Source organism: Parafrankia sp. Ea1.12, from assembly GCF_900465275.1.
GTDB classification, from domain to species: Bacteria; Actinomycetota; Actinomycetes; order Frankiales; family Frankiaceae; genus Parafrankia; species Parafrankia soli.
On record NZ_UBIZ01000306.1, the window covers coordinates 1 to 57001 of the forward strand.

Consider the following 57001-nt stretch of genomic DNA (forward strand, 5'->3'; position numbering starts at 1 on the left):
CTCAGGCCAACCGCCGCCAGGTAGCGGCATCACAGGCGGGTTCATCGTCAACCCGTCACACCGCCCGGCCGGAGCCCACGATCACAGCCGGACCACAGCAACATGCTCGTCGGGCTGGGGCGAAGCCGGGACTGTCCAGCTAACGGCTCTGCCGCACTTCCGGTGGTGACTGTGTGTTAGCCGAGCAGGATCCGGTGGCGGAGGAGCGGGAAGCCGGCTCGGCCGTGCATCTGGCGCATGATCTTCTTGGTTTTGGTGTTCACGCCTTCGGTGCCGCCGTTGCTGTAAGGCAGGGTGAGCGCGTTGTTCACGGCGTCCCGGTCGAGGTCGAGGCCGCGGGTGTAGGCATGCAGGTGGGGCAGGTCGGCGGCCCGCGCGGTGGTGATCCATGCGGTGAGACGGTCGTCGTTGCCGTCGGTGGGGTCGAGCAGCGCGGCGAAGCCGCGGATCAGGCCGGCGAGGGTGGTCATCTCGGGGCAGGCGGCGGTGAGCTGGTCGAGCCGGTCACGTTGGGCGTCGGTGAGGGTGTCGGGTCTGGTGAGCAGCAGGCGGGTCAGGGCGCGTGGGGACATCGCCGGCTGGTCACCGTCGAGCCGGCCGGAGTTGATGTAACGGACGAGCAGGTTGTGGCTGCCCGTGTAGCCCTGCTCCCGGATCTCGCGGAACAGGCGCAGGACCGGAACGGCGGGTTCCTCGGCCCGGCGGCGCTTGAGATGGTCGCGGTAAGGGTCGACCAACGTCGGGCGGAACGCCGGCGCACGGATCAGCCGTTCCGGCGCACGGATCAGCCGTTCCGGCTCGGGGACGCGGGCGTAGCGCTTGACCGTGTTCAGGGAGAGATTGAGCCTTCGTGCGCAGTCCAGCAGACCCACGCCCTGATCGAGCAGGCCATGAACCTGCGCCCAGCGCTGTCGGGTGGTCTGAGCGCGGGGCCCCTCGGTCGGCGGCGGGCCGGCCTTCGCCCAGCAGGCGCTGTGCGCCGCGACCTCCCGGCGGACGGCCTCGGCGAGGCCATGCCACAAGTGCCACCGGTCTCCTACCTGCCGAGCGTCGGGCAGGACACGGCGGACACCCTCGGCGTAGGCACCGGAGCCGTCCCGGCAGACGACCTCAACGCCGGGATGAGCCCGCAGCCAGGCCTCCAGAGCATCCGCGCCGCGGTCGGGCAGGACGTCGACGCGGCGGCGGGTCTCGACGTCGATCAGAATCGTGGCGTAGCGGTGGCGGCGGCGCAACGCGAAGTCGTCCACACCCAGGACCCGCGGGACCTGCAACCGCGGCAGCGGAAGGCGCAGCAGGCAGCGCAGCGCCGTGTCCCGTGACAGCCGTACCGACAACGCGCTCAACAGCCGGGCCCCGCCGCGGCCCGCGAGTTCCCGGACCACCGCGCCGACCTGGCCCGCCAACCGGACGGTGCGCCGCTGGTAACGCTCCAGCACACCCGGGACCTGCTCCCGGAACGTCCGCAGACAGCCCCGGGTCGGACACACGAGCCGACGGACCCGCACGGTCAGCAGCACCCGGCGCGCGTCCAGCGCCACATCCGCCGGCGTCCGCACGTGGTAGCTGTGCACCCGCGCCGTCAGCGCCCCGCACCGCGGGCAGGCGGCCGGCCGGTCCGGAGTCCGCGCCGCGACCCGGATCCGGTCACCCTCGTCCGCCACGTCCTCCACGACCAGCGGCGCCAACCCCGCAAACACCACCGCCACCAGGCACTCCACACCAACCATGACGGATCGTGACACGGCGGGCCACGTCGGCTACCACCGGATGTGCGGCAGAGCCAAAATCGTGACAGGCTCGGACGAGCAGGCCCGGACCGTGGTCGGGCTGGTCTTCGACCTGTTCGACCGGCTCGGGACGTTGAACGCGGTGCTGCGCTGGCTGGTCGACCACGAGGTGCAGCTGCCGGTGCGATCCCACAGCGGGGTGGACAAGGGCGAGCTGACCTGGCGGCGCCCCAACCGGGAAACCCTGCAGGTCATGCTGCACAACCCCATCTACGCCGGGTACTACGCCTACGGCAGGCGCCGCGTGGATGCGCGGCGCAGACAGGCGGGCCGGCCCAGCACAGGGCGGGTGGTGCGCGCGATGGACGACTGGCATGTGCTGCTGCCCGACCGGATGCCGGCCTACATCAGCACCGAACGGTATGCCGCGAACCTGGCCCGCCTCGAGGCCAACCGGCAGATCGCCGCCTCGCCGGGGGCGCCCAGGTCGGGATCGGCGCTGCTGGCGGGCCTGCTGCGCTGCGGACGGTGCGGACATCGGATGACGGTCAGCTACCACACCCCGGCCAGCCGGTTCCCCTCGCACAACTATCACTGCGCCTACCTGCCGGCCACCTACGGCACCGGCCGGCCGTGTCAGCACCTCGCCGGCCCGGCGCTCGACCGCTACGTGATCGGCCAGCTGCTCGACGCCGTCGCCCCGGCCGCGTTGGAGGTCTCCCTGGCCGCGGCCGCCCACGCCGAGGCAGACCGGGCCGAGCTGGACACCCTGTGGCATCAGCGGCTGGAACGCGCCCGCTACACCGCCCAGCGCGCCCGGCGCCAGTACCAGCTCGCCGAACCGGAAAACCGGCTGGTCACCCGCCAGCTCGAAACCGACTGGGAGACGGCGCTGGCCGACCTCGACCGTCTGACCGCCGACTACCAGCGCTTCGTCGAGGCCCGCCCGCAGGCGCTCGCCCCCGACGAACGCCAGGCCATCACCGCTCTCGCCCGCGACCTGCCCGCGCTCTGGAACGCCCCGACCACCAGCCAGACCGACCGCAAACAACTCCTGCGCACCCTGATCGACCAGGTCACCGTCGCGGTCGTCGGGACCAGCGAACTCGTCGACGTGACCATCACCTGGGCCGGCGGGCACCAGACCCACGGCCGCACCACCCGCCCGGTCGCCCGCCTCGACCAGCTCTCCTACTACCCCCACCTCGTCGAACGGATCACCGAACTCGCCGACGCCGGCCACTCCAGCCGGCAGATCGCCGACCAGCTCAACACCGAGGGGCTGCGCCCACCCAAACGCACCGCCTGGTTCGGCCCCGCCCAGATCCTCACCCTCACCCGCCGACTCGGCATCGGGGTCCACCACCCCCACGACACCCGCACCGCCCTGGCCAACCCCGGCCCCGGCCGCTGGTCGGTGGCCGACCTCGCCGTCGCCCTGCACATGCCGACCGCCACCCTCTACAACTGGATCTACCGAGGATGGATCACTGCCCAGCGCCACCCGGACGGCAGATCCTGGATCATCCTCGCCGACGACGCCGAGATCAGGCGGCTCCGCGAACGCCGTGACCGCCCACCCGGCTACTACACCCGAGCCCGCTGGACCCAACCCCGCCCGGCACAGCCAGACCCAAGCACGAACGGAACCCAGACATGAAAGATGATCATAGTTTGAGGGGCACTACCAGTGGCTCACTGAGGAATGCTTCCAGCAGGCGAAACAGGCCTGCGGCCTGGACGACTACCAGGTCCGTGACTACCGGGCCTGGTACGCCCACATCACCCTGTCGATGCTCGCCTACGCCGCGCTGGCCGCCGTCCGCGCCGAGCAGGTAAAAGGGGCCCTAGCCCCGCAGGTCTAAGCATGATCGGACTGACAGTACCCGAGATCCGGAAACTGATCGCCACCCTCGACAGGGGTGCCGCCCCGGGACAGGATCTCAACAGATGTGACACCAAGCCCGGTGCTCTGCTCCGTTCCTACCGGACCCCGAACATGTGCGTGCTGGCGACGTCCGGGCCGCAGGGGCCGTTGGCGACACCGGTCCGGTACTACCATCTCGATTTCGCGGTGATGTTCACGGCGTCACTCACCTCGCCGAAGATGCGCAACATTGCGGCGGATCCTCGGGTGTCTCTCGGGGTGTTCGCTCCGCTGGTCGGCCAGGCCAGTAGTCGGGGAGCCCAGATTTTCGGGCGGGCCCGGGTGCTGGCCGCGGAGGAGTCCGAGTTCGGGTACTAGGCCCGGGGTTCGGGTTCGTGCCACCAGCCGCCAAGGAGCTCTCCGCGATTCCAGAAAAACAGCTCCGCTCTGTGTGACCGCTGTCCGACCCGGTAGCCACACCGTAGACCGTGCCCCCCCCACCACGCCGGGGTGGGCGCGGCGGCAGCCGGCCCACCCCGAACTGCCGGCCTACTGGTAGGACAGGTTCGACTGCCCCTCGATCACGCGGCCAGCGATGTAGAGGTCTCCGTTGGAGTCCAGTACCGCGATGATTTTCTTCTGGTTGCCGTGGTGGGTCGTGAAGAAGATCTTGTCGGCTTCCTGGGAGGTGGAGTAGTTGGTGTTGACCGAGAGTTCGATGCTCACCGGCGAGCTGATGAGCACATCCTTCTTGGGCGAGGTCGGGTACTTCTGGTTCTGCCGCAACTTGACTCGGCCGTGAGTGTCGCCCTCTTCCCAGTCCGAGGCCAATCCGAGGTCAACGTCCGCCATGACGATGCTCCGTTCTCGTTCGTACGGGAACCTCTCCTGACCGGAGTAGGCTGTATCTTTTCCAGAAAAGACCTGACCGTCGACCAGCAGGAAGTACGTCTGCAGAGGTCGACGCGGAGAGAACACGCGCCTGTTCCGGCGAAAATTTACTCGACCGCCGGCCCCTCCTGGCCGATTTTTTCTACCTGATCGGACCAGCTAACGGGTGCGTAGACGCCGCAGCGGACGGGGACGACCCCTTCCTTGGTCTACGTATTTCCTGTCCCGGGGAGGCCATCCAGCCATCCGAGTCACAGGCATGAGCGCCACAAAACCTCTCCCCCAGAGGTAGTGATGGAATCGCACCGTCGCATACGTAGCGTCACACGCCAGAGGCAGCGGCACGCGGAAATCACCGGAATATATCGACCCAGTTAAATCGTGTCGCTTTTGGGTGAAATAAACCCGGAATGCGCGCGGCGTATTACCGAGCGTCAACACACCCGAGTCGGGCCCGGTCGGTCGAGGCAGTCGCGATCTACAAAACGGCCTTCCCCTGCGCATCCCGGACCAGCCGCGCCCACCGGTCGCGCACCTCGGCGGCCGGGACTGGTCAGTCGCGGTCCAGCATTTCGGCCACCTGAAGATCTTGTCGACGCTGGTACCCCCGGTTGGCCTTCCCATGAGCTGCGCACGCTGCTCACCTGGCTGACGCCGGGGCTGCATGCGCTACCGGTCTGGACCGCCGCCGGCACCGGCGTCCCTGGCGGCTACCAGCAGCGCGATGCAAGAACTCTGATCATCGCTAGCGCCGACGGCCGCCCAGACCCTCCCTGACCGTCCCCGCTGTGGCAGACACGGAGGTGAGGCCTGCGGCCAAGGCGTCAACGCTGATCGCCTGCCCGATCTTGAGCAGGTCCAGCCCGAGCGGCAGGGTGCTGACCCAGCCTGGCGTCGGCCGGATCCGGCGCGGGTGGATCGAAAACCCGACGGCGTCCGCGTGGCAGGTGACGGCGTCCTGCACCTCGGCGAGCAGGTCGGGGGTGGGCGCGTAGACCGTCAGGTACAGGCCGACACGCAGCCATCCAGGTTTCACTGGGGTCAGGTGCAATGCGAGGTCGAACCTGTCCGGATAGGCCAGCAGTCCCTCCATGCGGACCGCCCACAGGTCGCCGTCGGAAGGGTGGTCGGTGATCGCGATGGTGGCTGCGTACACGTCGCCGACCTCGATCAACCCTCCGTCCACGAACCCACCCGGCCGTCGCTCGTGGTCGATGTCCGCGGCTGGCGGGAGCGCGTCATCCGGGTCGACGGGAACGCCAAGCAGGCAGGAGAGGGCGGCGGTGTCGAGAACCTGGGCAGGCAGGGCGGCGGTGTCGAGCAGGCTCACAGCCTGCTCGAGTCGGTGGCGGGCCGCCGTCGCGGCGCGCGCTCGGCTACCTGGCCACAGGCGGCTGGGCTCGTAGCAGGTGAGAAACACCCGTCGATCCGTCGGGAAGCTGTGGTGCAGGTAGAGCGGCCGCGCTGGCCGGCGGACGGTGAGTTGCAGCTGCCCCGGCAGGGTGCGCAGTACCTCCGCCCACGCCGCGGAGGCGTGCACGTCCGTCTTCTCCGCTGCGGCCATCGGGTCGAACGCGGCGACGACGGAGACCGCACCCCGCAGATTGATCACCCCGGTGGTGTTCACCGCGGTGCGGCATACCGGCTCCTGGCGGTGGAGCCGGCGGACGACGGCGATGTCGGGAACCCATGGCTCGCGCACGCTCTGTGGGCTCATCGCAGCGCCCGCCGGCTCGGCTCGCCGCCCGCCCCGCAGTCGGGTGGTGCGATGAACGGGCGGGGCTGGCCCGTGCGGGTGGCGGTGATCAGGAGCAGCATGCCGACGATCGTCCCTCCGATGAAAGGTGCCGCCGCCAGCGCGAGCAGGCAGGGCAGACCGACCCTGTCCAGCAGGAGCGCGCACATCGCTGCCATCGCCCCACCCACCACGGCTGCGATCATCTGAAAACCCGAGGATGCGGGTGGTGCAAGGCATTCGTGGCCGCGGGTCTCAGCTCTGGTCATGAGAGGCAACCATCACGAGGGTCTTGTCGAGGTTGCTCAACGTCGTGGGCATCGGGGCGGCCAGGAACAGGCTGGCGGCGCCGAGGTTCTGCGCGACGGACCGTCCCGACTGGCTGTCGTCACCGTCGACCCAGTGACGCAGCAGCAACACGACGAGCGCGAGCCCGAGGCCGATGGCGACGACCGCGAGGGCGGTGCGTACGGGGTTCTCGCGGGGCTCGGGAGCGGCCAGCAGCTGTTCGTCGCCCTGGCCCAGGCTCGGGATGGGCTGCGCCCCCGCGGACGGCATGTGACTCCACGGGTCGTAGTACTCGTCGTCCGAGGTGGGGGTACGCCACCAGGAGCGGACCTCGCCGGTGTCGTCGTGGTAGCGGTCATCATCCATGGGGATCACCCGGTTCCTTCGGTCAACTGGCAGGTACCGAAGGAAGGGACAGGCGGTGGGCCCGACGCGACACCGAACCGCGTATCAGTTCGAAAAAATCTTGGGAGAGCAGCGGGGTATCCGCTCAGGTGGCGCGCACTGTCCTGCTGTGCCCCGGTAGGAGGGCACGCAAGTCGGCGCGAGGCGGTGCCCGGTGCCGCAGGCCTTGTCATCGCGGCGATGTGGCTTGAGCCGTCGATGCGTGTGGCCTAGCGCGGCGGAGCAGTTGATCGCGAAAAGGAAAAACCCGGCCCGCGAGGGGGCCGGGTGGTCTAGACGGCGAGCTTGGCATGCGCGGTGCTCGCTGTCAAAACTCACCATCCAGGTGGGCGGGTGAGGGCGCCAAGCTGTGTGGGGAGTTGCGCCGCTGTGAGGTCGGTGGTGCGCAGGCTGTACCACCAGTGCCGGCCCACGCCGGTGTGCGGCACGCCGCGCAGCGCTCCGGCGAGGTAGCCCTTGCTGGGGTTGACCACGCCGACGGGCACGAGCTCGCGGGCTTGAGCTACCGGGAAGGCGAGGTCGCTGTCGTTGCTGATCACGACGGCGGCGGTGATCCGCTGGTGCAGCAGGTCGAGCAAGAGGTGGGAGGCGACGTTGACGTCGGAGCCCTTCTCTTCCCGCTGGGCGACGGAGACCAGGAAGCGGGCGTCGCGCACCGGCTGACCGGCCGGGTCCTGGATCATCACCGGCCAGTCTGAGGTGGCCAGGACCGGCTGACCCTTCGGGCCCGGCACGGCCAACGGCGCTCTCACGACCTTGGTGATGTACCGGCCCTTGGTGATCTCGTCGACGGCGTAGGCGGCTCGCAGCGCCCGCAGGTAGATCTCCTGGTCGGCGGCGCCGCTGGGGTTGCTCGCGCCGTCGATCGGCGCGGTGCAGTACACCACCCGGGCGATCTGCGCCCCGGCCCACTCCGGCCGTGCGGCGACGATCGAGGCGGCCAGGGCACGCAGGTCGAGCCAGCGCCAGCCCGGCTTGCCGGCACCGCCCATCAGCCCACGGCCGCCGTAGTACAGGTTGAACCCGTCGATGTAGACGCCGACCTGCAGCGGCGCTGCCGCGGCCGTCGTGCCCTGCACGCTCATCTCGCTCCCGTCGGGGCCTTGGTTACGAGCAACGCAGTCCGGACGCGGGCGCCGACCGATACCTCGACCTTGGCGGCTACATCGTCGGGCCGCTCGACATCGATATGTGGGCGCAGACGGCCTGGGACATTCCGTACTGGCCGCACCGGCGCCCCTTGGTCGTCCTCAACGGTTGCCACACCACCGAGTTCTCCAGCGCCACGCTGAACAGCTTCGTGCCGGCTTTCACCCAGTGGGCAGGTGCCGCCGGTGTTGTGGGCACCGAGGTGGACCTGGAGCAGGGGCTGGCCGGCTGGGCGATGGAAGAATTGCTCACCCGGCTTATCGACGGTCTTCCTGCTGGCGAGGCGCTGCGCGGCGCGCGGTGGGCCATGCTCCGCAAGGGCAACGTCATGGGGCTGGCCTACACCCCCCACTGCCTCGCCAATCTTGCCCTACGGCCAGCCAGTTAGGAGCAAACGCGTGGGAAGCTCGCACATCATGTCCGCCGGCGCCTGCTGCTTCGGCGTTGTGGTCGGCTACATCACTTACCGCACACTGATTCGCACCCACAGGACGGCCGTCACCGACATCGTCACGGTGATCGGCGCCATCGGCGGCGCGGCGGTGACCGGACTGTTCGACCCCAATCAAAGTGACGCGTTCGGGTGGTACTCCATCGGGCTGCTCGCCGGGATGGCCGCGTTCTTCCTACTGTTCTGGGCCATGAATGACCGGAAGGAGCTTGCGAGCGTCATGGGCGCACGGGACATCGGCCAAGCCGGGCCAGCTGATACGCAAGCACCGAGACCTCGTCGCTGACGATCTACGGCGGTGTTTCATCCCCTTCCGTCATGGTCGCCTCCGGCGTAGTGGGTCCAGGTTCCGCCGACGTCGGCGGAACCTGGACCCACTACGCCGGCCCTGCCAGCGATCGGGCGGGCGCAACGCCCGCCGGCAGCTACCCGGTGCGCTCGGCCGTGACCGCCAGGGTCACGTAGGGCATCGTGATGCTGCCGCCAAACACGTCGAACGCGGCGCCGAGACCGGCCAGCAGCTGGTTCAGCTGGGCTGTCGGGAGCTGGTTGTGGCCGCCGTGGGTGGGTACCTGGTCAAGCCAGTCGTCCCGGGAGTACGTCCGTTCCCAGCCGAACCGCCATTGTTCGGCGTCGCCGAAACCGCCGGCGGCTCGCATCCCGTCGACTGCCCAGGCGGCCAACGAGGCATCCGCGTCGAGGGTGGGGGCCGCCCATGGGCTGAACGGCAGGTCGGGCGCGACGTGCCGGTAGACCGAGGCAAAGGCTTCGGCTATCTCGTGCGGGGGTGCGAAGGCGTTCCAAAACACGGCCAGTCGACCGCCCGGGCGCAGCGCGCGCGCCGCGTTCGCCGTTCCCTTCACCGGATCCACCCAGTGCCAGGACTGGCCGGAGACCACGGCGTCGAACGCCCGGCCCGCCGGCTCCCAGTCCTCGAACGACGCGACCTCCACCTCCAGCCCGCCCCGTCTCGCGAACTCGGCCATCCGCGCATCCACCTCGACCCCCAGCACCTGGCAGCCCGCCGCACGCAACAGGCGGGCCACGATGCCCGTGCCACAGCCGACGTCGACCACCCGAGGCCCGGGACTGGCCGCCACCACCCGCGCGACCAACGCTTCCGGATAGCTCGGCCGCGTCCGGTCATAACGTTCGGCGTCGACGCCGAACGATTCCGCCACCCGCCGCGCACGATGCGGCTCGTTCGCGTGGCCCACGCCGGTCTCCGCGTCTACCAGGTCAGGCTCTCGCTTCAGCTCCGTCACGCGTCAACCCTAAGTTGACGGCAAGTCGGCGTCAACCTAGCGTTGACGCTGCCGGCCGGTCCGACCCTCGGGCGCCACGAGCAGCCCGCGCGGTCGCCGGGCGAGCCATGGGACACGCGACACTCGACCGAGCATGATCCACGATAAGCGGTCGGGCGGTCCGCATACCCAGCTCGCAATCAACGGCCAGTCAGCGGCGGGCCTTCAGACGCCCCAGCGACCACGGCAAGATACGACCGGCCCCGCCAGCCGTCACGTGACAGTGATCACCCTTACCGCCAGTCACGATCATCGGTATCGATCTTGCGAATTCAGGTCACTCGAACACGCGACTCTGCCAGTCTCGACCCCCGGTAAGGAAGCTGTCACCAGCCGCAATTCGGAGATGATCTACAGAGCCTCTGTGTTCGTATCGTCGACGGGCGCGCGGCGGGCGAGGGCGGCACCGACGGTGTAGGCGGCGTCACGGTCGAGGTTCTGCCGGTCGCGGTCGTAGCGGCGGGTGGTGGCAGGGCTGGCGTGACCCATGGCGTCTTGGAGGTCGCGGGGGTTGCCGCCGCGGTCGAGGTAGACGGTGGCGAAGGCGTGGCGCAGCGAGTGCGGGGAGAGACCTTCCGCCAGCCGGGGATGCCGGCGGCGCGGGCGAGTCGGCGGACCAGGCGGAAGACATAGGGCTGGTCGATGCGGCGGCCAGTGGAGGTCACGAGTAGCGGGCCGGTGAGCTGATCGAGTGGGATGCAGGTGTCGGCGGCGCGGTCGGCGAGGTAGGCGTCGAGGGCGGCAGCGGTGTCGGGGTGCACAGCGCGTTCCATGGTCTGGCCGCCCTTGGCGGTGTAGCGCAGGGTGCGGTGGCCGCGGTTGTGGCCGTAACCGGCGACGTCCAGGGCGCAGGCCTCGGCGACCCGCAGCCCAGTCTCGAGTAGCAGCCGGATCAGCGCCCGGGTCCGCACTGCGGCCGGGTAGGGGTCGGCGTCGGCGGCGGCGAGTAGGTCACGGGCCTGGGCTTCGGTGAGTCCGACGGTGGCTGAGCGGTGCCGGCTGACGGTCGGGCGGCGGACGGTGACGGGGTTGCGGTCGACCAGGTCCTCGTCGAGGTCGAGCAGGTAGCCGTACCAACTTGACACCGCAGCCAGTGCCCGGGCCCGCGATGCCGGCGCCAGTGGCCGGCCGGTCGCTGGCCGGGGTTCGGCGGCGAGTTGTTCGAGCCAGGCGGCGACGTCCGGGCGTCGGGCGGCGGTCGGGTCGACGCCGTGCTCGGCGCACCAGTCGAGCCAGCCGGCGAGGTCGCGCAGGTAGGCACGCTGGCTGGTCGGGGCGTCGGTGTGCTCGCGCAGCCAGCCGGCGGTGGCGGCAGCGAGCACCGACTCGCCGAGCGCGCCGATCGCCGCTGGCAGCACCAGTACCGACGGCGGGAGGACGGGCTCGGCTCCGGTCACCTTGCCCGCCTTCCATCACCTGAGATTGATCACTTTAAGTACACGATAACTTCTCTTATCATGTGCTTTTATGATCAGGACCGGGCCTGATCGACGCATCGCCCCGCCGACGGCGGGCACTTTCACAGCCCGCCCTTACTCGCGATCGTGACCACCAGCCGCGTAGAGGGCAGCCTCGTAGAGGGCGAACAACACCAGACCGTACCGGTGGATCTCCGCGACAGGCAGACCCGCAAATATCGCGATCACAGGCGCCATCACCCCGAGCATGATCAGCGCGATCGCAATCGATTGACGCCTGCCGAGATGTGTTATCAGAACGCGCGGAGCAGGAGTCTCCTTTTCCTCGTCGACGGCGTGCTGTTCGTCGCGCTTGGCCACGACAGCGTCTCGCCAAGCCCGCAGGATGCAGAAGAGCACTCTGCTACGTACGGCTTGCACTCCACGGTGGACCTGCACCCCGGCCGTGCTCGGTGCGCAGTTGAGCAGGTCCGCGATCTCGGCCTGCGACCAGCCTTCGACGTGGCGCAGGTAGGTCGCGACGCCTTGCCGGTCCGGCAGCCGTCCGATCGCTTCCATGACGTTGCGTGCGGCGGCGGCGTCCTCAGTCGTGGCACGCAGTGTAAGGGTGGATCTGCCGCGGCCCATGGCTTGGTCGAGGTCCGCGGTGTCGGTCGCGGAGACTCGGCCGGCCCTCGGCGCCGCGCGGCCGACCATCCGCCGCACGATCGTAAACAGGTAGGCGGCCGGATTATCGATCTTCCCCCAATGGGACAGCGTCTCAGTGAAGGCTTCGTGTACCACGCCCTCGGCGTCGAGTTGGGAGTCGCTCAGCCCGTGGATGGACATCTGCCGGCGCACGAACGCCCGCAGGTGCTCGGCGTGTTCCCGATAGGTGCCGTCGACGGCAGCTGCAACCTCCAGGCTCACCGGCTCGAGTGCCCTGGCTTTCTCGTCGTTCGAGTTCGCCTTCCGATCGAGGGGACGTCCGGTCGCCGGAGCGGGCTGCGACTTGGGTTGCTCCGGCACCGCCCCGTCTGCATACTCGCTCTCTTTGGGCTTGCTGCTCACCGAACCCCCTATCCCCAGGCCGGCAGACCGCGGACGCCGCCACACGTCGTCCGCAGTCCACGGAACGACAGCCAACGAGCATGCGTCATGACGCCATCACTACCAGCGGCACGGGATCAACGGACATCGGGGGTGGCCTGCTTTCGGGTCGGGTACCACTTCCTCGACGGAAGCGGCGGACACCGGGTACGAGGCGCTGACGCACCGAACCATTTACAAACGATTTTCAAGATTTTTCGGAGGCCTCCGAAACCGGGGCTGGCAGACGCACCCCTGTGCCTGCCAGCCCCCGGACCTGGTGTGTTTAGGCGCCTCGCTCCCCGCCCTGGTCTGGGTTCGGGCTGGTCGCCAGACGCCGCACCCACTGGGCCAGCGCCGCCCGGCCACGAGCCCACAGCCACCGCGTCCCCGCCTCGAGCAGACGCCCGGCCACCTGGCCACAGGCCATGGTTCCCAGCAGGGACATTGGGTCGTTCAACTCCACCATCGGCTAGTCGCCCTTCCGCTCCCGGGCCGGCCCGACGGGCCGACCTCGGAACGTACGTGGCAACCGACGTCGATTTCCTTTACTCGTCTGGTCCAACCTCTTCCCGGCTCATCTCCCGCCGGACCTGGGCACGGTGGTACTCGAACGCCCCTGCCACTCGAAGAAACCCAGATCGGCGGCAGGCACCCCCACCTGCCGGGTCACAAAGGCAATCGCCTCGTCGCGCAACTCGCCACGGCCACGAGGGAACCGGCCGTACCGGGTGAAGAACTTCAAGATCGGCGCGAAGCCGAGACGGGTCGGTCCACGCTTGCCGGCCACCTGAGCCAGCTCATCGCCGACCAGCATCCAGTCAATGATCAACTCGCCCTCGTCGATCTGGCGGACGACCACGGGTCTCCTCCGGCGACTACAGGCCCGGCACGACCGAGCTGAGCGAGCGCGGGACGTCCGCCGTCTCGTCGGCGGCCCCGGCGGCAGGCGGCCCGACGGGAGCCGTCCGGTCCACCGACGAGGTCCGGGCGGTCTCGGCGCGCTCAAACCGCCCGGGGGCGTCGTCGAGCGGCACACCGGCCCCGTGGGCGTAGATGACAGGCGCAGGTCCGCGACGTCCACCTGCTCCCGCCGGCGGACCTCGTCCGGCCAGTCCGTGAGAAAGACGTCCGCGCGGCTGGCGAGGCCCCGGAGCACCCGGCGCCCCGGGGCCTGGGTGATGTCGAGCGCGATGCTCCTCTTGCCACGGTTCGCCCGCTCCAGCAGTTCATCCAGCGGGTCGGGCGAACCGCCCGCCGGGGCCGGGCGTGTCGCCTGGCCGACGAGCCAGGGGTGCTCGATTTTGATCACGTCGGCCCCCACTGCGCCAGCACCGCCCCGGCGGTGGGGACGAAGACCCAGGAGGCGAGTTCGACGACCCGTACGCCGGCCATGACGCCGGTCGTCTCGCCGCCCTCCGCGCCGGTCCCACGGCTGGAAGATCCATACATTGCCCGTCCCATGGTCGCCTCGGCCGGCGCGACCGCCGAGGGAGCGACCGCACGCTCAGATTAGATAAAGTATGCGGTTATTGAGCCGGTGTCGACACGGCCCACGGCCCACGGCCCACGGTCGATGGACACGGGTGGCGGGTGGCGGGACGCTCATCCGGCCCGCCGACCGTGGACCGTGGACCGTGGACCGTGGACCGTGGACCGTGAGCGGACCAGACCTGGATGGAGATCTCGTGCTCGATGATGATGTGCGGCAGGTCATCGCCTCGACCCGGCGTTTCGTGCGCGAGCGCGTGGTCCCGGCGGAGGCGGAGATCGAGCGGACCGACGCGATCCCGCCCGACCTGCGCCGTGCGGCGGCGGCGATGGGCCTGTTCGGGTTCGCCGCCCCCGAGGAGTACGGCGGCCTGGGGCTGGACATGAGCGCTGAGGTCCAGCTCGTCTTCGAGCTGGGCTACACCACGCCGGCCTTCCGCTCGATGTTCGGGACCAACAACGGCATCGCCGGCCACGTCCTGCTCGAGGGCGCCACCCAGGAACAGAAGAAGGCCTACCTGCCGCTGATCGCCTCGGGCGAGTGGACGGCCGCGTTCGCCCTCACCGAGGAGAACGCCGGCTCCGACCCCGCGGGCCTGGCGACATCCGCGCGCCGCGACGGCGACGAGTGGGTGATCAACGGTGCCAAGCGCTTCATCACCAACGCGCCGCTGGCCGACGTCTTCATGGTCTTCGCCCGCACCGACCCCGGTGCCGAGGGCGGGCACGGCATCACGGCGTTCATGGTGGAACGCGACGCGCCGGGGCTGAGCGTCGGCCCAAAGGACCACAAGATGGGCCAGGCGGGCGCGTGGACGGCGGACGTCCTGCTGGCTGACGTGCGGGTCCCGGCGTCGGCGGTGATCGGCGGCGAGGACGGGGTGGGCCGCGGCTACGCGACCGCGATGCGCTGCCTGGCCCACGGCCGGATCCACATCGCCGCGCTGTGCGTCGGGCTGGCCCAGCGGCTGGTCGACGAGTCCGTGTCCTATGCCGCGACCAGGGTGCAGGGCGGCGGCGTGATCGGTACCCACCAGCTCGTGCAGGGACTGCTCGCCGACTCCGCCACCGACCTCTACGCGGCGCGGGCGCTCGTCGTCGACGTGGCCGCCCGGTTCGACGACGGCAGCGACACCCGGATCGGCCCCTCGTGCGCGAAGTACTTCGCCTCCGAGGCGGTCGGGCGGGTCGCCGACCGGGCGGTGCAGATCCACGGCGGGGCGGGCTACATGCGCGGAGTCCCGGTCGAGCGCTTCTACCGTGACGCCCGGCTGTTCCGGATCTACGAGGGCACGAGCCAGATCCAGCAGATCGTGATCGCACGTCAGCTCCTGCGCGACGCCGGCGTCAGGTAGGCGCGAACGGCAGGTGACGGCCGACAGCGCGGGGCCGACCCGGTTCGAGGCGGCCCCGCGCTGTCGGCCGACCCGAATCAGCCGACCCGTTCGAAGATCGCGGTGATCCCCTGGCCGCCGCCGATGCACAGGGTCTCCAGCCCGTACCGGGCGTCCCGGCGCTCCATCTCGTGGAGCAGGGTCGCGAGGATCCGGCCACCGGTCGCCGCGACGGGATGACCGAGCGAGATCCCGGAACCGTTGACGTTGAGCCGGTCCAGGTCCGAGGTCGTGAGCCCCCACTCCCGGGTGCAGGCGAGCACCTGCGCCGCGAAGGCCTCGTTGAGCTCGATCAGGTCGATGTCGGCGAGCTTGAGGTTCGCCCGCTCCAGCGCCTTCGCCGTGGCCGCAACGGGTCCGATCCCCATCCTCGCGGGTTCCACACCGGCGACCGCCCAGCTCGCCAGCCGACCGAGCGGACGCAGGCCGAGTCGCCTCGCCGCCTCCGGATGGGTGACGACACACGCCGACGCCGCGTCGTTCTGCCCACTGGAATTGCCCGCAGTGACCGTGGCCTCCGGGTCGGTCCTACCCATGATCGGGCGCAGCGCGGCGAGCGTGTCGAGTCTGGCGTCGGCGCGGGGATGCTCGTCGACGTCCACGACGACCGAACCGCCGCGACCCGACACCGACACCGACACGATCTCGTCCGCGAACCGACCGGCGGCCTGCGCGTCCACGGCCCGGACATGCGACCGCAGCGCGAACTCGTCCTGCTCGGAGCGCGAGATCCCGTACTCCCGCCGCAGGTTCTCCGCCGTCTCGATCATCCCGCCCGGGACGGGGAAGTTCGCGCCGCCCGCGGTCACCCGGCCGCGGGCCAGGGCGTCGTGCAGCGTGACGTCCCCGCCGCCCGACCCCCGGCGCATCCGGGTCGAGTAGAAGGGGGCGTTGCTCATGCTCTCCGCTCCCCCGGCGATCACGACGTCGGCCACTCCGGTCTGGACCTGCATCGCGGCCGTCGTGACCGCCTGCACGCCCGATCCGCAGCGGCGGTCGAGCTGCAGGCCCGCGACGGTGACGTCGAGGCCGGCGTCGAGGGCGACCACCCGGCCAAGCGCGGGTGCCTCCATCGTCGGATAACACGACCCGAAGATCACGTCATCGATGTCCGCTGACCGCAGGCCGGTCCGGTCCAGCAGGCCGCGCAGCACGGCCGCGCCGAGCGCCTGCGCGCTCAGCGCCGCGAGCGCACCGCCGTAGCGCCCGACCGCGGTGCGCACCGGTTCGCAGATGACCGCCTCACGCATGAGTCCTCCGTTAGTTGTCGGGTGGCCCGGGGGGACCGGATGTGTGGCGCCGGAGGTGAACTGGACCAGAACGATGTCGCTGTCATAACACGCGGGCGCCGGCTTCCTGGCGTCCCGTGGTGCACAATTCCGGTGTCCGATCCGAGCCGGGGCGGCCGGTGTCGGGGTGGGAGGGAGGACGGGTTCGATGCGGTTCGTGGGATTGCGGGACGGACGGCGGGTCGTGGTCGGCCTGGTGTTCGGTGCCGACGGGGCCGGCCCGCAGGGCGGGCCCATGGGCACGGCCGGGGACGAACGCCCCCGGGTCGCCCGCGTCGCCGACGTCGACGAGTTCTACGGAGACCTCGCCGACTGGACGGCGAAGGCCCGCCGGATGACCGCCGGTGAGCATGACCTCGCCGACGTCGAGCTCGTCCCGCCCGTACCGGCCGGAGCCCGGATCCTCGGCATGGGGCTGAATTATCATGCGCACGCCGCGGAGACCGGGCTGGAACTGCCCAGGCGGCCACCGATCTTCGGCCGGTGGACCGCGTCCCTGACGGTGGACGGCACCCCCGTCCCCGTCCCGCCGGGCGAGCGGGGCCTGGACTGGGAGGGCGAGCTCGCCGTCATCGTAGGGTCCAGGATGACCGATGTCGACGAGGACGCCGCCCTGCGCGGCGTGTTCGGCTACGCGGTGTTCAACGACCTCAGCGCCCGCCGCGCCCAAGGCGCCTCGGCGCAGTGGACGCTGGGCAAGAACTCCGACCGCAGCGGGCCGATGGGGCCCGTCGTGACCGCCGACGAGGTCGGCGATCCGGCGGCGGGCCTGCGGCTGGTCACCCGCGTCAACGGCGAGGTGGTACAGGACGGCGACACCAGCGACATGATCTTCTCGATCGGCCGGATCCTGTCGTTCGTGAGCCGCACCCTGACCCTCAACCCGGGTGACATCCTGATCACCGGAACTCCCGCCGGGGTCGGCTACATCCGCAAGCCGCCCCGCTACCTGGGTCCGGGTGACGTCGTCGAGGTGTGGATCGAGCGGGTGGGCACGATCCGCAACCCGGTCGTGGACGCGTCCGCCCGGCCGTGACCCGGCGGTGGGCCGAACCCGTGGCGGGTCGGGTCGGCCCACCACACCCGTGTTCCGCGTCAACGCGGGCCGGGGTCACCGGGCACGTTCACGCCTTCGGCCCACCGGCGACGTAGATCACCTGACCGGACACGAATCCCGCGCCCTCGCTCACCAGGAACGAGACGGTGTGGGCGATGTCCTCGGGCTCGCCGACCCTGGCCACGGGAATCTGGGCCGCGCGGGCGGCGGCGTAGTCGTCCCACGTGTGCCCCAGGCGCTCGGCCGTCGCCCGGGTCATCTCGGTCGCGATCAGACCGGGCGCCACCGCGTTGCAGGTGACGCCGAACTTCCCGAGCTCGATCGCCACCGTCTTGGTGAATCCCTGCAGGCCCGCCTTCGCCGCCGAGTAGTTCGCCTGGCCACGGTTACCCAGCGCCGACGTGCTCGACAGGTTCACGATCCGCCCGAAGCCCGCCTCGACCATGAACTTCTGCACAGCGCGGGTCGTCAGGAACGTGCCCCGCAGGTGCACCCCCATGACGAGGTCCCAGTCGGTCTCGGACATCTTGAACAGCAGGTTGTCGCGGGTGATCCCGGCGTTGTTCACCAGGACGGTCGGCCCGCCGAGCTCGGCGGCCACCCGCTCCACCGCGGCCGTGACCTGCTCGGCCTCGCTCACGTCCACGCCGAGGGCGATCGCGGTCCCGCCGGCGGCGACGATCGCCTCGACGGTGCCCTTCGACGCGCTCTCCTCCAGGTCGAGCGCCGCCACGGCCATGCCGTCGGCGGCGAGCCGGCGCGCCGTGGCGGCACCGATGCCGCGGGCGGCCCCCGTGACGATCGCGACGCGGTCCTGGGCAGCGGGCATGCTGGTCTCCTCGCACGATGACGTTCGCTTGTCGGACGAATGGCGACCGGGCCGCCCCGGGACCGCTTGGAACCGGGCGAGACCGGGCGGAGACCGGGTCGCCGAGAAAGTCTGTCAGGCGCCGACGACCGACGCGTCCAGGACGGCGACGACCTGCCCGGCGGGCCTCACGGGTAACGGGTTGACGCCGGGCTTCGAACGGCGGATCCCCGCCCCGCGGATCAGTCCGAACGACCTGCTCCGCGGGGAGGGGATCCGCCGGGCCAACGGAAATTGAATGGCCGTCGGCACGGAAACCGGCCATCGTTGATCTCGGCGGCACGCGGGGCACCGGTCCCGCGCCGTGACCGAGGAGTGATGCCCCGTGACCCCCGTCCACGAGCTGGCGGGAGCGACCGCGCCGATCTGGATGTGGACCTCTCCACAGGAGGTCGAAAGCGCCGCGCTCGACCAGCTCCGCACCATCGCGGAACTCCCCTACGTCCACCACCACGTCGCCGTCATGCCGGACGTCCACCTCGGCAAGGGCGCGACGGTCGGTTCGGTGATCGCGCTGCGTGACGCCGTCTCCCCGGCCGCCGTCGGCGTCGACATCGGATGCGGGATGGCCGCGCTGCGGACCAACCTGACCGCCGCCGACCTGCCCGATGACCTCGGGCCGGTACGGGCCGCGGTCGAGGCGGCCATCCCCGTCGGCCATCGCGGGCACACCGAGATCTCCCGCCGGGTCCGCGGCTACGCCGACCTGTGGGGGACCTTCGGCGACCTGCACCCCAAGGTCACCGGGCGCAGCGGCAGCATAGACCGGGTGATGGCGCAGATGGGCAGCCTGGGCTCGGGCAACCACTTCGTCGAGCTCTGCCTGGACACCGAGGACGCCGTCTGGCTCATGCTGCACTCGGGCTCGCGCAACATCGGCAAGACCCTCGCCGAGCTGCACATCGCGGCCGCGAAGAAGCTCCCGCACAACACCGGCCTGCGCGACCGGGACCTCTCCGTCTTCCTCGCCGGCACCCCCGAGATGGCCGCCTACCGGGCCGACCTCACCTGGGCGCAGACCTACGCGCGCCGCAACCGCGACACCATGCTCGCTCTCTACGTCGACGCGCTGCGCGACCACCTGCCCACGCTGCGCGTGCCGACCCCGCCCACGCACGGGCCGCACGCCGCCGACACCGCCTTCGCCGCGGTCAACTGCCACCACAACTACGTCGCCGAGGAGCACCACTACGGAGCGGACGTCCTGGTCACCCGCAAGGGCGCGATCTCGGCCCGGGCCGGCGAGTACGGGATCATCCCCGGCTCCATGGGCACCCGCTCATACATCGTCCGCGGCCTCGGTAGCGCCGAGTCGTTCCACTCGGCCGCGCACGGCGCCGGGCGGCGGATGAGCCGTACCCGTGCCCGCAAGGAGTTCACCACCGACGACCTCGTCGCCCAGACCACCGGCGTCGAGTGCCGCAAGGACCCCGGAGTCCTCGACGAGATCCCCGCCGCCTACAAGGACATCGACGCCGTCATCGCCCACCAGAGCGATCTCGTGGACGTCGCCGCCGAGCTGCGCGCCGTCCTCTGTGTGAAGGGCTGACCCGACCCGGACCAGCCCGCGTCCGCCCGGTCCGCGCTCCGCTGGCCGGGCGGGCGCTGCGTTGCCGGCGGGCGCCGGGCCGCCGGGCGGACGCGGGTCAGCGCGGTCCGTGGCCGTCCCGGACGGCGCCGCGGATCAGCTCGATCACCCAGCCGGCGACGCGGCTCGCCTGGCTGGCGTCCAGCTCCCACACGGTGATCAGGCGCTCGAACGACGGCACGCTCCAGAAGACGTCAAGGGCGGCGGCGACGAGCTCGCACTCGGCCGGCGACCAGTCGTCCGCGGCGGCGGCCACGGCGGCGACGAGCGCGTCGCGGCGGCGCCGGTCGAGCGCCGCGAACGTCGGGTCGCCGGTCGGCCCGCCGCTCGTGGGGAACGACGAGAGATAGGAGTAGACCCGGCCGATGACGTCGCCGAAGGCGTCCAGGCGGAGGGTGTCCACGTCCACGCCGGCCTCCTGCTCGAGGTGGCGCATCACCGCGTCACGCAGCCCCCGCTCGCTGCCGAAGTAGCGGTAGATCGTGCTCTCGTTGACCTGGGCACGCCGGGCGACGGCCCGCACGGTCAGCTCACGCCAGTCCCAGCTCGGGAACCCGTGGACCATCTCGGCTCCGGCCGCGACGATGCGTTCCCGGGTCCGCTCGGCCTGCTGACGGCGCACGGGGCTGTCGTAGGAACGGCGGCCCGACTCCGACTGCTCACCCTCGGGTCGCACCGCCGGCTCGGCCGCCGATGGCACCGCCCGCTCGGCCCCGGTGGACGCCGGCGGCCCGGCCGTGGGTGACGCCGCCGGATCGCGCGCGGGTCTAGCCACGACCGTGGAACGTGCGGTCGTTGCGCATCGCGGCACCTGCCTCGGTCTGGGGGCTCGCCTGCCCTGCCTGGCCAGTCTGCCAGTTCCCGGACGGGACGCCGTCCCGCGCGGCGGGCTCCCTGCGGGACGCAGCCGGACCAGAAATGGTGAGTGCTCACTCCCCAAGACCTTCCGGAGACCCACCCGCGCCCGCAGGACGCTCACGTCGCCGCGTCCCGACACCGGCCGACGAACCGGGTCACCAGGCATGATCCGGGGGCCTTGGCGCCCGGAGTCCAGGACGGCGGCACACCACTTTAAGGCGAGACTTCTCGCACGAATGGCGCTATGCTCCCCGGTCAGATCATCCTGAATGCCGTCGAACCAGGCATCAGGATTGCCCGCCTTCGCGGTCTCGGACCGCCCGTTCCGCATCGCCGTCACCAGCCGTCGAGCCGACACCGAGCCGTGCCGCCCACCTGGAAGCAGCCCCCGCGCCTGGAAACAGAGGATGAATCATCCCGATGAAGAAGTCAGGTACCCGCCGACACGATTACTGGGTCTACTGATGACCCTGGGCCTGGCGTTCACCGCCTGTTCCAGTTCCAGTTCCAGCGACGACGCCGACGGCGGGGAGACGACGGCCGCGCCCGACCTGACGGTGAACGGGGCGCCGGGGGTCACCCAGGACGAGATCCGCTTCTCGGTTCTCGGCACGAAGACCAACAACCCGACCGGCTCCTGCATGCTCGACTGCTTCTCCCGGGGGATCAAGGCCTGCTTCGCCTTCCGTAACAGCACGGGTGGGGTGCACGGCCGCAGGCTGACCGTCACCACCGAGATCGACGACGCGCTCGGGCAGAACCAGCAGGGCGCGCTGCAGATCATCACCAAGAACGACACGTTCGCCGACTTCGGCGCCGCGCAGCTGCCCACCTGCTGGGGTGACCTGGCCAAGGCCGGCGTCCCGCAGTACGTGTGGGCCATCCAGCCGCAGGCCATGGCCGGCCAGGACTCGATCTTCGGCAACGCCGGAGTGACCTGCCTGGAGTGCACGAACCGGACCTTCACGTACGCGGCGGAGCTCGCCGGCGCTAAGAAGATCGGCGCCCTCGGCTACGGGGTCTCGGAGAGCTCGAAGCGCTGCGCGTCGACCATCACCGACACGATCGAGCTCTACCACGACAAGACCGGCCAGGAGGTCGTGTACAAGAACGACGACCTGGCCTTCGGCCTGCCGAACGGGATCGGCCCCGAGGCTCCGCGATGAAGCGTGCCGGCGCCGACATGATCGGCACCTGCCTCGACCTCAACGGCATGAAGACGCTGACACAGGAGCTCGAGCGCCAGGGCATGGGCGACATCCCGCTTTACCATCCGAACACCTATGACCAGAAGTTCGTCGCCGCGGCGGGCGACCTGTTCGAGGGGGACTACATCGGCGTCGCCTTCCGCCCGTTCGAGGCCGACGCGAGCGGCAGCGCGCTCGCCGACTACTTCAAGTGGATGAACGAGACCGGCGCCGAGCCCACCGAGGCCGCGATGAACGACTGGATCGACGCCGACCTCGCCTACCAGGGAATTCTCGCCGCCGGACCCTCCTTTGACCGCGCCAAGGTCATCGCCGCGACGAACGTCATGACCGAGTACAGCGCGGACGGCCTGATCAATCCCATCGGCTGGAGCCGCCAGCACGAAAGCCCGACGCAGGACGACCCGGCGACCCACGGCTACAAACAGGAGTGCTTCGCCGTGGTCCAGGTGCGGAACGGGAAGTTCAAGGTCGTGGGCGGTACGGAGAAGGATCTCTTCTTCTGCTGGCCGAACAACGACCGGTCGCGGTCCGAGCCCCGGCCCGCCAAGCATCAGCTGAGGCCGACCAGGCCGATCGTCACCTCGACCGGACGGATCAGGAACACAGTGGACGGCGGCACACCCGGCAACCGGGATCCCCGCGCCGCCGCCTCGTGCATCTCGTCCGCCGAGCTCGCGGACGCGAGCGCCATCCGCCGCGCTCCCACTCTCGACCACAAGTGAAGAAGTACTCACCCACTCCGCCCATCGGAGAACTGACGCGAGGTGGCCGGATCCCGCGGGCGCGAGCCTGGCGACGCGGACGCGAGCACGACGGCGCCGCCGCCGATCCTCCGCGCCGCGCTCGCGGGGGCGGGCCGCACCCTCGGGAGACGACGACGCAGCCACACTCGGCGACGGCACCGGCACCGGCACCGGCACCGGCACCGGCACCGCGATCGTGCCCACGGGGCGGCCCGGCGTCGCGGGCGGGCCTCGCGGTGCCGGGCGACCGGGGCCGGTCTCGCCCTGCCCGGAGACAGCCGAGCGCTGACCGTCGGCATGCATCCCGACCCGGACGGATCACGTTCGGCGGTATTCCCATGCCGCCAGTTGACACCCCTGTCACGGTGCCGGCCGGCGACCCGGGACAGAATCATTCAACCAATTGTCGGCCAGCCGGTTCGACGCTGCCGCCGCCCGCTTCACGACCGGCCGAGAACCGCCCTTCACCCGGATTTATGAGAAGCGCCGCCGGGCCGCGGCCGATGTCAAGATCAGTGCGGGATTCGTACTTCCCGAGGACCGGTCCGCACTAGTGGACCGCACCAAACCAGGCCGCATATCTGCCTGATTCCCCCCTGTTCCCGGCCTGGCAGCGACCTGTTCCCGGCGGCCACGCGGACGCCGGCCACGCCGCGCCGGGCGGCGCCCGACCGCGGCCGCCGGGCCGCCGTCCGGGCCCCGCGCGCGGGCGGCACCGGGGGCCGCGGCCGCCCGCGCCGGTCGGCGGGGGCGGGATGGGACCGCGCCGGCCCGGCCGCCCGGGCCTCCAAAACCGCTGTACCGGTGGGTGCCGGCGGCTTGGCACCGCCCAGCGGCCAACGCGGCGGACCGGCGGCGCCGACCGTGCCGATCCGGCACCACGGGACGTCCCGACCATGCGCTCCCGGCCACGACGGGCCGCCCCTGACTGCTCACCAGGACGCCACGGGCCAGGCCTCCTTGCAGCGCGAACGACCCGCACTCCAGTCCCGCCCGACCCGGCCGCATCCGGCCGTGATGGAAATCACGGGATCTTCGTTTCGACACCCCACCCGGCGAGTTCCCCACCCCGTTTCAGTGGCGACGAGCAGTGGCCTGGGTCACCGTTCCCCCGCACCACCCGAACCACGAGAGCTTCCTCACAGCAACATGCACGGGCAGCCGTCAACGCCACCCGGCCAGACACCAAAAGAATGCTTAGAAAAGCATTCTCCAATGGACCGAAAACTTGCACAGAACGGCATTTTCATAACAGCGATATATGGGTTCCCCCCACGGGAACGACGTGTCCGATATGTCGCGACCACCACTGGGCCCACAAGATCAACATCGCCGGGGGGTGCCACCGAGCCCTACTCTGGCCCACGATGGGCTGGTCAGTGACGGTGCGGACGGAGGTGACACCGGGACACCCGAAATGTTGGCAACGGCGTGATCACCGGCTATAACTCTGTCCGAGAGATATCGGCGTATTCGCCGTCGGTGACGTTACGCAGACCGGTTCAGTCGTTGTCCGTGCGACCTTCGAAGGATCAAGGAAGCGAGCTGCATGCTGCTCACTGTTGCGAGACGTGTAGGCCGTAGCCTGCTGGTGGTCTTACTCGTGACCATGGGGGCCGTGGCGCTACTGAGCCTGGCTCCGGGGTCAGCGGCCTCCGTCATCCTGGGGGAGAACGCGACACCGGATGCCATCGCCGCTCTGAACGCCAAGCTGGGACTCGATCGGCCTCTGTGGTCGCAGTACACGCACTGGCTCGGCAACGCCGTCACCGGCGACCTGGGCACCTCCCCGGTGACCAACCAACCCGTCCTGGACGCGATCGTCGAGCGGCTGCCGGTCACCCTGCAGCTCGCCGCGATGGCTCTGGTCTTCGCGCTGCTCGTCGCCGTGCTGCTGGCGGTGGTGTCCGCAAGCTGGCCGGGTACTCCGATCGACCGGGCGATCACCGCGCTGTCCTCGGTGTTCCTCTCCGTACCCGCCTTCATCGCGGGCCCGGTCATGATCTACTTCTTCGCGCTGCAGGCCGGGTGGTTCCCGGTGACGGGCTGGTCGCGCGTCAGCGAGGGCCTCGGAGACAACCTCCGCGGCGCCATCCTGCCCGTCCTCGCGATCTCCCTGACCGAGATCGCGTCCTTCCACCGGCTGCTGCGCACCGACCTGGTCGGCACGCTGCGTGAGGACTTCATCGGGGCGGCCCGCGCCAAGGGCATGAGCCCGTCCTACGTGATGTCCCGCCACGCCCTGCGGCCGTCCTCGTTCTCCCTGGTCACCCTCGTGGGCATCAACCTGGGCCGGCTGATCGGCGGCACGGTGATCGTGGAGTCCCTGTTCTCGCTGCCGGGCCTGGGCCAGCTCGTCGTCTACTCGATCACTGCCCGCGACATCATCACCGTTCAGGGCATCGTCGTGTTCATCGCCGTGGTCTACGTGGTCATCAACATGCTCGTGGATCTCAGTTACGGCTGGCTCGACCCGCGCGTCAGGAAGGCTGCCAACGCATGACCACCCCCGACGTGGTGGACCGCGAGGTCCACTTACCGCCGGCCCCGGCGCTGGACACGCCGATCGTCCCGGCGGTGCGAAAGTCCCGCTCGATCCTGGTGTACCTGGCGTACGTCTGGCTGATCGCGGTGATCGCGCTCGCCGCGCTGGCGGACGTGCTGCCGCTGGCGTCGTACTCCATTCCCATCGGGAAGCCGCGCCAGGGACCGGATTTCAGCTCGTTCGACCTGTGGCTGGGCACCGACCAGCAGGGCCGGTCGATCCTGTCGCGATGCGTGTACGGTGCGCGCGTCTCGCTCCTGGTCGGAACCGTGGCGGGCCTCATCGGGGCCGTCATCGGAACCCTGCTGGGCATGCTCGCCGGCTATCTCGGCAAGGCCGTCGACTGGATCATCCGGCTGATCACCGACGCGATGCTGGCGTTCCCGCCGCTGATCCTGCTCCTGGCGCTGTCGTCCATCCTCACGCCGAGCGTGCGGACGCTGCTGGTGGGCCTGACACTCCTGATCATCCCGACGTTCGTCCGGCTCGCGCTGGCGAACACCCTCGCCTGGTCGTCCCGCGAGTTCGTCACCGCCGCCCGCAACATGGGCGCGGGGCACACGCGGATCCTGGTGAAGGAGATCCTCCCGAACCTGCTGCCACCGCTGGGCGCGTTCCTGCCGGTCGTGATGGCCGCGCTGATCGTGGCCGAAGGGTCGCTGAGCTTCCTGGGGATGGGCATCCCGCCGCCCCAGCCCAGCTGGGGCGGCATGATCTCCGACGGCAAGGAGGCCATCGCCGACTCCCCGCACATGGTGCTGGTGCCGGCGGTCGTCATCTTCTTCACCGTCTTCGCGCTCAACCAGGCAGGCGACCACCTGCGCAGCCGCTTCGACCGGACGATGCGCGACTGACGACCCGCCCGAGCAGGACGCGCGACCGAACGCACCCCACTTGGCGTGCGCGACTGGCTCTTCCCAGCGCGCACCGCCTGGGCCGTGAACAAACGGCGCTGCCCCCACCCGCCGTTTGCACGGCTTCCCGTTCCACACTCTCCGTTTCTAGAGCTGACGAAAGGTCAACGATGTTCCGTAAGTCCCGGTTAGTCGCCACCGCTGTCGTGTGCGGCGCGGCACTCGCCCTGGGGGCCTGTGGTGGTGGAGGCGGTGACGACACCGCTTCGTCGACGAGCGGCGCCGCGGGCCAGCCGGTCGCCGGCGGCGAGGGCCGGATCCTGCTGCTGAGCGACCCGCGCAGCCTGGACCCGGCGACCCTCAGCAACCAGGCCGCGATCACCGCCCCGGTCGGCAACGCGCTGTACGGCACGCTGATGATCACCGACGAGGCCGGCAAGGTCAAGTACACGATGGCCGAGTCGTTCGCCACGACTGACAACGGCAAGACCTTCACGCTGAAGCTGAAGCCCGGCCTGGTGTTCTCGGACGGCACCCCGCTCAACGCGGAGGCCGTCAAGTTCAACTGGGACCGCATCAAGGACCCGACCGTCGGCTCCTCCTACGTCGTGGACGCGCGGATGATCGAGTCGACCGAGGTGGTCGACGACGTCACGCTGAAGGCCACGATGGTCAGCCCCGTGCCGGCGTACGCCCAGGCCGTCCTGAACTCGTCGCTGAACTGGATCGCCTCGCCCGACGCCCTGAAGGCCGGACGGGACTCCTTCGACAAGAACCCGATCGGCGCAGGGCCGTTCACCCTGGCGAGCTGGACCCGCCAGGCGGACATCAAGTTCGTCAAGAACCCCAAGTACTGGGACGCGCCCAAGCCCTACCTGGACCGCCTCACCATGCGCTCGGCGGTCGACGCCACCCAGCGCCTCAACACGGTGATCAGTGGTGGCGCCGACGTCGCGATCGACACGAACACGGTCAACATCGACAAGGCTGAGACGTCCGATCTCAACGCCGTGGTGACCACCCTCAACGGCGGCAACTTCATGGCGTTCAACTCGCGCCGGGCGCCGTTCGACGACATCCGCGCCCGCCGGGCGGTGTCGGCGGCGATCGACCTCGACGCGCTCAACCTCGCCGCCTACAACGGCACCGCCCCCATGCCTGACACGCTGTTCGACAAGACCTCGCCCCTCTTCTCGGACACGCCGCTACACAAGACGGACAAGGCTCTCGCCCAGAAGCTCCTCGACGAGCTCGCCGCCGACGGCAAGCCGGTGAAGTTCACCTTCTCCAGCTTCCCGTCCTCGGAGAACCGGGCGATCGCGGAGAACATCCAGGCCCAGCTGAGCGCCTTCAAGAACATCACGGTCTCCGTCAAGATCGTCGACCTCGGCCAGGTCGCGGCGCTGCGCACGACCTTCGACTTCGACCTGCTCGTCTCGTCGGCGTCCTTCCAGGACCCGGAGCCGCGGCTGTGGCAGGCGTTCAGCCAGGACTCCGTGGCGAACCTGTCCGGCGTCAAGGACAAGGAGCTCTCGGACGCGCTGCTCACGGGTCGGACCGCGACGACGGAGGCGGACCGCAAGGACGCCTACGCGACGGTGCAGAAGCGGCTGGTCGCGCTGAGCCCGGTCGTGTTCTACCAGCGGTCGACGAACGCGGCGATCGGCACCGCCAAGGTCGGCGGGATCGTCCAGTACGGCAGCGGCTCGCTGCTGGTCGAGGAACTCTGGATCAAGAAGTAGCCGTAGGTCCGGAGGATGGATGAGAGGTCCCTGCGCCCATGAGTACTGATCCTGTCCTGCAGGTGCGCAACCTGCGCGCCTACATCGGCACCCCGCGTGGAGTCGTGCGCGCCGTCGACGACGTCTCCCTCGACCTCGACCCCGCCCAGGCCATGGGCGTGGTCGGGGAGTCGGGGTCCGGCAAGTCGGTGATGGCCCGCGCGATCATGGGCCTGATGCCGGCGCGGTCCGGGTGCTCCGGCCAGGTGGTGTTCCAGGGCCGGGACCTGCTCACCCTCCCCCGCAAACAACGCGCCGAGATCTGGGGCAAGCAGATCGCCATGGTGTTCCAGGACCCGGGGCGATCGCTCAACCCGGTGGTCCGGGTGGAACGGCAGCTCACCGAGGGGATGCGCAAGCACCTCGGCGTCGGCCGCTCCGAAGCACGCGGTCGGGCCCTCGACCTCCTCCGGGAGGTCGGGGTGCCCGACCCCGAGCGGCGCCTGCGCAACTACCCGCACGAGCTCTCCGGCGGCATGCGGCAGCGGGTCATGATCGCGACCGCGCTCGCCTGCGAGCCGACACTGCTCATCGCCGACGAGCCGACCACGGCGCTGGACGTGACCGTCCAGCGCCAGATCCTCGACCTGTTACGCCGGGTCCAGCGCAATCACGGAATGTCCATGATTCTGATCAGCCACGACCTGGCGGTCGTCGCCGGCCGCACCGACCGGGTCGCGGTGATGTACGCGGGGCGCCTGGCCGAGGCCGGGGCCACCCGGCAGGTCTTCGAGGCCCCCCGGCACCGCTACACCCACGCGCTGCTCGAGGCGACCCCGACCATCGACCACGAGCGGCACGCACCGATGCGGCTCATCCAGGGCTCGCTGCCCAACCCCATCGACCCGCCCCCGGGATGCCGGTTCGCCGCGCGCTGCGGGCACGTCGACCCCAAGTGTGCCGACCCCGGGCCGCAGATGGTCTCCGTCGGTGCGGATCACGATGTCGCCTGCATCAGCCCGGTGCAGGACGGCGCCGCGGTCGTCCCCGGAGGTGAGCTCGTTGGCCGGTAGCGGAACCGCCCATCTGCGCGGCGAGGATGCGCTGCTCAGCGTGCGCGACCTGGTGGTCGAGTACCCGACCAAGGGCGGGGTGGTCCAGGCCGTCTCCAAGGTCAGCTTCGACGTCCTGCCCGGCGAGACGCTCGGGATCGTCGGTGAGTCCGGCTGTGGGAAGTCCACGACCGGGCGCGCCGTGCTCCGGCTGGACAGGCTGACCTCCGGCCAGATCACGTTCGCCGGCGAGCGCATCGAGGGAGTCGGCGAACGCCGGATGCGCGAGCTCCGCCGCTCCATCCAGATGATCTTCCAGGACCCGGTGGCGTCGCTGAACCCCCGCCGCAGCGTCAAGGACATCGTCGTCGAGGGTCTGGCGGTCGCCCGTGCCCCGGCGTCCGAACGGGCCACCGTGTCGGCGTCCGTCCTCGGACAGGTCGGGCTGGACGGCGACCGCTTCGCCGACATGCTGCCCCGCCAGCTCTCCGGCGGCCAGGCGCAGCGGGTGGCGATCGGCCGCGCGCTCGCGCTGCACCCGCGGCTGCTGATCTGCGACGAGCCGGTCTCCGCCCTGGACGTCTCCGTGCAGGCGCAGATCCTCAACCTGATCGAGGAGCTGAAGGCCGAGTTCGACCTGACCGTCGTGTTCATCGCGCACGACCTCGGGGTCGTACGGGCGGTCAGCGACGACGTCCTGGTCATGTACCTCGGCAAGGTGTGCGAGTTCGGCGACTCCGACCTGGTGTACGACCAGCCCGCCCACCCCTACACCCGGGCGCTGCTGGACTCCGTCCCGCTGACCGACCCGGAGCGCGGCTTCACCGGCCCCGCGTTGGAGGGCGATCTGCCCTCCCCGCTGTCCCCGCCGACGGGATGCCGTTTCCGCACCCGGTGCCCGTTGGCCGAGGAGCGCTGCGCCTCCGAGGAGCCGGAGATCCGCGAGGTCCGCCCGGGCCAGTACGTGGCCTGCCACTTCCCGCTGACCTCACCGCTGGCCGAATCGGCGGCCGCGGCAGCGGCCACGGAGGTGGCCACGCCGGTCACCGCCACCCTGACCGAGACCACGCCCGACGCCACCGAGCCCCCGGCGAGCGAGCTCACAGTCACCACACCCGAGGCCACCAAGCCCCCGGTCACCGAAGAGCCCTCGGTCACCGAGCCCGCAGCCGCCAAGTCGGTGACGGCCGAGCCTGTGGCGGCCGAGCCGGTCGCAGGCAAGCCCGCGGCCAGCGAGCCCGCGGTCGCGGCCGCCAAGCTCACGCCCGGCGAACCGGCGACTGCGACGGCGGCGGAGCCCACGGCTGTCGAGTCCAAGGTCGCCGAGCCCAAGGTCGCCAAGCCCAAGGTCGCCAAGCCCGTGGTGGCCGAGCCCACGCTCGCCACGTCGGTGACCGCCGAGCCCGCGCTCGCCAAGGCCGCCGCGGCACCCGCCACCACGGGCGACGAGGCGGCGGCCGCGGACGACCAGGCCGCGGACGACCAGGCGGCGGGCGACCCGCCGACGGTCGAATCGGCCGTCGGTGAGCAGACCGCGACCGCGACCGAGGCCTCGACGACGCCGACCACCGACGAGTCAGTGGCGGCCGGGACCGCCGCCGTGCCAACCCCGGCCACCGACGACCCGGCCACGGCCGAGACCGCGACGACGCCGAGTGGCACCGCGGCGCCCGCGAGCACCGAGCCTCCCACGGCTACAGCGACCACGGAGCAGGCCACGGACGCTGGTGACCCGCCCACCGTCGAGACGACCGTGAGCGACGACGCGGACGGCAGCGCAGCCGGGGAGACGAAGAAGACCTCTGGGGGCACCACCGCCTGACCTGGAGCCGATCCCAGATTTCCGGGATCGGCTCCGGCAACGCCGCATCAGACCTTGGTCTGCGCCTGGGGCCTCGCTTGCCGGAGGCCCCAGGCGGTGGCACGTACGTCGGGCGAGATGAGCCGTCAGCGAGGACACACCTCGGGCGTCACCCGTTGAGCAGGGGATTGTCCCAGGTGTCGAGGGCGGCGACCTTGTGCAGCGGACGGCGGCGGACCGGTCCGTGCTTGCCCACCGGCCAGCCGACGGACACCAGCGAGGCGATCCGCCATTCGTCCGGGATACCGACGACGGCACGCAGTTTCTCCTCAGCGAAGGTGAACCACGTGCTCGGGACGGTGCCCAGGCCCTCGGCACGCGCGGCGAGCAGGAAGTTCTGCATCGCCGGGTAGATCGAGCCGCCCTCGATGAACTCGGGCACGAAGCCCGTCAGCCGGTAGCAGAACAGCACGTAGACGGGCACGCTCTCGAAGTTGTCGACGAGGTGCAGCATCGTGCGGGTCAGCCGGGCCTCGCGCGAGTCGTCGTCGGGCGCCGGCCGCTCGTCGGCCTGGCCGTAGATGGTGCGGACCCAGTCCCACCCCTCGCGGAACGCCGGGCCGAGTACGGCGCGGACCTCCGGGGAGCGCAGCACGACGAACCGCCAGGACTGGGCGTTGGACCCCGACGGCGCCCAGGTCGCCGCCTCCAGGCAGCGGGCGAGCACCTCGTCGGAGACCGGGTCGGGCCGGAAACGGCGCAGCGAGCGCGCGGTACGCATGGCCTCGCGGAGCTCGATGGCGGGCGCGGCGGATCCCGGTTCCAGATCACTCATTCGGCAGCTACTCCTCTGGTCCGACCCGCGACGGGCATGGCGACATGTCAACCTTCACCACACCCGTGACGCGCGTCAAACCGCCCGGAGCCCACGGCCCGCGGCGGGGAGCCGGCGGCGCTCCCGGCGGAGCGCCGCCGCGTACCGCGAACCTCGATCAGGTCAGATTCTCGTCAGCCCACTCCAGCAGTACGGGGGCGAGTTTCGGCCAGTTGAAGAAAAGACCTTCCTTCGCCGCCTCCGGGGTGTGCCGGTCGTTCCATTCAGTGTCGCTCCACGGCGGCTCCTTGAGCTCCGCCCTGGGCAGCAGCTGCGCAATCTGCTCGGAGGTCTCCCGCCGGTGGTGAATATCACTGACGCCGCTGCGCAGGACAAGCGCCGGGATATCGAGCTTGCGCGCGTCGTCATCGGGAAGGCCGGGCACGAGCTCGCCTTCCCGCGGGCAGTAGACCGACATCCAGCGTTCCATGGTGGCCAGGAACTCCTTGCGGTCCTGGTCGAGAATACGCTGGCGGTTCCCCGGGTTACGGCTGATGGGCTCGCTCCATTCCGGGAGCGCCGCGACCGCTTCCATTCCGTCGTTCCAGGCGGCGGTGAACGAGCCGCTGCCGTAGTGCACACCAATGCTCATCAGACCGTAGATGCCACCGCTGAGCCACCAGATGGCCAGGCCGGAGGTGACGTCCCGATGACGTGCGGCCGTGAGCAGCGACACCCTGGAGCCACCCGAGCCGCCCGCGATGACCGTGGGCCCGAGGTCAAGATGCCTGATCAGCGCGGCGAGCGTGTCCGCCTGCATCTCCGACTCGGACGCCCCGTCGAAGCTGACGTCGGACTCGCCGGTGTTCGGCCGGTCCCAGATCAGAACCCGCCGACCGGTCAGCGCGATCTCCTGGGCCAGCTCGCGCACACCCGGCGTGTCCTTGCTGTAACGCCCACCCGGCGTGATCGCCCAGGGCTGGCCTGTCTCGCCGATCAGCTCGTAGGCGACCGACAACCCGTTAACTGTTGCTCGTGTCATGAGTCACATATTAACATCGACATCCATGTCGATATCTTTGAAAGAGAGCGACCTGTTCATCGTCGATGCGGATTCGCACTGGTCAGAGCCCCCGGATCTGTTCACCAAGCGTGCACCGGCTGCATACCGTGACCGGGTGCCTCGCGTAGAGGATGTCGACGGCACCCCGATGTGGGTCTTCGACGGTAAGCCTGTCGGGCGTTTCAGCGCAGCCGGTGTCATCGGCCGCGACGGCCACAAGGAGAGCGCGGACACCGCGCTGCACCACTGGACGATCGACCAGGTCCACGTCGGCGCCTACGATCCGGCCGTCCGCCTGGGCGTGCTCGACGAGTGCGGCATCGACGCGCAGATCATCTTTCCGAGCACGATCGGCCTCGGCGGCCAGGACCTGGGCGCGGCCAGTGACCCCGCGCTGACCCGGCTCTCGGTCGAGATCTACAACGACGCCATGGCCGAGATCCAGAGCGACTCGGGGAACCGGTTGTTACCCCTGCCGCTCATGCCGGCCTGGGACGTCGACCTGTGCGTCGCCGAGGCCCGCCGGGTCCACGCCCTCGGCGCACGCGGGGTCAACATGACCTCGGACCCGCAGGACCTGGGCGCCCCCGACCTCGCCAACCCGGCCTGGGACCCGTTCTGGGAGGTGTGCACCGAACTGCAACTGCCGGTCCACTTCCACATCGGGGCCAGCGTGACCACGATGACGTTCTACGGTAAGTACCCGTGGCCGTCACACGACAACAACACCAAGCTCGCCATCGGCGGCACACTGCTGTTCATCGGGAACGCACGGGTGGTGACGAATCTGATCCTCTCCGGGATCTTCGACCGGCACCCCGACCTGAAGACGGTGTCGGTGGAGAGCGGTGTCGGCTGGATCCCGTTCATCCTCGAGGCGTTGGACTACGAGATGTCCGAGAACGCTCCCGAGGAGCTCGGCCGGATGCGCAAGCCGCCGTCCGAGTACTTCCGGAGCAACATCTACGCCACGTTCTGGTTCGAGAAGAACCGGAACAAGCTCCCGGCACTGATCGACGCGGTCGGCGAGGACAACATCCTCTTCGAGACGGACTTCCCCCACCCGACCTGCCTCTATCCCGACCCGCTGGGGACCGTCGGGCCGAAGCTGGCCACGTTGTCTCCGCAGGCCCGGGCGAAGATCCTGGGAGAGAACGCCCGCAGGCTGTACCGCCTCTGAACCAGTCAGCCGGGGCAGCCGGGGGTCCTGCCCCGGTCGCCCCGGCGCTTCATGTCCAGACACAATCGGGCATCCGTACAGGATGCGAGTCAGGAGTAGGAACGCGTGAAGACGATCGGGCACTGGATCAACGGCAAGTCCGCCCCCTCGGCCTCCGGCCGCGTCGGCCGCGTCTTCGACCCGGGCCGCGGAGTGCAGACCGGGGAGGTCACCCTCGCCTCCCCCGCGGAGGTCGACGACGTGGTGCGCGTCGCCCGGGACGCCGCCGTGAGCTGGGGCGCGTCCTCGCTCAGCAACCGCTCGACGCTGCTGTTCCGGCTACGCGAGCTGCTCGACGCCAGCCGTGACGAGCTCGCCGCGGCCGTCGCCGCCGAGCACGGCAAGGTGCACTCCGACGCGCTCGGCGAGGTCGCCCGCGGCATCGAGTGCGTCGAGTTCGCCTGCGGCATCCCCCATCTGCTGAAGGGCTCGCACAGCTCGGAGGTCTCCCGGGGCGTCGACGTCCACACCGAGCTGCACCCGGTCGGCGTGGTCGCGGGCATCACCCCGTTCAACTTCCCCGTCATGGTGCCGCTGTGGATGCTGGCCAACGCGGTGGCGACCGGCAACACCTTCATCCTCAAGCCCTCGGAGAAGGACCCGTCGGCCTCGCTGATCCTGGCCGACCTCGTCACCCGGGCCGGTTTCCCGGACGGCGTGTTCAACGTCCTGCAGGGCGACGCCGAGGCGGTGCGCGCCCTGCTCACCCACCCCGGGGTGGACGCCGTGTCGTTCGTCGGCAGCACCCCGGTGGCCCGCTCCATCTACGAGACGGGCACCGCCGCCGGCAAGCGGGTGCAGGCACTCGGCGGCGCGAAGAACCACATGGTTGTGCTGCCGGACGCCGACATCGAGTCGGCCGCGAACGCCGCCATCTCGGCCGGCTACGGGTCCGCCGGCGAGCGCTGCATGGCGATCTCGGTCGTGGTCGCGGTCGGCGCGGTCGCCGACCCGCTGGTCGACGCGATCGCCGCACGCATCCCCGACGTGGTGGTCGGCCCGGCCTCGGACGAGTCGTCCCAGATGGGCCCCCTGATCACCGCCGAGCACCGCGACCGGGTCCGGTCCTACGTCCAGGGCGCGACCGACGAGGGTGCCCGCGTCGTCGTCGACGGCTCCGCCGGCCGTGAGGAGGGGTACTTCGTCGGCTGCTCGCTGCTGGACGGCGTCAGGCCGGGGATGCGCGTCTACGACGACGAGATCTTCGGCCCGGTCCTGAGCGTGGTGCGGGTGGACAGCTACGACGAGGCCATCGAGCTGATCAACAGCAACCAGTACGGCAACGGCGTGGCGCTGTTCACCCAGGACGGCGGCGCTGCCCGCCGCTTCACCCGCCAGGTCGACGTCGGCATGATCGGGATCAACGTGCCGATCCCGGTGCCGGTCGCCTGGCACTCGTTCGGCGGCTGGAAGGCGTCCATCTTCGGCGACGCCCCGATCTACGGCCCGGAGGGGATCCGCTTCTACACCCGGCCGAAGGTCGTCACCTCACGGTGGCCAGAGTCGACCCCCACCGCCGTCGACCTGGTCTTCCCCGCGAACCGCTGACAGCCCCGGGTTCCGGGGGGACGGGGCACACACCAGGCCCGCTCCCCCCGGCGCCCGGCCGGCACGGCTAGGCGTCCGCCCGGCGCAGGATCTGGCGGGCCTGCGCGACGAGCGGCGCGTCGATCATCTGGCCGTCGAGCAGGAAGACGGCACTGCCCTCGCTGCCCTTCACCACCCGCCGGGCCCAGGCGACGTCCTCGTCGGACGGCTGGAACGCCCGGCGGACGACGGCCGCCTGTGAGGGATGGATGCACGCCTTGGCCACGAAGCCGGACGCGACGGCCTCGTCGGCCTCCGCGGCAAGGCCGGCGACGTCGGCGACGTCCAGGAAGACCGTGTCGATCGCCGGCACGCCGGAGGCGGCGGCGTGCAGCAGGACGGTGGACTTGGCGTGCCGCGCGACGTCGCGGTACCGCCCGTCGGGCAGCCGGCTCGAGCTGCCGCCGAGCGACGCCATCAGATCCTCCGCGCCCCACATCACGCCCGCCAGGTTCCGCGCGCGCACCACCTCGGCGCTGGCGAGGACCCCGCGCGCCGTCTCGCACAGCGCGACCACCTGGTAGGGGTCCGCTTCCTCGACCTCGCGGACGTCCTCGGTCTTCGCCAGCATGATCGTGCGGTACCCGGTGCGGGCGAGGCAGCGGATGTCCTCGTCGTAGTCGGCGGTCGACCGCGGGTTCACCCGGACGATCACGCGGGCCGGATCCACGGGGTGCTCGACGAGCGCCACACGGGCCTCAGGGCGCCGCGCGGGGGCGACCGCGTCCTCGAGGTCGAGGATCACGGTGTCCGCGGCCGCCAGGGCCTTCTCGTACCGGTCCGGCCGGTCCGCCGGGCAGAACAGAAGCGACGATCCCAGTGCCCAGTCGGTCACGCTGTCTCCCACCTCGAAACTCCCGGCAGAACATCGACCACCGGATACGTCAGCCGGCGTCCGGGCCGGCAGGCTCCCCGCCGGCGCCCTCACCGGCCGGCAGCCGCAGCATCAGCGCGGTCCGCTCGGCCTGCGCGACGAGCACGCCGCGCTGGTTGCGGGCCCGGTGCACGAAGACGACGATGCCGTTCGCCGGCCGCGAGCGGGAATCCCGCTTCGACAGGACCTCGGTCTCGGCGTAAATGGTGTCGCCGGCGAGGACGGGCGCGGGGAAGCTGATGGCGCCGAAGCCGAGGTTCGCCACCGTCGTGCCCTGCGTCAGCTGCGGGACGCTCAGCCCGACCATGACCGACAGGGTCATCATGCTGTTCACGAGCCGCTCACCGAACTCCGTGGACGCGCTCGCGGCGGCGTCGAGATGCAGGCTCTGCGGGTTCATCGTGAGAGTGGAGAAGAAAGTGTTGTCGGCCTCGCCGAGGGTGCGGCCCGGGCTGTGCACGTAGATCGCGCCGGTCTGCAGCTCCTCGAAATAAAGCCCGCGCTGCTGAATTCGCGTCACATCTCCGCCTGATCTGTCTGCCCGATTTTCGCCCGCACTATTCCACCGACGATTTTCCGGATTATCCGTCCCGCGACGAACTGTACTGTACGGACCAGCCAGCGCGACTGTCAACGCGCGTATACGCGGTCGCCGCGCCCCGGACTAACCCTTATAGCAATTTCGCGCGCGACGGTCGACCGTTAGCCGCCGATAGTGGTCGACGTCGCCCGTAGCGCACCGCCCGGCGTCGCGCACGGCCCCGGCAGGGCCCGCGGCTCGGCACGCGAACTTCCACCCATCATTCAAAGTGAGCGTTTCCTCTCCGATGTCAGGCCAGGCCGGACGGCACTCGTCCCACCTCCGACGAGGGGCTCCGGCGGACGGGCCGGGCGGGCGCGGGAGGCAGGGGGTCTTGCGGGTTGCCCGCGTCATATGTTTACACTGACGTCAACTTTGAACGTCGGCTCGGAAGAGCCGTCATCCGGCGGACACACTGCGGCGCCGCCCCCCGGTCGCGCCGTCGGCGCACCAGGGCGGGACGGGCGATGACATCGGAACCGAAAGTCCAGCTGGCGCTGACGCCCGACTCGCGCTGGGACGTCGACACAGCCGGCCTCGTGGCGGCGGCCGCGGGCGCCGGGTTCGGGTCGGTCGGGCTCGCCGAGGCCAACGCCGACGCCGCCGGAGCGGCCGTCCTCGCCGCGGCGGGCCTGCGCTGCCACGAGATCCTGGCCCTGATCGTGACCGACGACGAGCAGGCCACGATCGACCAGGCTCGCCGGGTCGCGAAGGCCGCGGCCGCGGTGAACGCCCGGTGGGTCCTGACCGGCTTCCGGGTGGGGCTCGACGAGCGGAGCGCCCCGTTGATCGCCCGGTGCGCCGCGCTGTTCGCCGCCGCCGGTGCCGGGATGGCGGTGGAGTTCAGCCCGCTGGGCGGCACGAAGTCGATCGCCACCGCCGTGGACATCGTGGAGGCCGCCGGCCCCGACCGCGCGGGCGTGCTGATCGACACGTGGCACTTCTTCAACGGGGAGAGCACCTGGGAGCAGCTCGAGCAGGTGCCCCTGGACCGCATCGCCTACGTCCAGTTCGACGACGCGCTCCCGCCGATCTCCCCGAACGGGATCAAGGAGACGATGCACCGCCGCGCCATGCCCGGCGAGGGGATCTTCGACCTCGAGCGGTTCGCCGCCACCCTGCTCGACCGGGGCTGGTCGGGCCTGGTCAGCGTCGAGGTGCTCAACGCCGAGCTGCGTGGGCTGCCCGTCGCCGAGTTCGCCCGCCGCGCCTACGAGACGACCGCCGGGTTCTGGCGATGACCTCGCGCCGCCCACCCGGGACGCGCGCGTGACCAGGACCGGCGCCGGTCCTGGAGCCGGCGCGGCCCGCGCCGGAGCCGGTGCCGGTGCCGGTCCTGGCGCTGCGGCCGGTGCCGGTGCCGCCGCCGACAGCCGTCCCGACGGTGGCGGTGGCCCCCGCTCGCGCCGCGGAGCCGAGACCAGGGCGCGCCTCGTCGAGGCCGCCAAGGCGGTCTTCGAGGAGAAGGGCTACCACGACACGCGGGTGGCGGACATCGCCGAGCGCGCCAGCGTGTCGCACGGGTCCTTCTACCACTACTTCGACTCGAAGGACCAGATCTTCCGGGAGGTGGCGGCGGTCATCGACGCCGCCCTCAGCGCCGGGATGGCGATCATCCTCGCCCGCAACTCGAGCATGTCGCCGCACGAGCGGCTGACCGAGGCGATCCGGGTCCACTTCGAGGCGTACCGCGCCGAGGCGCGGATCATGAGCGTGATCGAGCAGGTCTCCCGGCACGACGAGCAGGTCTACACCGTCTGGACCCAGCTTTTCGGCCGCCACTCGGACGACGTCGCCCGTTCCATCGAGCAGCTCCAGCGCCACCGGCTCGCCGACCCCGACCTCGACCCGGCCGTCACCTCGGCCGCTCTCGGCGCGATGATGTGGCGCTTCGCCGAGCAGTGGCTCGTGCAGGGCCAGCCCGTGTGCGACTTCGACGTCGGCATAGCGCAGATCACCAGGCTGTTCGTGAACGCGCTCCAGTTGCGCGACCCTACGGGGATCCCCCACGACGAGCCGCGGCGGCCCCCGGCACAGCCCGGGAGCACGGGCGGCGCGGGCGATCCGGCCTCGTCCGCCCACCAGTGAAGGAGACGAGACGGATGCGCACCCCCGGCGGCGACGCGTGACCACACCGACGACCGACCTGCTGGACCTGACCGGCCGGGTGGCCGTTGTCACCGGCGGCGGGACGGGCATCGGGGCGGCGGCGGCGCGGCTGCTCGCCGCCCACGGTGCCGACGTGGCCATCGCCGCGCGCACCGTCGACGACCTGGAGCGGACCGCGGCGGACATCCGGGCCGCCACCGGCCGCCGCTGCCTGCCCGTGCCGACGGACGTCAAGGACGAGCAGCAGGTGATCCGGCTGGTGCGGCGCGCCGTCGAGGAGCTCGGCCGGATCGACGTGCTGGTCAACAACGCCGGCGGCACCCGCATGGGCCCGCTCTCCTCGCTGCCGACCAGGGCCTGGGACGCCAGCTTCGATCTCAACGTGCGGGCGGCCTACTTCTGCACCCGGGAGGCCGGCCGCCACCTGGTGGCGCAGCGCTCGGGCGCGATCGTCAACATCTCCTCGGACGCCGGCCTGCACGGGGTCCGGGGCGGCGCGCACTACGCCTCGTCGAAGGCCGCGCTGCAGATGTTCACGACGGTCACCGCGGCCGAGTGGGGGCGCTACGGGGTGCGCGCCAACTGCCTCGCCGTCGGGCCGGTCGCCTCCGAGCGCGCGGTCGAGGCGTGGCGCGTCGCCGGCATCGACACGTCCGAGTTCAGCACGGCCACCCCGCTGGGCCGGCCAGGGACGCCCGCGGAGGTCGCGAACGCGATCCTCTTCTTCGCCAGCGACGCGGCGTCCTACATCACCGGGCAGACCCTCGCCGTCGACGGCGGCCCGAGCCTGGGCGGGATCCGCGACACCTGAGGCGCGACTCAGAACCTCGTGCGTCTCCTGAGCGGACGCCGAGCCCGCCCCGGTTCGAAATCACCAGATCATGATCGTGAACGCCGACCCAGCACCGTCAACATTGTTGACTATCTTGATTGTTGACCATCGTGACCTGGTCTCGGGAGGACGAAGGGAACGGCGGCGTGGGACTCGCGACAGGTCCGCCCCGCGCGCAGCACCCGTGACCATGGGGCGTGGCAGGAACGACGGCTGACGGCACAGCCGACACAGCAGGCACGACACCTTCTCCGGGCGAGTGCGGCCGGTTCTGGGAGGACCGTTACCGGCGCACCGACCGGATGTGGACGGGAGCCCCCAACGAGCTGCTCGTCCGGGAGGTCGGCGGGCTGGCGCCTGGGACGGCGCTGGACCTCGGGTGCGGCGAGGGCGGTGACGCCGTCTGGCTGGCCGCCCGGGGCTGGCGGGTCACCGCGGTCGACGTCTCACCCACGGCGCTGGCCCGGGCCGCCGGCGCCGCGGCGGCCGCCGGCGTCGACGCGGGGGTCACCTGGCGATGCGAGGACCTGGCCGACGGCGTCCCCGAGGGCTCCTTCGACCTCGTCCTCGCCCTTTTCCTGCACTCCCCGGTCGGCATGCCGCGAGCGGAGGTGCTCCGCGCCAGCGCCGCCCGGGTGGCCCCGGGCGGGACGCTGCTGGTGGTCGGGCACGCCGGTGCCCCGTCCTGGGAGCCGAGGAAGAAGCCCCACACCAGGCTCGCCGGTCCCGACGACGTCCGCGCCGAGCTGGGCGCGGCCACCGAGGGCTGGGCGGTGGAGCTGCGGGAGATGTACGAGGCGCCCATGTCGCGCCCGAACGGCCAGGTGGGCTTCCGGGTCGAGAACGCCCTGCGCCTGCGGCGCCCGACCTGACCGGGCACCCCGGAAGTGGGCGACCGCCCGGCGGCGGGCCCCACGCATTCCCCGGCCAGGGGGCACAGGACGAGATCGGCCCCGCGCCCCCGTCGGGGAGGCGCGGGGCCGACCGGGCGTCCGCGGGAGCGGTCAGGTGGTCACGATCGACACGCCGGCCGTGCCGGGCGCGCCGTAGAGCTGGGCGTAGCCGACCCGCGGGTTGCCGGGGACCTGCCGGTCGCCGGCCTGCCCGCGCAGCTGCAGGACCAGCTCGTGGATCTGGCGCAGACCCGAGGCGCCGACGGGCTCGCCGTTGGCGATCAGCCCGCCGTCGGTGTTGACCGGCAGCCGGCCGCCGATCTCGGTGGCGCCCTCCGCGAGCAGCTTCTCCTGGTCGCCGTCCGCGCAGAAGCCGTTCTCCGCCATGTGCATGATCTCGGCGCCGGAGTCGGTGTCCTGGACCTGGATGACGTCGACGTCCTCCGGGCCGATGCCCGCGGTCTCGTAGGCCGCCTTCGACGCGAACACGGTGGGGGCCTCGGCGTGCTCCACCGCGGCCCAGGAGCTGTGCACCTCGTGCGCGCCGTAGGTACGGGTCCGCAGCGTGCTCGCCCGCAGGTAGATGGGGTTGGACGTGTACTGGCGGGCGATGTCGGCGCGGCACAGGATGATCGCCGCGGCGCCCTCGTCCGGGCTGCAGAACATGTACTTCGTCAGCGGGTAGTTGAGCATCTGGGAGGTGAGGATCTCGTCCTCCGTCAGCGCCTTGCGACGGAAGGCGTTGGGGTTCAGCACGCCGTTGCGGTAGTTCTTCGCCGCCACCCGGGCCAGCGTGCGGTGCGAGATCCCGTGGTCGTGCATGTAGCGGTTGATCTTCATCCCGAAGAACTTCGTCGTCAGGAAGTGACCGATGTCGCCGTACCACGGCGGGGCGCTGTAGTGGACGGGATCGGCCGTGAAGGCGCCGAAGGCGTGCTTGTCCATGCCGACCGCGAGGCCGATGTCGTACTTGCCGTACCGGATCGCGTCGGCGGTCAGCTCCAGCGCGGTCGCGGCCGTCGCGCAGCCGTTGTAGACGTCCATGAACGGGATGCCGGTGAGGCCGAGCAGGCCCACGACCGCGTCGGGGTTGTCCACCTCACAGCTCCCGCCGAAGGCGAACTGGACCTGCTTCCACTCCAGGCCGGCGTCGGTGAGCGCGGAGCGGACGGCCTCGGCGCCCATCTGGATCGCCGACTTGTTGCCGAAGCGCCCGAAGGGGTGGATACCCACCCCGATGATCGCGACGTCCTCCATGTCAGTTTCCTCCCTCGGACGGCGCGAACGCGTACGACATCACCTGGGTACCGTCCTCGTCTGTGCGGAACGGGTAGATCACCAGCTCGAGCCCCATCCCGAACCTGATCTCGTCAGGCTTGCTGACGGTCAGGCGGCCCTCGACGCGCACGTCGTCCCCGAGCTGCACGAGGCCCACCGCGAACGGCTTGAAGGTCTCGGGCGTCTCACCGCTGGCGTAGGGCTCCTTGGGCAGGAACTCCTGGGTGGTCCACGTCCACAGGGTGCCCTCGCGCGGCAGCAGGCGCTGCTCCATCTCGAGCTTGCCGCAGCGCGGGCAGGAATCCTGCGCGGGGAACGTGACCGCCGCGCAGCTGCGGCAGCGGGCGCCGATCAACTGTGGTTTCTCCGCGGGCCAGGTGAACACGTCGGGAGCAAAGGGAATCTGTGCCATCAGAACACTCCTAGCATGGTGACCGGCCACGGACAGGTCACTGAAAATCATCCGGATGTCGGCCGGCGGAGGCCACGGCGCTCAGCTCGGCATCGGACGTCTTCGACGGACCGCACCGGTGTCACCTCGCCCCGGGACTCCGCGAACGCAGGTGGCCGGGTTCCGCCGATCGCGTGGGCCGCGGACCAGCGCACGGCCGGGACGAGGGACGAGCAACGGGATCCGGCCCTCCACATCGTGCGGATCGTGCGCCGGGCGCCGGCGATCAGCGGGTCGCCCGAAGGCGCACAGCCCCCGGGTAGGGGCAGCATATGCACATTCCCGACGTACCCGCACGGGAAACGATCTGGCGGCGGAGCGACGGTCCCGGCAACCGGATCACCGCGGTGGACGGGCCCGCGGCCCGGCCAGGCCGGCCGGGGGTGGCACCCACCGCCGCCCACGGAATGTCGCCGTGACCCACATCGGCCGCGGGCCGCGATGACTCGCGGAGTCGGGCGCCGACCACGGCCGGTGGCGGCCGGCGTCGCACGGGGCACCGGGCGCGGCACCCGAATCCCGGCCCGCGGCCGGCCGGTATCGCTTTGAACGGGAAAGATCCCATTCCGCAACCGCGGAGTCACCCGACCTGGATAACCGTGTTCACGGGGTGAGTGAGGCGCGCCAATCAGCAAAGGCGGCTGCGGGTACACCCACCTCTATCCACACCGCCGGTAGCACGTACCAGTACCTCACCGCTCACATTCGTGAATCTGCCGCAGACAGGTGACCCACGGTCACGACGAGTGCGTTCCGGCGAGTGAATGGGTAGGAAGGGCTCTCGGGTGCCGCTCGGCGCCCGGCCAGTCATGCTTTCGACACGACGAGGTGGCCAGTGAGCCTGAGCATCCGCAACCAGCTGACCGGAACCGTAAGCGAGATCACCCGGGGGGCGGTGATGAGCACGGTACTGATCACGCTGCCCGGCGGGCAGAGCCTGACCGCGGCGGTGACACTCGACGCCGTCGACGACCTCGGCCTCAAGGAGGGCTCGGGGGTCGACGTCCTGATCAAGTCCACCGAGATCTCGCTGGCCACCGGCAACGTGGACGGCCTGAGCATCCGCAACCAGCTGCGCGGCACCGTCTCGAGCATCGAGACCGGCGGCGCCATGGCCGTGGCACATGTCACCCTCGAGCAGGGCGGCGAGCTCACCGCGGCGATCACCCTCGCCGCCGCGGCCGAACTCGGCCTGGCCGCGGGCACCGCCGTGACCGCCCTGGTCAAGTCGACCGAGGTGGCCGTCGCCGCCGCCTGACGAGTCCAGCGCGGCCCGCGTGCCCCCACCTGGCCGGGCCCCCTCCCCGCGGCCTCCGGGCCGCGGGGACAGCCGCCCGCCGCCGGCGCGGACCCGACCGGAGGCGATCCACGGCGGTACCCGGGCGGCACGTGCAGGACGGCGCTCGCTCCGCCAGTCGTGCCCTGCCGCGAAACGTGCTCGACCCCCGGAGGGTCGAGCGGGATCGGCCGGGCCACCGTGCGCCATTTCGCCCGCAACGGCGACATCGTCTGGTTCACCTACGCGTCCGGCCGGGAGCGCACCGCCGCCATTCTGGCCGAAATACGGCGCGAGAACGGCGCAGACGTCCAGGCCTTCGAATTCCACCAGAGTGATCGGGAAAGCCACCGGAAGCTGGCCGAGGTGCCTCCCGGTCCGCCCGGTGCGTTTGGTGCCGACGGACCTCCCCGCCGGGGACGGCGGGCGCCTGCCGTTCGTCTCCCGGCGGCCGGGCGATGGCCCGGCGCCCCAGGGGCCGGCGGCTCCCCACCCGAGGCCAACCGGCCGGAAGGGGGCGATGACGCACCGTCATCCACCCCGTCCCACCCGGCCGGGGCCGGCTTCGTGAGCAGGACGGACGTCCCGCCGGCGGGCCGCGGGCGCTCGCCGGCACGGACCTTCAGCAAACGGGGCACTCGACGTCAATAGGTAATCTCGGGACGATCCGGTATCAGGCCGGCTCGAGATCATGGCCGGTCGAGGAGGACTCAGCGGTGGCGGAAAAGGTTGGCCCGGAGTTCGGTCCGTTGGCGGCGCTGGCCGGTGAGTGGGAGGGCGACCAGGGGGTGGACGTCGCCTTCGGGAACACCGAGGGCTCGATGATCACGACCCCGTTCCGCGAGCGGGTCACCTTCAAGCCGTTCGGCCCGGTGGACAACGGCACGCAGCATCTCTACGGCCTGGACTACCACATGGCCGCCTGGCGGACCGGCGAGGAGAACCCGTTCCACACCGAGATCGGCTACTGGCTGTGGGACGCCGAGCTCGGGCATGTGATGCGCTGCTTCATGGTTCCCCGCGGCCAGGTGTTGATCGCCGGCGGCACCGTCGCGCCGGACGCGACCACCTACACGCTGCGCGCGGAGGTCGGCTCGACGGTGTACGGCATCCTGTCCAACCCGTACCTCGCGCGCGCCGCGAACACCACTCTCTACGAGGTGACCATCGCCGTCGCCCCGGACGGCAGCTTCACCTACGACTCCACCACCACGATCGACCACGCGCGGGTGTCCGAGCCGGTCGCCCACACCGACCACAACGTGCTGCGCCGGCTGCCCGAGGCGTAGCCGAGGCCGCCCACCAAGCCCAAGCCCAGCGCCCTCGCACGGCACCTTCGCACGGCACCTTCGCACACTCCACCTTCATACGAACCACCGAGCGCCGGACTGTTCCAGTCCGGCGCTCGCGCATGAGGCAGCCTTCTCGCGCGCCCCCAGGCCACGACGGCCGCGATGCCGGCGCAGCGTGAACTGCACATATGACAAACAGGTCGCCCCGATCAGGAATCCCCCGCGGGAAACAAGGCGCCCTATTCTCAAAAGAGGCGACCATACGGGCACACATCTGTCTATTGACACGTGAGCCGTTACTAACGATGCTGGGTGACGCCCAGAGCGGGACATTTCCCCGCTCGCGCCAGGCCGGGCCGTACAAGCACCAGAGCATCTGAATTCTCTCCTGCAGCGGACGCACCCCCCGGCAATTGACCCTGCCTGCGTCCGCCCGGATTTCGTGACTTACGTCGGCGCACCCCCGCGGGCCGGTGGACCCTCGTCCACCCGCTCGCGGCCGAAGGATGCGCGTCATGCCCGCAATTCAACTCTGGAGTCCGCCATGCCCGAAAACACGCCCGACGCCGTCGAATCCACCCCCGGCCTCAATCGCAGGCACTTAATCGGCACGGCGGCGATCGGCGCCGCCGCGGTCGGCGGTTTCACCGCGGGACCGGGTGCCACCCGGGCCCGGGCCGCCACCCCCGTGCCGGCCACTGTGCAGCGGGAGCGCGCCGTTGTCATCGGGAGCGGCTTCGGCGGCGGCGTGACCGCGCTGCGGCTGGCCCAGGTCGGCGTGTCGACGCTGGTCCTGGAGCGCGGGCTGCGGTGGCCCACCGGGCCGAACGCAACGACGTTCTGCCGCTTCGCCAACATCGACAACCGCTCCGCCTGGCTGACCGACCACGCCACGGTCGGCGGCGTCGTGAAGACGTGGGAGCCCTACACCGGGGTGATCGAGAGCATTCCCGGCAACGGAATCACGGTGAACTGCGGAGCGGCCGTCGGCGGCGGCTCCGTCATGTACCACGGCATGACACTGAAGCCCTCGAAGGCGAACTTCGCCGCGTCGATCCCGGTGGCCGCGAACCTCTACGACGAGCTGAACCTGTGGGCGTATCCGCTGGTGGCCAGCATGCTGGGAGTCTCCACGATTCCCAACGACATCCTGAACAGCGACCCGTACAAGTCCTCCCGGGTCTTCCGGGACGTCGCTCCGGGCGCGGGCCTGGAGCCGTTCCAGGTTCCCCTGCCGATCGACTGGCAGTACGTGCGCGGTGAGCTGAACGGCCAGTACCAGCCGACCTACACCACCAGTGACATCGCCTTCGGTGTCAACAACGGCGGTAAGCGCTCCATTGACGTCACCTACCTCAAGGCCGCGGAGGCGACCGGTCGGGTCCGCGTCGCGACGCTGCACGTCGTCCGCGACATCGCGCTCGACGCGAACAAGAAGTGGGTACTGACGGTCGACCGCATCAACACCGGCGGCATCGTCCAGGAGACGAAGGCCATCGTCGCGGACGCGGTATTCCTCAACGCGGGTTCCGCCGGCACGACCCGCCTGCTGGTGAAGTCCAAGGCGAAGGGGCTGATCCCCAACCTGCCGGACGCCGTCGGAACCCAGTGGGGAAACAACGGCGACCGCATCTACGTGTGGAACGGCATGAACGGCGACATCGGGACCCAGCAGGGTGGTCCCGCCTGCGTCGGCGGTCGCGACACCACCAGCTCGATCCCGCTCACCATCATCCACGCGGGCTCCCCCATTCCGAGTACCGCCGGCAAGCTGATGACGGTCGTCGGCTTCGGGATCGTGAACCCCGCCGGCACCTGGGCGTACGACTCCGCGAAGGACGACGCCGTCCTGACCTGGCCGTCCAGCGGTGACGCCGCGCTGCAGGCGCTGATCGCCGCGCGCATGCAGAAGATCGCCCAGGTGGGCGGCGGCATCATGATCGACACGAACGCCCAGGCGAACTCGACCTGGCACGCCCTGGGCGGCGTGCCCATGGGGTCCGCGGTCGACCTCTACGGCCGGGTCATCGGCCAGAAGGGCCTCTACGTGCTCGACGGCGCGCGGATCCCGGGCTCCACCGGCGCCTGCAACCCGTCCATGACGATCGCGGCCCTCGCCGAGCACAGCATGGCCAAGATCGTGCTCCAGGACGTCGGAAGCGTCTTCTAGGTTCCCGTTCCCGGCACGCCCCCGGGGTACCGGATCCCGCGACCTGCGGAATCCGGTACCCCCGGCCCGCTGCGGCGGAACCGACGCCCGCGCGGCCGGCGCGCGGGGGCCGCCCGACCGAGACGCTCCGCAGACGAACAGCCATAATTCGGTCATAACAGGACCGATCCTCGCGGTACGACCTCGACGTCACAGGTCAGCCGTTCCGCGAAGGCGACGGGGGCAACGCCGTGGATGGTCGGACGTAGCGGAGGGACGGGAAGTGGGCGACAAGCCGGCGGGTATCCGCCGCTGGAACAAGCTGGTGGAGGAGATCCCGACCGTCCAGCTACGGACGGATGTTCCGCACTCCGCGCGTATGTATGACTACTATCTCGGCGGAAAGGACAACTTCCCGGCCGACCGGGAGGGCGCCGAGCAGGCCATCGCCGTCTTTCCGAGCCTGCGGGACGCCGCCCGCCAGAACCGGGCGTTCATGGTCCGCGCGGTGCGGCACCTGGCCGCCGAGGTGGGCATCCGGCAGTTCCTCGACATCGGCACGGGCATTCCGACCAGCCCGAATCTGCACGAGGTCGTCCAGGGCGTGGACCCGGCCGCCCGGGTGGTCTACGTCGACAACGACCCGATCGTCCTGGCGCACGCCCGCGCGCTGCTCACCAGCAGCCCGCAGGGACGGACCGCCTACCTCGACGCGGACCTGCGCGACCCCGACAGCATCCTGGAATCCGAGCAGCTGCACTCGACTCTGGACCTCTCCCAGCCCGTCGCGCTCTCCCTCGTCTCGGTCCTTCACTTCGTCGAGGGCGACGAGCCGTACGCGATCGTGCGCCGGCTGCTCGAGCGGCTCGCTCCCGGCAGCCATCTCGTCCTCAGCCACGGCACCGCCGATCTCGACCCGGGCGCCCAGCGGATCGTGGACAGCTACCGGCAGCGGGGGCTCGCCTGCCAGTTCCGCACCCGCGACGAGGTGACGCGTCTCTTCGACGGGCTGACGCTGCTCGAGCCCGGCGTGCAGGTGATCCACCGGTGGCGGCCCGACGGCACGGCGGACGGCCTGACCGACGCCGAGGTCCCCGGCTACAGCGGCGTCGCCCGCAAGTAGGCCGCCCGCGCCGAACACGACGAACCGGCCGGCGCCAGGTGCTCCCCTCCGCCGCCGGCGGCCTCGTACAGTACTGCGATGGGCTCCGGCGTCCCGCTCCTCACCGACGCGTTCGGGCGGATCCGGGAGATCGTGCACGAGGTCGTCAGCGGGCTGACCCCGGACGAGCTGAACCACCGGCTGGACGGCCGGGCCAACTCGATCACCTGGCTCGTCTGGCACCTCACCCGGGTGCAGGACGACCACGTCGCCGCCGCGGCCGGGTCGGAGCAGGTCTGGTCCACGGGCGGCTGGGAGCAGCGGTTCGGGCTGGCCGTACCCACCGGGCCGCAGGCCGGGTACCGGGCGATCGGCTACGGCCACAGCTCAGCCGACGTCGACGCGGTACGCGTCACCGATCCCGGTCTGCTGCTCGGCTACCACGACGCCGTCCACGAGCAGACCGTCCGCTACCTCGGACAGCTGCGGGACGCGGACTTCGACCGGATCGTGGACGAGGCGTGGGACCCGCCCGTCACGCTCGGCGTGCGGCTGGTGAGCGTCGTCGCGGACGACCTCCAGCATGCCGGCCAGGCGGCGTTCGTCCGCGGGCTCGTCCACCCCGGCTGACCATCCGGCGCTCCCGGCACTCCGGGCCGACCGCCCGGCTGACCGGCGCTCCCGGCCGTCAGCCCGCCGGGGTCAGCCGGGGCCCCGGGGTGAAGGTGATCGGCACCGACTGCGGCGCCCGGTTGAACGTCGAGTGGTAGTCGATGTCCGCGCCGGGCTGCAGGCGGACGTCGACGAGGCGCGTGACGATCTCCTCGAGGGCGATGCGCAGGTTCATCCGGGCGAGGTTGGAGCCGGCGCAGCGGTGCGGCCCGGCGCCGAACGCGATGTGCCGGTTGCGGCCGCGGTCGAGGTCGAAGGTGTCGGCGTTGTCGAACTCGGACTCGTCCCGGTTCGCCGACGCCCAGTAGATGAGCACCCGCTCACCGGCCTTGATCTGGCGCCCGCCGAGCTCGGTGTCGTGCCGGGCCGTCCGGGCGATGCAGATGAACGAGCCGTCGAGGCGCAGCAGCTCCTCCACCGCGTCGGGGATCAGCTCCGGGTTCTCGCGCAGCCGCGCGAGGATCTCCGGGTGCCGGCAGAACCGGATCATCGACATCCCGAGCGCGCCGGCCGTCGTCTCCAGGCCGCCGAGGACGAGGAGCTGGACCGTCCCGACCGCCTCCGCCGGTGTGATCGGACGGCCCTCGATGTCGGCGTTCATGACGGCGTCGACGACGTCGCCGCGCGGGCCCTCCTCGCGCCGCTTCGCCATGAGCGCCCCGATCCACGCCGCCAGCTTCCCGTGGCTCTCCCGGGACTCCTCCAGGTGCGACAGCGACGCCAGGGTGGCCCAGTGGTTGACCATCTCGAGGTCCTCGGCGGGCGCGTGCAGCGCCATGTCGAAGAAGGCGAGCCCGGGCAGCGGGCGGGCGAACTCCGTCATGAAGTCGCACTCACCGGCCTCGACGAAACCGTCGATGAGCCGGTTCACGAGCGCCCGGGTCTGCTGCTCCCACTCGACGACGACGACCGGCCTGAAGTGGGTGTTTATCAGGCGCTTGAAGGTGCGCTGCAGCGGCGGGTCGATCGTCACCGGCAGGATCTTCATCGGCGTGGGGGTGTACGGGACGGTGATGCCCAGCTCGGAGCTGAACGTCTCCCAGTCCTGCGCGACCCGGAGCACGTCCTCGTATCCGGTCACCACCCAGAAGCCGTCGTACTGGTCGCTGTGCGCCACCGGGCACCGCGACCGGGCCAGGGCCAGCGTGGGGTGCAGATCGCGGGCGAGCTCGGGCGAGAGGTGGTCGAAATGGTGCTCGACCCACTCCGCGTCCAGCTGACCGGTAGCTGCGTCCGTCATCTCCACCGCACCTCGCACACGTCCATGTAAACGTCCCCAGTCGGGCAAACGGGCTGTGTCGCGAGCAGCGTACCAGTGAGTGAGTCCTCGCTAATCTTTTGTCGGCTCCGGCCTCGACAAGAGCGACCGGCCGGCACTTCACGCTGGGGCACAGGGCATCCGGGGACCCACGCGGTCCCCCGGACGGCGCGCGACCGAGGCCGGGAACGGCCATCCAGGACGGCGTTCCGCCGACGCCCACCACCGGCTGTGCGCGCACGGGCCAACGCCTCGGTGGCGGGGGCAGGCGAGACCCCACCTCAGTGCCGGGCGTAAGGGCGCAGGTATCGAGGCCCCCGGGTAGCCGGCAGCCGCCGGTGGAACGTCCCCGCGACGGAACCGGCGTGTACCTCGTTTGACGCCCTCTGTGCCGCTTGACGTCAGATGATGATTGATCTGGCGGCGAGCAGATGGTCGGCAAGGTCGAGATCACCCGTCCGCTCGATGAGCCTGAGTTCGCGGTCGCTCAAGGCCCCGGTAAACATTCGCCAGGCTACTGTTGCCGGCATCCGGACCAAAGTCGACGCGGCAGAAACTCGGCTTTCGGTGAGGTCCCAGCTTTCGCTGCGGCGTTGCAGCGTCCAGACGCCGGCCGCCTCTCCGGTGAACTCAGTGACCAGATCGATATCCGGGCCGGTTTTGGACCGGTAGTGGCAGGTCAGGCCCCAGATGAAGACGCCTAGCACAGTGCCCAGGTAGTAGTCGTCATCGAGTCCGGGTGCGCCAACGGCGGCACGGATCTGCTGGTCATGAACCCAGTGCTCGGTGAAATCCCGCCCGATGCCCAGCCATACCGGCACTGGCACGGGTCCCATCCAGGCAACCCGGCCGGTCGGCGCGTCCAACTGCATCTGGCCCCAGTACTCGTCCATCAGCGTCGCGGTGAAACCTAGCAGCTCACGTATCACCCGGGCGCTAAGAACCCGAGTGGTCTTCACCCAGCCGTCGTTCTTGGCATGCAGCGCGGCCGGCCACAGAATTCCCCCGGTCGGGGGCGTCCCGCCGTGATCGGTCCTCGGAACCAAAGCGGTCAGCGACGCTCCGACGCGGCGAACGAACGGCCGACGCCGTGCCGAAGCTGCGCCAGGGCTCCCGTATCTCTGAATGGCCATTGGCCCGGCGGCGCCGCGCTGCCACGGTTGTGCTGGGAGGGCCGCCGGATGGTCAGGTGTTGCCGGGCGGGCACTGACGCGGCGCGGGCTGCTCCGCCGCGGGCAGGACGACGTCGTGGGCGGTGGCGGTCAGCGACAGCCCGGACCCGCCCGTCGACGCCTCGACGATGTCGAGATCCAGCGGCAGCTGGCCGACCGGGATCTTGATCGGGGGCAGCAGGCCGCCCACGGGCACGGGGATCGTGGCGTTGATGGCCCCGCGCAGCGTCACCTCACTGGGGACGAGCGTGAGCACGTTGTCACGGACCTCGAAGGTGGTGACGCCCCCGATCTCCTGGGAGCCGAACAGCCACAGGTCGGTGCGCCCGGAGATCTCGACCCGCCGCCCGCCGTCGACCGGGTTCACCTGGAGGGCGCCGGGCAGCCCGGCCAGGTAGGTGTTGAGGTCGGCGTAGTCAAGCCGGACGGTCGCCCGGATGTCGTCAACAGGCACCGCGCCGACCGACCCGGAGATCATGTCCCCGAGCGGCACGTGGATGCCGGACAGCTGCGCCTGCACGGCGGAGATCCGGGGCCCCGGGGTGGCGATTCCCTCGATCGTCACCCCGATCTCCTCGAACTTGCCGAGCAGGATCTGGGTGAGGAAGGGGAAGCCGCCGATGTGCACGTCGCGCACGGTCGGCGCGGGGGCACCGCATTCCAGGCTCTCCGCCACACTGACCTTGATCTGCTTGGCCATCTGACCCTCGGCGACCGAGACCGCGGCCCGGTCACCCACCACCAGCAGCACGAAGCCGACGGCCGCCGCGACCAGGGCCCACAGCCACCGGCGCCGCCGCCGGCGTGCCGGAGCCGTACCGGCCGACGGGGTCGTCCCGGCCAGCAGCCGATGATCGTCCGGGGCGGATCCGTAGGACATCGTCGGAGGGATCGGCGGGCGGCCGGGCTCGTCGGGCTGGTGGTTCTCCTCCCACCGGTCCGTGCCCCCCGTTCCGCCGGCCGCCGGCCACGCCGGCCGGCCCGACTGGAACGCCCCGGCGGGGGGCGGGGGGGCCGGCTGCCCCGAGCGCGGGCCGGTGGCGGCCGCCGCGCCGGCGCGGTGGTGCAGGTCCATCGTCGGCTGGTCGCCACCCGGCGCTGGCCACTCGCCCGATGCGGGCCACTCGCCCGATGCGGGCCGTGCCCACGGTGAGCGGTGGGCGGGGATGTCGCCCTCGTCCGCGTGCTGGCCCGTCCCGTCACCGCCGTGGTTCACCGGGACATCTCCGCTCCGCTCCGCTCGGCGTCGGCCAGGCTCAGAGCCTACTGCCGCAGAAGTCGGGGTCCACCACCTCGATGCCCGTGCCCTCGGCGTTGACCCGGACGAAGGCGTAGCACTCGCGGAGGCGCCCGAAATCCTCGCCGAAGTCGGTTCTGGTGATGAGACCGCCAGCGTCATAGTCCTCCACGGCGCGCAGGCCGTCCATGAAGGACTGCCTGCTCGGGCACTCCCCGGCCTCCTCCAGCCCGCGGACGAGCATGTCCGCGACGACGTAGGCGGTCAGGGCGAGGGTCTGGTCCGGGTCGACGAGCTGGGGGGCGTACCGGGCCACCGCCGCCCGGTAGGCGCCGAGAGCCGGGGAGCTGACCTGGAACGGCAGGTAGTTGGCATAGGAGGTGACCCCCGCGAGCCGGGCACCGTAGGTCTCCAGCAGCTCCGCGCTGACCTCGCGGCCGGTCAGGATGACCTTGAGCGGTACCTCGGCCTCGCCCGCGGCGTCGACGAGCTGAGCGAGCGTCTCGGTGTCCATCGCGGCGACGAGGGTGTCGACGCCGTTGTTCAGCATCCACTCGGCGATCCGGGAGGCGCTCGCCCGTCCCGGCTGGTACTCGGTGACCTGCTCCGCGGGAATCTCGACGCCGGCGGCTCGCAGGCTCACGATCAGCTGGTCGGCGAACTGCACCGAGGTGCTCCCGCCCGCGTAGTCCCGGACGATCACCGCCCGGGTGCCACCGTGCTCACGGACGAACCGGCCGAACGTGTCGACCGACCCCCCGTCGGTGAAGAGGTAGGAGAACGAGAACATGTTCCGGTACCTGGACCACGCTTCCTCCACCGCGAGGCCGACCACGGGCACCCCCGCCTCGGCCAGGTAGGGAGCCCCGCCGGAGGTGGCGGTGCTCGTCTCCAGGACCGCGAAGACCCCCTCCCGTTCCACCAGCTGCCGGCTCATGGTCAGGTTCGTCGACGGGTTGGCCTGGTCGTCGCGCCACACGTAGCTGATCTGGCGCCCGTGCACCCCGCCGGAGGCGTTCGCGAGCCCGAACCGGGCGTCGATGCCGGCCCGCGCCGCGCTGAACGAGCTGGCGAGGCCACCCGAGTCCGGGTACAGCATCCCCACCTCGACCTCGTCCGCGGTGACGCCGGGCGCGACGCAGCCATCCGCGGTGTTCGTAGTGGCGTCGTCGCCCGCACAGCCGACGAGCGACGCCACGGATAATGCGGCCGCCACCGCACACAACACGGATCGAGCGGAGTTCATATCAGCCCCCAACCAAGAATCAATGTTCGTCCCACGCCATGTCGCGACACCGGCCCCGATAACCGAGGCACACGGGCGGGACCGCGCGCCTCGGAACCGCGGGCACGACCGCCAGGGATTTTCTGTATTCGGCCGGCATCCGCGTGCGGACACCCGCCATTGCCCCGCAAAAGAAAGCGTCACCCTCCTCGGGCCGATGACGGGCCGGGCGCGAGAACACCTGCCGCACGCCCACCGGACCAAAATCTCGGCTGTTCCTGCACCCTAACAGGAACAGGAACCGGACGGCATCAATGCACCCACCCGGCCGGGGCGGCAACTTCAGGACGATGCCCGCCAATCCCAATAATTGCTGTACAGCAAGTTCCGTATCGCCCGCCGGCTGGGCGGAAATGCTCCGCTCTGCGCCGGCCCCGGGGCGACCAAGGCCGGTCCCGTGATACCACCCGCCACAGCGGGAGTCCTCCGGGCGGCCGGCGCCGGGGCCGCTCCGGCTGTGGGGCGGCCGGGCGGCGGCACCGGCCAACCCCACGGCACCCGTACAGACCCACGGAACCCGCCGGGCTCGCGCGCCCGCCGGGCCCGCCGAACGCGCCGCGCCGGCGGCGACATCGCCAGGATAACCCGCGCACTCGCCGGGACGGCCGCATTGAATGCCGCCGGCAGACCAGCCCGGTCTCGACGCGAATTTCTTTCAGCTCCGGATCGACATTCCCGCGTACCGGGGCCGCGGAGCAATCAGGAAGATGCCGGCGAACGGTGGCGGCGAGCGGGCCTATTCCGGCAGCACCGCGCGGGCATGGGTGGCGGGATCAGCCCTCGCCTTCCCGGTAGCGAACGCCGAATTTCCGCGTTCAGCACCATCGGTGAACGCGCCGTCACGGGCGCAGGGAACGCGCTTCAGCCCTGCTCGCCGACGATCCTGTCCAGGTAGGCCTCGATGTCAGCAGCGCGTTCGCGCAGGTCATCGGCTGTTTCCGGCGCGGTCAGCGCCAGGAACCGGCCCGTTTCGATCGCGTCCGCGACGATCTCGCCCACCGGGTCGGCATCGAGAACCGGGAACCGCGGCCCCCGCGGCGGCTTCGGCTCCCCGAAGAAGGTGACGTTCTCGATGATGTTGGTCGCGACCCCGGCCGGGCACAGGCAGGTGACGCCGATGCCGCGCGGGCGCAGGTAGAGGGCCAGCGACTCCGAGAGCCCGACCACCGCGTGCTTCGTCGCCGTGTAAGGGAGGCGGTCGAACCCGTAGGGCAGCAGCCCCGCCGTCGAGGCGGTGTTGACGACGTGCCCCGAGCCCTGCGCGAGCAGCAGCGGCAGGAAGACGAGGTTGCTGCGCACGACGCCGAGCAGGTTGACGTCGATGACCCGCTGCCACGCCTCGAGCGGTATGTCCTCGACCGCGCCGACGGCCAGGATGCCGACGTTGTTCATGACCACGTCGACCCGCCCGAACCGGGCCAGCGCGAGATCGCGGGCGGCCTCCAGGTCGGCGGCGGCGGTGACGTCGCAGCGCGCCGCGACCGCCGCGTCGCCCAGTTCACCGGCGACGGCGGCGGCGCGGCCGGCGTCGACGTCGGTCACGACCACCCGGGTGCCGCGCCGGGCCAGCGAGTGCGCGGCGGCCCGGCCGATGCCGCTGCCCGCCCCGGTGATCACCGCGACCGCGCCGTCGAGTCTGACAGTCATGGCGTCCCCGCTCATCCGTGTGGCCGGCGCGCCCAGCCAGCTGCCGGCGCGGCGGGCTGGTCTACAGGAAGGCCGGCCACACCGCGGCGGCCGGGTCGGTGCGTTCGAGCACGGCGAGCGTCCGCGGTGAGGCGGGTGCCTTGAGGAAGCCGACCATGCCGTCGAGGAGGTCCGTGACCTGCAGGGCGAAGGGCACCACGGGACGGCCGTGCGCATGTGCGCGCTCCCGGTCGGCGGCGGCGTCGACGATGAACGCCATCGCCTGCGCGACACGGCGGGCACGCAGCGGCTCGACGAGGTGGGGCAGGAACCCGCCCAGGCGCTCCTGGAACTCCCGCACCGAGTCGCGGAGCGCCGCCGGCAGGCCCTCGAACACGTCGCTGCGGCCGTACTGCCGCAGCATGTCGACGAAGCACAGGTAGTGGCTGCCGGGCAGCTCGCTGTGCTCCAGCAGGGTGCGCACCTGGCAGTCGAGCAGCGAGCGCAGGTCGTCGGGCCGGTGCTCGGCGATGAGCAGGGTGCGCCGCTCGTGCAGCCAGGGCAGCCTGTACTCGAAGATCGCCTGGACGAGCTGGTCCCGGGAGCCGAAGTGGTACTGCACGGCCGAGTTGTTGCCGTTGCCGGCCGCCGCGCCGATCTGCCGCAGCGAGATCCCGTCCAGGCCGTGCGCGGCGAACAGGCGCTCGGCCGCGCGGACGATCTGCTCCTTCGTCGACGGGGTCACCACCGGCATGCGCCGGATACAAACACCGCGCGGGAGAGCAAGTCAAGCGCCTTACCGGTAAGACGCCCGACTTGCCAACCCGGTGCTCCGGCTACGGCTTGCGGCCGACGCCGCACGACTCCAGCGGCGCGAGCGGCTCGCCGGGCTCGGGGACATGCCGCCAGTACGGCGGGGAGACGATGCCGGGCTCGACGAGCTCGAGGCCGTCGAAGTAGCGGGAGATCTCCGCGACCGAGCGGTAGTGGTATCCGTTCCCGACGGTGGTGACCTGGTTGAGGTCGTCGACGGTGAGGTCCTTGCGGGTCTCCGGCTCGGACGTCCGGTCGTCGGACCCGTCCTCGAGCACCATGAAGCTGCCCGACGGCAGGGCGTCGCGCAGCCGGCTCACGATCGAGTAGGCCTCGTCGAGATCGGGGATCAGACCCATGATCGACATGAGCATCAGGCCGATCGGCTTCGTGAAGTCCAGGGTCTCGGCCGCGAAGTCGAGAATGCGCTCCGGGTTGCGCGCGTCGGAGTCCAGGTAGGTGGTGACACCCTCCGGGGAGCTGGCGAGCAGGGCGCGGGCGTGCGTGAGGACCATCGGGTCGTTGTCGACGTACACGACCCGGCATTCCGGCACGAGGCGCTGGGCCACCTGGTGGGTGTTGTTCTCGACCGGCAGGCCCGTTCCGACGTCGAGGAACTGCCGCACACCCTCCTCGGTGAC

Annotated in this window: 54 protein-coding genes and 4 pseudogenes (1 of these 58 cut by a window edge); 27 read left to right on the top strand and 31 right to left on the bottom strand. The window is 70.7% G+C overall.

Features of this window, described 5'->3' with window-relative positions; genetic code table 11:
* Nucleotides 1-176: 176 nt before the first annotated feature.
* Complete coding sequence (locus FMEAI12_RS15835; protein ID WP_112106619.1) at nucleotides 177-1730, bottom strand: ISL3 family transposase; 1554 nt, start codon at nucleotides 1728-1730, stop codon at nucleotides 177-179.
* 61 nt (nucleotides 1731-1791) lie between these two features.
* Here FMEAI12_RS15835 and FMEAI12_RS15840 point away from each other — a divergent pair, with 61 nt between their 5' ends.
* The 3 genes and pseudogenes from FMEAI12_RS15840 to FMEAI12_RS15850 all read left to right on the top strand — a co-directional run.
* Nucleotides 1792-3390, top strand: coding sequence for a recombinase family protein (locus tag FMEAI12_RS15840; RefSeq protein ID WP_235014045.1), 1599 nt, complete (start codon nucleotides 1792-1794; stop codon nucleotides 3388-3390).
* 28 nt (nucleotides 3391-3418) lie between these two features.
* Nucleotides 3419-3595, top strand: a pseudogene (locus tag FMEAI12_RS15845) (IS701 family transposase); the annotation flags it as partial.
* A 2-nt stretch (nucleotides 3596-3597) separates the two neighbouring features.
* Nucleotides 3598-3966, top strand: a pseudogene (locus FMEAI12_RS15850) (pyridoxamine 5'-phosphate oxidase family protein); the annotation flags it as partial.
* Nucleotides 3967-4146: 180 nt separating this feature from the next.
* Here the strand turns inward: FMEAI12_RS15850 and FMEAI12_RS15855 are convergent.
* From FMEAI12_RS15855 to FMEAI12_RS15875, 5 genes are all read right to left on the bottom strand, one after another.
* On the bottom strand, nucleotides 4147-4449 hold the full coding sequence (locus FMEAI12_RS15855; RefSeq protein WP_112106621.1) for a DUF6342 family protein: 303 nt from the start codon (nucleotides 4447-4449) through the stop codon (nucleotides 4147-4149).
* A gap of 784 nt (nucleotides 4450-5233) precedes the next feature.
* Complete coding sequence (locus FMEAI12_RS15860; RefSeq protein ID WP_131627988.1) at nucleotides 5234-6205, bottom strand: hypothetical protein; 972 nt, start codon at nucleotides 6203-6205, stop codon at nucleotides 5234-5236.
* Nucleotides 6202-6402, bottom strand: coding sequence for a hypothetical protein (locus FMEAI12_RS15865; RefSeq protein WP_235014046.1), 201 nt, complete (start codon nucleotides 6400-6402; stop codon nucleotides 6202-6204). The genes FMEAI12_RS15860 and FMEAI12_RS15865 overlap by 4 nt, the downstream gene beginning before the upstream one ends.
* Before the next feature lie 76 nt (nucleotides 6403-6478).
* On the bottom strand, nucleotides 6479-6886 hold the full coding sequence (locus FMEAI12_RS15870; RefSeq protein WP_131627990.1) for a hypothetical protein: 408 nt from the start codon (nucleotides 6884-6886) through the stop codon (nucleotides 6479-6481).
* 344 nt (nucleotides 6887-7230) lie between these two features.
* Nucleotides 7231-8001 carry an NYN domain-containing protein gene (locus FMEAI12_RS15875; protein ID WP_112106625.1) on the bottom strand — a complete coding sequence of 257 codons (771 nt, stop codon included), beginning with the start codon at nucleotides 7999-8001 and terminating at the stop codon, nucleotides 7231-7233.
* Between the two features lie 104 nt (nucleotides 8002-8105).
* Between FMEAI12_RS15875 and FMEAI12_RS15880 the strand changes: the two genes are divergently transcribed.
* Together FMEAI12_RS15880 and FMEAI12_RS15885 are read left to right on the top strand one after the other, a co-directional pair.
* Nucleotides 8106-8453: a CHAT domain-containing protein gene (locus tag FMEAI12_RS15880; RefSeq protein ID WP_112106626.1), complete on the top strand. Its 348-nt coding sequence runs from the start codon at nucleotides 8106-8108 to the stop codon at nucleotides 8451-8453.
* A gap of 28 nt (nucleotides 8454-8481) precedes the next feature.
* A complete protein-coding gene (locus tag FMEAI12_RS15885; RefSeq protein WP_131627992.1) occupies nucleotides 8482-8802 on the top strand; it encodes a hypothetical protein in 321 nt (106 codons plus the stop codon).
* A gap of 139 nt (nucleotides 8803-8941) precedes the next feature.
* Here FMEAI12_RS15885 and FMEAI12_RS15890 read toward each other — a convergent pair whose 3' ends face one another.
* The 9 genes and pseudogenes from FMEAI12_RS15890 to FMEAI12_RS36645 form a co-directional block, all read right to left on the bottom strand.
* The gene (locus tag FMEAI12_RS15890; protein ID WP_235014051.1) at nucleotides 8942-9772 is read right to left on the bottom strand and encodes a class I SAM-dependent methyltransferase; all 831 of its coding nucleotides are present in this window, start codon (nucleotides 9770-9772) and stop codon (nucleotides 8942-8944) included.
* A gap of 399 nt (nucleotides 9773-10171) precedes the next feature.
* On the bottom strand, nucleotides 10172-10522 hold the full coding sequence (locus FMEAI12_RS39935; RefSeq protein ID WP_368672080.1) for a tyrosine-type recombinase/integrase: 351 nt from the start codon (nucleotides 10520-10522) through the stop codon (nucleotides 10172-10174).
* Nucleotides 10417-11217, bottom strand: a pseudogene (locus FMEAI12_RS15895) (tyrosine-type recombinase/integrase); the annotation flags it as partial. The pseudogene FMEAI12_RS15895 and the gene FMEAI12_RS39935, both read right to left, overlap by 106 nt.
* Nucleotides 11218-11352: 135 nt before the next feature.
* Entirely contained in the window at nucleotides 11353-12288 is a 936-nt protein-coding gene (locus FMEAI12_RS15900; protein ID WP_160144282.1) for an RNA polymerase sigma factor, read from the bottom strand.
* Nucleotides 12289-12592: 304 nt separating this feature from the next.
* Nucleotides 12593-12775: a hypothetical protein gene (locus FMEAI12_RS15905; RefSeq protein WP_112106630.1), complete on the bottom strand. Its 183-nt coding sequence runs from the start codon at nucleotides 12773-12775 to the stop codon at nucleotides 12593-12595.
* A 108-nt stretch (nucleotides 12776-12883) separates the two neighbouring features.
* Entirely contained in the window at nucleotides 12884-13168 is a 285-nt protein-coding gene (locus FMEAI12_RS38220) for a DUF4158 domain-containing protein (protein ID WP_131627996.1), read from the bottom strand.
* 16 nt (nucleotides 13169-13184) lie between these two features.
* Complete coding sequence (locus FMEAI12_RS38225) at nucleotides 13185-13343, bottom strand: hypothetical protein (RefSeq protein ID WP_235014047.1); 159 nt, start codon at nucleotides 13341-13343, stop codon at nucleotides 13185-13187.
* An 86-nt stretch (nucleotides 13344-13429) separates the two neighbouring features.
* Nucleotides 13430-13630, bottom strand: a pseudogene (locus FMEAI12_RS39940) (CoA transferase); the annotation flags it as partial.
* Complete coding sequence (locus FMEAI12_RS36645; protein WP_160144284.1) at nucleotides 13615-13758, bottom strand: hypothetical protein; 144 nt, start codon at nucleotides 13756-13758, stop codon at nucleotides 13615-13617. The gene FMEAI12_RS36645 and the pseudogene FMEAI12_RS39940, both read right to left, overlap by 16 nt.
* A gap of 236 nt (nucleotides 13759-13994) precedes the next feature.
* On the opposite strand from FMEAI12_RS36645, the gene FMEAI12_RS15915 reads away from it, so the two are divergent.
* The gene (locus FMEAI12_RS15915; protein WP_112106666.1) at nucleotides 13995-15152 is read left to right on the top strand and encodes an acyl-CoA dehydrogenase family protein; all 1158 of its coding nucleotides are present in this window, start codon (nucleotides 13995-13997) and stop codon (nucleotides 15150-15152) included.
* A 77-nt stretch (nucleotides 15153-15229) separates the two neighbouring features.
* On the opposite strand, the gene FMEAI12_RS15920 is transcribed toward FMEAI12_RS15915, so the two are convergent.
* Nucleotides 15230-16441: an acetyl-CoA C-acetyltransferase gene (locus FMEAI12_RS15920; RefSeq protein WP_112106632.1), complete on the bottom strand. Its 1212-nt coding sequence runs from the start codon at nucleotides 16439-16441 to the stop codon at nucleotides 15230-15232.
* Nucleotides 16442-16628: 187 nt separating this feature from the next.
* On the opposite strand from FMEAI12_RS15920, the gene FMEAI12_RS15925 reads away from it, so the two are divergent.
* The gene (locus tag FMEAI12_RS15925; protein WP_071063252.1) at nucleotides 16629-17516 is read left to right on the top strand and encodes a fumarylacetoacetate hydrolase family protein; all 888 of its coding nucleotides are present in this window, start codon (nucleotides 16629-16631) and stop codon (nucleotides 17514-17516) included.
* Between the two features lie 88 nt (nucleotides 17517-17604).
* Here the strand turns inward: FMEAI12_RS15925 and fabG are convergent, their stop codons facing one another.
* Complete coding sequence (gene fabG / locus FMEAI12_RS15930; protein WP_112106633.1) at nucleotides 17605-18366, bottom strand: 3-oxoacyl-ACP reductase FabG; 762 nt, start codon at nucleotides 18364-18366, stop codon at nucleotides 17605-17607.
* A 364-nt stretch (nucleotides 18367-18730) separates the two neighbouring features.
* On the opposite strand from fabG, the gene FMEAI12_RS15935 reads away from it, so the two are divergent.
* Complete coding sequence (locus FMEAI12_RS15935) at nucleotides 18731-19954, top strand: RtcB family protein (RefSeq protein ID WP_071063256.1); 1224 nt, start codon at nucleotides 18731-18733, stop codon at nucleotides 19952-19954.
* Nucleotides 19955-20051: 97 nt separating this feature from the next.
* On the opposite strand, the gene FMEAI12_RS15940 is transcribed toward FMEAI12_RS15935, so the two are convergent.
* Entirely contained in the window at nucleotides 20052-20693 is a 642-nt protein-coding gene (locus FMEAI12_RS15940; RefSeq protein ID WP_112106634.1) for a TetR/AcrR family transcriptional regulator, read from the bottom strand.
* 622 nt (nucleotides 20694-21315) lie between these two features.
* On the opposite strand from FMEAI12_RS15940, the gene FMEAI12_RS39945 reads away from it, so the two are divergent.
* The 7 genes from FMEAI12_RS39945 (at nucleotide 21316) to FMEAI12_RS15970 (ending at nucleotide 30799) form a co-directional block, all read left to right on the top strand.
* Nucleotides 21316-22017 (top strand): hypothetical protein, encoded by a 702-nt coding sequence (locus tag FMEAI12_RS39945; protein ID WP_306769443.1) that lies wholly within the window; start codon nucleotides 21316-21318, stop codon nucleotides 22015-22017.
* Nucleotides 22014-22784 (top strand): ABC transporter substrate-binding protein, encoded by a 771-nt coding sequence (locus FMEAI12_RS39950; RefSeq protein ID WP_368672079.1) that lies wholly within the window; start codon nucleotides 22014-22016, stop codon nucleotides 22782-22784. The genes FMEAI12_RS39945 and FMEAI12_RS39950 overlap by 4 nt, the downstream gene beginning before the upstream one ends.
* 1570 nt (nucleotides 22785-24354) lie before the next feature.
* Nucleotides 24355-25308: an ABC transporter permease gene (locus FMEAI12_RS15950; protein WP_112106635.1), complete on the top strand. Its 954-nt coding sequence runs from the start codon at nucleotides 24355-24357 to the stop codon at nucleotides 25306-25308.
* Nucleotides 25305-26204 carry an ABC transporter permease gene (locus FMEAI12_RS15955; RefSeq protein WP_112106636.1) on the top strand — a complete coding sequence of 300 codons (900 nt, stop codon included), beginning with the start codon at nucleotides 25305-25307 and terminating at the stop codon, nucleotides 26202-26204. Before FMEAI12_RS15950 ends, FMEAI12_RS15955 begins: the two co-directional genes overlap by 4 nt.
* A 170-nt stretch (nucleotides 26205-26374) precedes the next feature.
* Nucleotides 26375-27946: an ABC transporter substrate-binding protein gene (locus FMEAI12_RS15960; protein ID WP_112106637.1), complete on the top strand. Its 1572-nt coding sequence runs from the start codon at nucleotides 26375-26377 to the stop codon at nucleotides 27944-27946.
* 38 nt (nucleotides 27947-27984) lie between these two features.
* On the top strand, nucleotides 27985-28998 hold the full coding sequence (locus FMEAI12_RS15965) for an ABC transporter ATP-binding protein (protein WP_112106638.1): 1014 nt from the start codon (nucleotides 27985-27987) through the stop codon (nucleotides 28996-28998).
* Entirely contained in the window at nucleotides 28979-30799 is a 1821-nt protein-coding gene (locus tag FMEAI12_RS15970; protein ID WP_235014048.1) for an ABC transporter ATP-binding protein, read from the top strand. The genes FMEAI12_RS15965 and FMEAI12_RS15970 overlap by 20 nt, the downstream gene beginning before the upstream one ends.
* A gap of 148 nt (nucleotides 30800-30947) precedes the next feature.
* On the opposite strand, the gene FMEAI12_RS15975 is transcribed toward FMEAI12_RS15970, so the two are convergent.
* Nucleotides 30948-31613: a nitroreductase family protein gene (locus FMEAI12_RS15975; RefSeq protein WP_071063271.1), complete on the bottom strand. Its 666-nt coding sequence runs from the start codon at nucleotides 31611-31613 to the stop codon at nucleotides 30948-30950.
* 157 nt (nucleotides 31614-31770) lie between these two features.
* Nucleotides 31771-32634 carry an alpha/beta fold hydrolase gene (locus FMEAI12_RS15980; RefSeq protein WP_112106639.1) on the bottom strand — a complete coding sequence of 288 codons (864 nt, stop codon included), beginning with the start codon at nucleotides 32632-32634 and terminating at the stop codon, nucleotides 31771-31773.
* Between the two features lie 25 nt (nucleotides 32635-32659).
* Between FMEAI12_RS15980 and FMEAI12_RS15985 the strand changes: the two genes are divergently transcribed.
* Nucleotides 32660-33835: an amidohydrolase family protein gene (locus FMEAI12_RS15985; RefSeq protein WP_200835306.1), complete on the top strand. Its 1176-nt coding sequence runs from the start codon at nucleotides 32660-32662 to the stop codon at nucleotides 33833-33835.
* A 105-nt stretch (nucleotides 33836-33940) separates the two neighbouring features.
* Nucleotides 33941-35422, top strand: coding sequence for a CoA-acylating methylmalonate-semialdehyde dehydrogenase (locus FMEAI12_RS15990; protein ID WP_112106641.1), 1482 nt, complete (start codon nucleotides 33941-33943; stop codon nucleotides 35420-35422).
* Nucleotides 35423-35489: 67 nt separating this feature from the next.
* Here FMEAI12_RS15990 and FMEAI12_RS15995 read toward each other — a convergent pair whose 3' ends face one another.
* Nucleotides 35490-36296, bottom strand: coding sequence for a CoA ester lyase (locus FMEAI12_RS15995; RefSeq protein ID WP_112106642.1), 807 nt, complete (start codon nucleotides 36294-36296; stop codon nucleotides 35490-35492).
* Between the two features lie 49 nt (nucleotides 36297-36345).
* The gene (locus FMEAI12_RS16000) at nucleotides 36346-36855 is read right to left on the bottom strand and encodes a MaoC family dehydratase (protein WP_112106643.1); all 510 of its coding nucleotides are present in this window, start codon (nucleotides 36853-36855) and stop codon (nucleotides 36346-36348) included.
* A 527-nt stretch (nucleotides 36856-37382) separates the two neighbouring features.
* Between FMEAI12_RS16000 and FMEAI12_RS16005 the strand changes: the two genes are divergently transcribed.
* The 4 genes from FMEAI12_RS16005 (at nucleotide 37383) to FMEAI12_RS16020 (ending at nucleotide 40728) form a co-directional block, all read left to right on the top strand.
* Nucleotides 37383-38156 carry a sugar phosphate isomerase/epimerase gene (locus tag FMEAI12_RS16005; RefSeq protein WP_112106644.1) on the top strand — a complete coding sequence of 258 codons (774 nt, stop codon included), beginning with the start codon at nucleotides 37383-37385 and terminating at the stop codon, nucleotides 38154-38156.
* A gap of 28 nt (nucleotides 38157-38184) precedes the next feature.
* Nucleotides 38185-39003 carry a TetR/AcrR family transcriptional regulator gene (locus FMEAI12_RS16010; protein WP_112106645.1) on the top strand — a complete coding sequence of 273 codons (819 nt, stop codon included), beginning with the start codon at nucleotides 38185-38187 and terminating at the stop codon, nucleotides 39001-39003.
* A gap of 37 nt (nucleotides 39004-39040) precedes the next feature.
* Nucleotides 39041-39835 (top strand): SDR family NAD(P)-dependent oxidoreductase, encoded by a 795-nt coding sequence (locus FMEAI12_RS16015; RefSeq protein WP_112106646.1) that lies wholly within the window; start codon nucleotides 39041-39043, stop codon nucleotides 39833-39835.
* A gap of 218 nt (nucleotides 39836-40053) precedes the next feature.
* On the top strand, nucleotides 40054-40728 hold the full coding sequence (locus FMEAI12_RS16020) for a bifunctional 2-polyprenyl-6-hydroxyphenol methylase/3-demethylubiquinol 3-O-methyltransferase UbiG (protein WP_112106647.1): 675 nt from the start codon (nucleotides 40054-40056) through the stop codon (nucleotides 40726-40728).
* Between the two features lie 132 nt (nucleotides 40729-40860).
* Here the strand turns inward: FMEAI12_RS16020 and FMEAI12_RS16025 are convergent, their stop codons facing one another.
* Both FMEAI12_RS16025 and FMEAI12_RS16030 read right to left on the bottom strand, forming a co-directional pair.
* Nucleotides 40861-42006, bottom strand: a complete 1146-nt coding sequence (locus FMEAI12_RS16025; RefSeq protein ID WP_112106648.1) for a thiolase family protein — start codon at nucleotides 42004-42006, stop codon at nucleotides 40861-40863.
* A 1-nt stretch (nucleotide 42007) separates the two neighbouring features.
* Nucleotides 42008-42439 (bottom strand): Zn-ribbon domain-containing OB-fold protein, encoded by a 432-nt coding sequence (locus FMEAI12_RS16030; protein ID WP_071063286.1) that lies wholly within the window; start codon nucleotides 42437-42439, stop codon nucleotides 42008-42010.
* 874 nt (nucleotides 42440-43313) lie between these two features.
* Between FMEAI12_RS16030 and FMEAI12_RS16035 the strand changes: the two genes are divergently transcribed.
* The 6 genes from FMEAI12_RS16035 to FMEAI12_RS16060 all read left to right on the top strand — a co-directional run bounded on the left by FMEAI12_RS16035 (nucleotide 43314) and on the right by FMEAI12_RS16060 (nucleotide 48927).
* Complete coding sequence (locus tag FMEAI12_RS16035; RefSeq protein ID WP_112106649.1) at nucleotides 43314-43736, top strand: TOBE domain-containing protein; 423 nt, start codon at nucleotides 43314-43316, stop codon at nucleotides 43734-43736.
* 219 nt (nucleotides 43737-43955) lie between these two features.
* Nucleotides 43956-44405, top strand: a complete 450-nt coding sequence (locus FMEAI12_RS39955; RefSeq protein WP_200835307.1) for a hypothetical protein — start codon at nucleotides 43956-43958, stop codon at nucleotides 44403-44405.
* Between the two features lie 65 nt (nucleotides 44406-44470).
* Entirely contained in the window at nucleotides 44471-45043 is a 573-nt protein-coding gene (locus FMEAI12_RS16045) for a heme-binding beta-barrel domain-containing protein (protein WP_071063289.1), read from the top strand.
* A 547-nt stretch (nucleotides 45044-45590) separates the two neighbouring features.
* Nucleotides 45591-47216 carry a GMC oxidoreductase gene (locus FMEAI12_RS16050; protein ID WP_112106651.1) on the top strand — a complete coding sequence of 542 codons (1626 nt, stop codon included), beginning with the start codon at nucleotides 45591-45593 and terminating at the stop codon, nucleotides 47214-47216.
* Between the two features lie 262 nt (nucleotides 47217-47478).
* Nucleotides 47479-48318 (top strand): SAM-dependent methyltransferase, encoded by an 840-nt coding sequence (locus tag FMEAI12_RS16055; RefSeq protein WP_112106652.1) that lies wholly within the window; start codon nucleotides 47479-47481, stop codon nucleotides 48316-48318.
* 78 nt (nucleotides 48319-48396) lie between these two features.
* Nucleotides 48397-48927, top strand: a complete 531-nt coding sequence (locus tag FMEAI12_RS16060; protein ID WP_112106653.1) for a DinB family protein — start codon at nucleotides 48397-48399, stop codon at nucleotides 48925-48927.
* A 58-nt stretch (nucleotides 48928-48985) separates the two neighbouring features.
* Here FMEAI12_RS16060 and FMEAI12_RS16065 read toward each other — a convergent pair whose 3' ends face one another.
* From FMEAI12_RS16065 to FMEAI12_RS16095, 7 genes are all read right to left on the bottom strand, one after another.
* A complete protein-coding gene (locus tag FMEAI12_RS16065; RefSeq protein WP_112106668.1) occupies nucleotides 48986-50209 on the bottom strand; it encodes a cytochrome P450 in 1224 nt (407 codons plus the stop codon).
* A 419-nt stretch (nucleotides 50210-50628) separates the two neighbouring features.
* Nucleotides 50629-51186 carry a hypothetical protein gene (locus FMEAI12_RS16070; protein ID WP_112106654.1) on the bottom strand — a complete coding sequence of 186 codons (558 nt, stop codon included), beginning with the start codon at nucleotides 51184-51186 and terminating at the stop codon, nucleotides 50629-50631.
* 226 nt (nucleotides 51187-51412) lie between these two features.
* Nucleotides 51413-52615, bottom strand: coding sequence for a DUF2993 domain-containing protein (locus FMEAI12_RS16075; protein ID WP_112106655.1), 1203 nt, complete (start codon nucleotides 52613-52615; stop codon nucleotides 51413-51415).
* 40 nt (nucleotides 52616-52655) lie between these two features.
* Nucleotides 52656-53852 (bottom strand): ABC transporter substrate-binding protein, encoded by a 1197-nt coding sequence (locus tag FMEAI12_RS16080; RefSeq protein ID WP_112106656.1) that lies wholly within the window; start codon nucleotides 53850-53852, stop codon nucleotides 52656-52658.
* Between the two features lie 930 nt (nucleotides 53853-54782).
* A complete protein-coding gene (locus FMEAI12_RS16085) occupies nucleotides 54783-55568 on the bottom strand; it encodes an SDR family oxidoreductase (protein WP_071067153.1) in 786 nt (261 codons plus the stop codon).
* Between the two features lie 61 nt (nucleotides 55569-55629).
* The gene (locus tag FMEAI12_RS16090; RefSeq protein WP_112106657.1) at nucleotides 55630-56301 is read right to left on the bottom strand and encodes a TetR/AcrR family transcriptional regulator; all 672 of its coding nucleotides are present in this window, start codon (nucleotides 56299-56301) and stop codon (nucleotides 55630-55632) included.
* A gap of 82 nt (nucleotides 56302-56383) precedes the next feature.
* Nucleotides 56384-57001, bottom strand: partial view of an SAM-dependent methyltransferase gene (locus FMEAI12_RS16095; RefSeq protein WP_112106658.1) — the 3' portion only. 195 nt of this gene lie beyond the right edge of the window; the window shows 618 of its 813 coding nt (coding positions 196-813); its start codon lies off the right edge, out of view; it ends in the stop codon at nucleotides 56384-56386.

Coding starts and splice junctions, on each gene's coding strand:
- FMEAI12_RS15835 (WP_112106619.1), bottom strand. CDS start 1,730: ATGGTTGGTGTGGAGTGCCTGGTGGCGGTGGTGTTTGCGGGGTTGGCG.
- FMEAI12_RS15855 (WP_112106621.1), bottom strand. CDS start 4,449: ATGGCGGACGTTGACCTCGGATTGGCCTCGGACTGGGAAGAGGGCGAC.
- FMEAI12_RS15860 (WP_131627988.1), bottom strand. CDS start 6,205: ATGAGCCCACAGAGCGTGCGCGAGCCATGGGTTCCCGACATCGCCGTC.
- FMEAI12_RS15865 (WP_235014046.1), bottom strand. CDS start 6,402: ATGGCAGCGATGTGCGCGCTCCTGCTGGACAGGGTCGGTCTGCCCTGC.
- FMEAI12_RS15875 (WP_112106625.1), bottom strand. CDS start 8,001: ATGAGCGTGCAGGGCACGACGGCCGCGGCAGCGCCGCTGCAGGTCGGC.
- FMEAI12_RS15880 (WP_112106626.1), top strand. CDS start 8,106: ATGTGGGCGCAGACGGCCTGGGACATTCCGTACTGGCCGCACCGGCGC.
- FMEAI12_RS15885 (WP_131627992.1), top strand. CDS start 8,482: ATGTCCGCCGGCGCCTGCTGCTTCGGCGTTGTGGTCGGCTACATCACT.
- FMEAI12_RS15905 (WP_112106630.1), bottom strand. CDS start 12,775: ATGGTGGAGTTGAACGACCCAATGTCCCTGCTGGGAACCATGGCCTGT.
- FMEAI12_RS36645 (WP_160144284.1), bottom strand. CDS start 13,758: ATGTATGGATCTTCCAGCCGTGGGACCGGCGCGGAGGGCGGCGAGACG.
- FMEAI12_RS15920 (WP_112106632.1), bottom strand. CDS start 16,441: ATGCGTGAGGCGGTCATCTGCGAACCGGTGCGCACCGCGGTCGGGCGC.
- FMEAI12_RS15925 (WP_071063252.1), top strand. CDS start 16,629: ATGCGGTTCGTGGGATTGCGGGACGGACGGCGGGTCGTGGTCGGCCTG.
- fabG (WP_112106633.1), bottom strand. CDS start 18,366: ATGCCCGCTGCCCAGGACCGCGTCGCGATCGTCACGGGGGCCGCCCGC.
- FMEAI12_RS39945 (WP_306769443.1), top strand. CDS start 21,316: ATGACCCTGGGCCTGGCGTTCACCGCCTGTTCCAGTTCCAGTTCCAGC.
- FMEAI12_RS39950 (WP_368672079.1), top strand. CDS start 22,014: ATGAAGCGTGCCGGCGCCGACATGATCGGCACCTGCCTCGACCTCAAC.
- FMEAI12_RS15950 (WP_112106635.1), top strand. CDS start 24,355: ATGCTGCTCACTGTTGCGAGACGTGTAGGCCGTAGCCTGCTGGTGGTC.
- FMEAI12_RS15955 (WP_112106636.1), top strand. CDS start 25,305: ATGACCACCCCCGACGTGGTGGACCGCGAGGTCCACTTACCGCCGGCC.
- FMEAI12_RS15960 (WP_112106637.1), top strand. CDS start 26,375: ATGTTCCGTAAGTCCCGGTTAGTCGCCACCGCTGTCGTGTGCGGCGCG.
- FMEAI12_RS15965 (WP_112106638.1), top strand. CDS start 27,985: ATGAGTACTGATCCTGTCCTGCAGGTGCGCAACCTGCGCGCCTACATC.
- FMEAI12_RS15975 (WP_071063271.1), bottom strand. CDS start 31,613: ATGAGTGATCTGGAACCGGGATCCGCCGCGCCCGCCATCGAGCTCCGC.
- FMEAI12_RS15980 (WP_112106639.1), bottom strand. CDS start 32,634: ATGACACGAGCAACAGTTAACGGGTTGTCGGTCGCCTACGAGCTGATC.
- FMEAI12_RS15985 (WP_200835306.1), top strand. CDS start 32,660: ATGTCGATATCTTTGAAAGAGAGCGACCTGTTCATCGTCGATGCGGAT.
- FMEAI12_RS16005 (WP_112106644.1), top strand. CDS start 37,383: ATGACATCGGAACCGAAAGTCCAGCTGGCGCTGACGCCCGACTCGCGC.
- FMEAI12_RS16025 (WP_112106648.1), bottom strand. CDS start 42,006: ATGGAGGACGTCGCGATCATCGGGGTGGGTATCCACCCCTTCGGGCGC.
- FMEAI12_RS16030 (WP_071063286.1), bottom strand. CDS start 42,439: ATGGCACAGATTCCCTTTGCTCCCGACGTGTTCACCTGGCCCGCGGAG.
- FMEAI12_RS16050 (WP_112106651.1), top strand. CDS start 45,591: ATGCCCGAAAACACGCCCGACGCCGTCGAATCCACCCCCGGCCTCAAT.
- FMEAI12_RS16060 (WP_112106653.1), top strand. CDS start 48,397: ATGGGCTCCGGCGTCCCGCTCCTCACCGACGCGTTCGGGCGGATCCGG.
- FMEAI12_RS16065 (WP_112106668.1), bottom strand. CDS start 50,209: ATGACGGACGCAGCTACCGGTCAGCTGGACGCGGAGTGGGTCGAGCAC.
- FMEAI12_RS16085 (WP_071067153.1), bottom strand. CDS start 55,568: ATGACTGTCAGACTCGACGGCGCGGTCGCGGTGATCACCGGGGCGGGC.
- FMEAI12_RS16090 (WP_112106657.1), bottom strand. CDS start 56,301: ATGCCGGTGGTGACCCCGTCGACGAAGGAGCAGATCGTCCGCGCGGCC.